The sequence below is a fragment of the Streptomyces sp. HmicA12 genome, from assembly GCF_000373565.1.
Classification (GTDB): Bacteria; Actinomycetota; Actinomycetes; order Streptomycetales; family Streptomycetaceae; genus Streptomyces.
Window position 1 is genome coordinate 320,474 of record NZ_KB891849.1, and the last position, 57,671, is coordinate 378,144.

General features: G+C 70.6%; 52 protein-coding genes and 1 pseudogene (2 of these 53 running past the window's edge). 26 read left to right on the forward strand and 27 right to left on the reverse strand.

All coding sequences use genetic code 11. From position 1 onward, the window contains the following. The 12 genes from B072_RS0136965 to B072_RS0137020 all read right to left on the reverse strand — a co-directional run. Positions 1–524, reverse strand: the beginning of a protein-coding gene (locus tag B072_RS0136965) for a DEAD/DEAH box helicase (protein WP_018535023.1). Its footprint begins 2,287 nt before the window's first position; 524 of the gene's 2,811 nt are visible here — the first part of the coding sequence; the start codon lies at positions 522–524; the stop codon falls past the left edge of the window. Positions 525–567: 43 nt separating this feature from the next. Next, positions 568–1,458 (reverse strand): diacylglycerol kinase, encoded by an 891-nt coding sequence (locus tag B072_RS0136970; protein WP_026246685.1) that lies wholly within the window; start codon positions 1,456–1,458, stop codon positions 568–570. Between the two features lie 42 nt (positions 1,459–1,500). Continuing rightward, positions 1,501–2,451 carry a twin-arginine translocase subunit TatC gene (gene tatC / locus B072_RS0136975; RefSeq protein WP_018535025.1) on the reverse strand — a complete coding sequence of 317 codons (951 nt, stop codon included), beginning with the start codon at positions 2,449–2,451 and terminating at the stop codon, positions 1,501–1,503. A gap of 62 nt (positions 2,452–2,513) precedes the next feature. Further along, positions 2,514–2,804, reverse strand: a complete 291-nt coding sequence (gene tatA / locus B072_RS0136980; RefSeq protein WP_018535026.1) for a Sec-independent protein translocase subunit TatA — start codon at positions 2,802–2,804, stop codon at positions 2,514–2,516. Between the two features lie 258 nt (positions 2,805–3,062). Further along, the gene (locus B072_RS0136985; RefSeq protein ID WP_026246686.1) at positions 3,063–3,260 is read right to left on the reverse strand and encodes a hypothetical protein; all 198 of its coding nucleotides are present in this window, start codon (positions 3,258–3,260) and stop codon (positions 3,063–3,065) included. Between the two features lie 9 nt (positions 3,261–3,269). Continuing rightward, on the reverse strand, positions 3,270–3,515 hold the full coding sequence (locus B072_RS0136990) for a hypothetical protein (RefSeq protein WP_043245448.1): 246 nt from the start codon (positions 3,513–3,515) through the stop codon (positions 3,270–3,272). 95 nt (positions 3,516–3,610) lie between these two features. After that, positions 3,611–4,567: a helix-turn-helix transcriptional regulator gene (locus tag B072_RS0136995; protein ID WP_018535029.1), complete on the reverse strand. Its 957-nt coding sequence runs from the start codon at positions 4,565–4,567 to the stop codon at positions 3,611–3,613. A 12-nt stretch (positions 4,568–4,579) separates the two neighbouring features. Then, complete coding sequence (locus tag B072_RS0137000) at positions 4,580–5,533, reverse strand: helix-turn-helix transcriptional regulator (RefSeq protein WP_018535030.1); 954 nt, start codon at positions 5,531–5,533, stop codon at positions 4,580–4,582. A gap of 160 nt (positions 5,534–5,693) precedes the next feature. After that, positions 5,694–6,068 carry an FKBP-type peptidyl-prolyl cis-trans isomerase gene (locus tag B072_RS0137005; RefSeq protein ID WP_018535031.1) on the reverse strand — a complete coding sequence of 125 codons (375 nt, stop codon included), beginning with the start codon at positions 6,066–6,068 and terminating at the stop codon, positions 5,694–5,696. A 64-nt stretch (positions 6,069–6,132) separates the two neighbouring features. Beyond that, entirely contained in the window at positions 6,133–7,149 is a 1,017-nt protein-coding gene (locus B072_RS0137010; RefSeq protein WP_026246687.1) for an FKBP-type peptidyl-prolyl cis-trans isomerase, read from the reverse strand. Between the two features lie 139 nt (positions 7,150–7,288). Further along, positions 7,289–8,650 carry a Pup--protein ligase gene (pafA, locus tag B072_RS0137015; RefSeq protein WP_026246688.1) on the reverse strand — a complete coding sequence of 454 codons (1,362 nt, stop codon included), beginning with the start codon at positions 8,648–8,650 and terminating at the stop codon, positions 7,289–7,291. A gap of 9 nt (positions 8,651–8,659) precedes the next feature. Then, positions 8,660–9,922: an MFS transporter gene (locus B072_RS0137020; protein ID WP_018535034.1), complete on the reverse strand. Its 1,263-nt coding sequence runs from the start codon at positions 9,920–9,922 to the stop codon at positions 8,660–8,662. A gap of 154 nt (positions 9,923–10,076) precedes the next feature. Here B072_RS0137020 and B072_RS0137025 point away from each other — a divergent pair, with 154 nt between their 5' ends. Next, on the forward strand, positions 10,077–11,147 hold the full coding sequence (locus tag B072_RS0137025; protein WP_018535035.1) for a LacI family DNA-binding transcriptional regulator: 1,071 nt from the start codon (positions 10,077–10,079) through the stop codon (positions 11,145–11,147). A 58-nt stretch (positions 11,148–11,205) separates the two neighbouring features. Here the strand turns inward: B072_RS0137025 and prcA are convergent, their stop codons facing one another. The 6 genes and pseudogenes from prcA to arc form a co-directional block, all read right to left on the reverse strand. Continuing rightward, entirely contained in the window at positions 11,206–11,973 is a 768-nt protein-coding gene (gene prcA, locus B072_RS0137030) for a proteasome subunit alpha (protein WP_018535036.1), read from the reverse strand. A gap of 59 nt (positions 11,974–12,032) precedes the next feature. Further along, the gene (prcB, locus tag B072_RS0137035) at positions 12,033–12,878 is read right to left on the reverse strand and encodes a proteasome subunit beta (RefSeq protein ID WP_026246689.1); all 846 of its coding nucleotides are present in this window, start codon (positions 12,876–12,878) and stop codon (positions 12,033–12,035) included. Further along, positions 12,830–12,976 (reverse strand): annotated as a pseudogene (locus B072_RS47115) (endonuclease domain-containing protein); the annotation flags it as partial. The gene prcB and the pseudogene B072_RS47115, both read right to left, overlap by 49 nt. Positions 12,977–13,046: 70 nt before the next feature. Then, positions 13,047–13,265: a ubiquitin-like protein Pup gene (locus B072_RS0137040; protein ID WP_018535038.1), complete on the reverse strand. Its 219-nt coding sequence runs from the start codon at positions 13,263–13,265 to the stop codon at positions 13,047–13,049. Positions 13,266–13,414: 149 nt separating this feature from the next. Further along, positions 13,415–14,926 carry a depupylase/deamidase Dop gene (dop, locus tag B072_RS0137045; RefSeq protein WP_026246690.1) on the reverse strand — a complete coding sequence of 504 codons (1,512 nt, stop codon included), beginning with the start codon at positions 14,924–14,926 and terminating at the stop codon, positions 13,415–13,417. 279 nt (positions 14,927–15,205) lie between these two features. Beyond that, complete coding sequence (arc, locus tag B072_RS0137050) at positions 15,206–16,972, reverse strand: proteasome ATPase (RefSeq protein WP_018535040.1); 1,767 nt, start codon at positions 16,970–16,972, stop codon at positions 15,206–15,208. A 274-nt stretch (positions 16,973–17,246) separates the two neighbouring features. Between arc and B072_RS0137055 the strand changes: the two genes are divergently transcribed. After that, positions 17,247–17,561, forward strand: a complete 315-nt coding sequence (locus tag B072_RS0137055) for a ferredoxin (protein WP_018535041.1) — start codon at positions 17,247–17,249, stop codon at positions 17,559–17,561. A gap of 99 nt (positions 17,562–17,660) precedes the next feature. Here the strand turns inward: B072_RS0137055 and B072_RS0137060 are convergent, their stop codons facing one another. The 3 genes from B072_RS0137060 to B072_RS0137070 all read right to left on the reverse strand — a co-directional run bounded on the left by B072_RS0137060 (position 17,661) and on the right by B072_RS0137070 (position 21,066). Next, positions 17,661–18,236: a hypothetical protein gene (locus tag B072_RS0137060; protein WP_018535042.1), complete on the reverse strand. Its 576-nt coding sequence runs from the start codon at positions 18,234–18,236 to the stop codon at positions 17,661–17,663. A 246-nt stretch (positions 18,237–18,482) separates the two neighbouring features. Continuing rightward, a complete protein-coding gene (locus B072_RS0137065; protein WP_018535043.1) occupies positions 18,483–19,388 on the reverse strand; it encodes a tRNA (adenine-N1)-methyltransferase in 906 nt (301 codons plus the stop codon). Positions 19,389–19,434: 46 nt separating this feature from the next. Continuing rightward, the gene (locus B072_RS0137070; RefSeq protein ID WP_018535044.1) at positions 19,435–21,066 is read right to left on the reverse strand and encodes a site-2 protease family protein; all 1,632 of its coding nucleotides are present in this window, start codon (positions 21,064–21,066) and stop codon (positions 19,435–19,437) included. Positions 21,067–21,245: 179 nt separating this feature from the next. Here B072_RS0137070 and B072_RS0137075 point away from each other — a divergent pair, with 179 nt between their 5' ends. After that, positions 21,246–22,157 (forward strand): RecB family exonuclease, encoded by a 912-nt coding sequence (locus B072_RS0137075; RefSeq protein ID WP_018535045.1) that lies wholly within the window; start codon positions 21,246–21,248, stop codon positions 22,155–22,157. 38 nt (positions 22,158–22,195) lie between these two features. Then, positions 22,196–22,867 (forward strand): response regulator, encoded by a 672-nt coding sequence (locus B072_RS0137080; RefSeq protein WP_018535046.1) that lies wholly within the window; start codon positions 22,196–22,198, stop codon positions 22,865–22,867. Between the two features lie 74 nt (positions 22,868–22,941). Here B072_RS0137080 and B072_RS0137085 read toward each other — a convergent pair whose 3' ends face one another. The 4 genes from B072_RS0137085 to metH form a co-directional block, all read right to left on the reverse strand. Further along, entirely contained in the window at positions 22,942–24,516 is a 1,575-nt protein-coding gene (locus B072_RS0137085; protein ID WP_026246691.1) for an ABC transporter substrate-binding protein, read from the reverse strand. 50 nt (positions 24,517–24,566) lie between these two features. Next, complete coding sequence (locus B072_RS0137090; protein ID WP_018535048.1) at positions 24,567–26,171, reverse strand: ABC transporter substrate-binding protein; 1,605 nt, start codon at positions 26,169–26,171, stop codon at positions 24,567–24,569. A 365-nt stretch (positions 26,172–26,536) separates the two neighbouring features. Next, on the reverse strand, positions 26,537–27,232 hold the full coding sequence (locus B072_RS0137095) for an HAD family hydrolase (protein ID WP_018535049.1): 696 nt from the start codon (positions 27,230–27,232) through the stop codon (positions 26,537–26,539). A 159-nt stretch (positions 27,233–27,391) separates the two neighbouring features. After that, positions 27,392–30,901 (reverse strand): methionine synthase, encoded by a 3,510-nt coding sequence (gene metH / locus B072_RS0137100; RefSeq protein ID WP_018535050.1) that lies wholly within the window; start codon positions 30,899–30,901, stop codon positions 27,392–27,394. Positions 30,902–31,197: 296 nt separating this feature from the next. On the opposite strand from metH, the gene B072_RS0137105 reads away from it, so the two are divergent. The 6 genes from B072_RS0137105 to B072_RS0137130 all read left to right on the forward strand — a co-directional run bounded on the left by B072_RS0137105 (position 31,198) and on the right by B072_RS0137130 (position 38,504). Then, complete coding sequence (locus tag B072_RS0137105; RefSeq protein ID WP_018535051.1) at positions 31,198–31,971, forward strand: IclR family transcriptional regulator; 774 nt, start codon at positions 31,198–31,200, stop codon at positions 31,969–31,971. 404 nt (positions 31,972–32,375) lie between these two features. Then, a complete protein-coding gene (locus B072_RS0137110) occupies positions 32,376–33,176 on the forward strand; it encodes an MIP/aquaporin family protein (RefSeq protein ID WP_018535052.1) in 801 nt (266 codons plus the stop codon). A 54-nt stretch (positions 33,177–33,230) separates the two neighbouring features. After that, positions 33,231–34,769, forward strand: coding sequence for a glycerol kinase GlpK (gene glpK, locus B072_RS0137115; protein ID WP_018535053.1), 1,539 nt, complete (start codon positions 33,231–33,233; stop codon positions 34,767–34,769). A gap of 9 nt (positions 34,770–34,778) precedes the next feature. Beyond that, a complete protein-coding gene (locus tag B072_RS0137120) occupies positions 34,779–36,395 on the forward strand; it encodes a glycerol-3-phosphate dehydrogenase/oxidase (RefSeq protein WP_018535054.1) in 1,617 nt (538 codons plus the stop codon). Positions 36,396–36,516: 121 nt separating this feature from the next. Then, complete coding sequence (locus B072_RS0137125) at positions 36,517–37,449, forward strand: LLM class flavin-dependent oxidoreductase (RefSeq protein ID WP_018535055.1); 933 nt, start codon at positions 36,517–36,519, stop codon at positions 37,447–37,449. Further along, a complete protein-coding gene (locus B072_RS0137130; RefSeq protein WP_018535056.1) occupies positions 37,446–38,504 on the forward strand; it encodes an LLM class flavin-dependent oxidoreductase in 1,059 nt (352 codons plus the stop codon). Before B072_RS0137125 ends, B072_RS0137130 begins: the two co-directional genes overlap by 4 nt. 28 nt (positions 38,505–38,532) lie before the next feature. Here B072_RS0137130 and B072_RS0137135 read toward each other — a convergent pair whose 3' ends face one another. After that, positions 38,533–39,930 (reverse strand): MFS transporter, encoded by a 1,398-nt coding sequence (locus B072_RS0137135; RefSeq protein WP_018535057.1) that lies wholly within the window; start codon positions 39,928–39,930, stop codon positions 38,533–38,535. A gap of 239 nt (positions 39,931–40,169) precedes the next feature. Between B072_RS0137135 and B072_RS0137140 the strand changes: the two genes are divergently transcribed. From B072_RS0137140 to B072_RS44925, 12 genes are read left to right on the forward strand one after another with little or no spacing between them, the layout of a single operon-like run. Further along, on the forward strand, positions 40,170–41,657 hold the full coding sequence (locus B072_RS0137140; protein WP_018535058.1) for an aldehyde dehydrogenase family protein: 1,488 nt from the start codon (positions 40,170–40,172) through the stop codon (positions 41,655–41,657). A gap of 22 nt (positions 41,658–41,679) precedes the next feature. Beyond that, positions 41,680–42,585, forward strand: coding sequence for a VOC family protein (locus B072_RS0137145; RefSeq protein ID WP_026246692.1), 906 nt, complete (start codon positions 41,680–41,682; stop codon positions 42,583–42,585). Next, entirely contained in the window at positions 42,582–43,376 is a 795-nt protein-coding gene (locus tag B072_RS0137150; protein WP_018535060.1) for an aspartate dehydrogenase domain-containing protein, read from the forward strand. The genes B072_RS0137145 and B072_RS0137150 overlap by 4 nt, the downstream gene beginning before the upstream one ends. Continuing rightward, the gene (locus B072_RS0137155) at positions 43,373–44,179 is read left to right on the forward strand and encodes an alpha/beta fold hydrolase (protein ID WP_018535061.1); all 807 of its coding nucleotides are present in this window, start codon (positions 43,373–43,375) and stop codon (positions 44,177–44,179) included. Before B072_RS0137150 ends, B072_RS0137155 begins: the two co-directional genes overlap by 4 nt. 5 nt (positions 44,180–44,184) lie before the next feature. Then, entirely contained in the window at positions 44,185–44,706 is a 522-nt protein-coding gene (locus tag B072_RS0137160) for a cupin domain-containing protein (RefSeq protein WP_018535062.1), read from the forward strand. Next, positions 44,699–45,439, forward strand: coding sequence for an SDR family oxidoreductase (locus B072_RS0137165; protein ID WP_018535063.1), 741 nt, complete (start codon positions 44,699–44,701; stop codon positions 45,437–45,439). The genes B072_RS0137160 and B072_RS0137165 overlap by 8 nt, the downstream gene beginning before the upstream one ends. A gap of 19 nt (positions 45,440–45,458) precedes the next feature. Next, positions 45,459–46,235: an SDR family oxidoreductase gene (locus B072_RS0137170; RefSeq protein WP_018535064.1), complete on the forward strand. Its 777-nt coding sequence runs from the start codon at positions 45,459–45,461 to the stop codon at positions 46,233–46,235. 15 nt (positions 46,236–46,250) lie between these two features. Then, positions 46,251–47,867, forward strand: a complete 1,617-nt coding sequence (locus tag B072_RS0137175) for a thiamine pyrophosphate-binding protein (RefSeq protein WP_018535065.1) — start codon at positions 46,251–46,253, stop codon at positions 47,865–47,867. 10 nt (positions 47,868–47,877) lie between these two features. Then, on the forward strand, positions 47,878–48,834 hold the full coding sequence (locus B072_RS0137180) for a PDR/VanB family oxidoreductase (RefSeq protein WP_018535066.1): 957 nt from the start codon (positions 47,878–47,880) through the stop codon (positions 48,832–48,834). Positions 48,835–48,852: 18 nt separating this feature from the next. Beyond that, the gene (locus tag B072_RS0137185) at positions 48,853–49,083 is read left to right on the forward strand and encodes a recombinase-like helix-turn-helix domain-containing protein (protein WP_018535067.1); all 231 of its coding nucleotides are present in this window, start codon (positions 48,853–48,855) and stop codon (positions 49,081–49,083) included. Positions 49,084–49,088: 5 nt separating this feature from the next. Beyond that, a complete protein-coding gene (locus B072_RS0137190; protein ID WP_026246693.1) occupies positions 49,089–50,096 on the forward strand; it encodes an aromatic ring-hydroxylating oxygenase subunit alpha in 1,008 nt (335 codons plus the stop codon). After that, positions 50,093–51,349, forward strand: a complete 1,257-nt coding sequence (locus B072_RS44925; protein ID WP_018535069.1) for an MFS transporter — start codon at positions 50,093–50,095, stop codon at positions 51,347–51,349. The genes B072_RS0137190 and B072_RS44925 overlap by 4 nt, the downstream gene beginning before the upstream one ends. On the opposite strand, the gene B072_RS0137200 is transcribed toward B072_RS44925, so the two are convergent. After that, complete coding sequence (locus B072_RS0137200; protein WP_018535070.1) at positions 51,283–51,813, reverse strand: MarR family winged helix-turn-helix transcriptional regulator; 531 nt, start codon at positions 51,811–51,813, stop codon at positions 51,283–51,285. The two genes, B072_RS44925 and B072_RS0137200, sit on opposite strands and share 67 nt — an antisense overlap. Before the next feature lie 208 nt (positions 51,814–52,021). Here B072_RS0137200 and B072_RS48875 point away from each other — a divergent pair, with 208 nt between their 5' ends. From B072_RS48875 to B072_RS0137220, 4 genes are all read left to right on the forward strand, one after another. Next, positions 52,022–53,842 (forward strand): NACHT domain-containing protein, encoded by a 1,821-nt coding sequence (locus tag B072_RS48875; RefSeq protein ID WP_018535071.1) that lies wholly within the window; start codon positions 52,022–52,024, stop codon positions 53,840–53,842. Between the two features lie 55 nt (positions 53,843–53,897). Continuing rightward, the gene (locus B072_RS0137210; RefSeq protein WP_018535072.1) at positions 53,898–54,569 is read left to right on the forward strand and encodes a FadR/GntR family transcriptional regulator; all 672 of its coding nucleotides are present in this window, start codon (positions 53,898–53,900) and stop codon (positions 54,567–54,569) included. Positions 54,570–54,753: 184 nt separating this feature from the next. Continuing rightward, on the forward strand, positions 54,754–55,734 hold the full coding sequence (locus B072_RS0137215; RefSeq protein ID WP_018535073.1) for a PAC2 family protein: 981 nt from the start codon (positions 54,754–54,756) through the stop codon (positions 55,732–55,734). A gap of 349 nt (positions 55,735–56,083) precedes the next feature. Next, positions 56,084–57,671, forward strand: partial view of a S8 family peptidase gene (locus B072_RS0137220; protein WP_018535074.1) — the 5' portion only. The gene runs 152 nt beyond the window's last position; 1,588 of the gene's 1,740 nt are visible here — the first part of the coding sequence; it begins with the start codon at positions 56,084–56,086; the stop codon falls past the right edge of the window.

Here is a 57,671-nt window from a genome sequence, read left to right on the forward strand (position 1 = left end):
ACCGACTCCTGGAGGTGGATGATCACCTCTTCCCAGACGGCGCCCCGGAAGCGGTCGGACAGGTAGTGCACCTCGTCCATGACCACGTAGCCGAGATTCACCAGGGCCTGCGACCCGGCGTACAGCATGTTCCGCAGCACCTCGGTGGTCATGACGACCACGGGCGCGTCGCTGTTCACACTGTTGTCGCCGGTCAGTAGGCCGACCTTGTCGGCGCCGTAGCGCTTGGCGAGGTCCTGGTACTTCTGGTTCGACAGCGCCTTGATGGGCGTCGTGTAGAAGCACTTCTTGCCCTGCCGCAGAGCGAGGTGGACGGCGAACTCGCCGACGATCGTCTTGCCGGAGCCGGTGGGCGCCGCCACAAGGACGCCCTTGCCGGCCTCCAGCGCCTGACATGCCTCGATCTGGAAGGGGTCGAGGCCGAAGTCGTACATCTCGCGGAAGTCCGCGAGCGCGGTGGCCTGCTCGACGGCTCGCTTTCGTGCTGCCGCATACCGCTCGGCCGGTGAGAGGTCCTCTGTCATCGTGCTTTCGAGCCTACCGGCCCCCACTGACAACGGACGATCATTATCCGGCAAGGACCCGGACCGCTCCTGGGACGCACTCGGCGACCAGGGGAAGCCCTCCGACCGGTTCCCCGTCTGCATACGCGGTGATCCCTTCCGCGACCAGCTCGACCCGCGCCGCCCGGTACGTGCTGACCACGGGGTGGGTGAGATGGGTGCCCTTGTAGACGCGCGGAAAGACCCGCAACAGTGTCGTACGGGAACATTCCCCGACGACGGTCACATCGAACAGCCCGTCGTCCATCACCGCGTCGGCGCAGATCCGCATGCCGCCTCCGTACGAGGTCCCGTTCCCGACGGCCACGAGGGTGGCGGCGACCTCCCGGACCGCGCCGTCGTCCAGGGTGAGCCGGAACCTCATGGGCTTGAAGGCGGCCAGTTCGGCCACGATCGCCAGGTCGTACTTGAAGCGGCCGAGGGGCAGCCGCATCCGGTTGCCGCGGTCGTTGACCCGCGAGTCGAAGCCGGAGGCGAGCACCGTGCCGAACCAGTGGTCACCGATCCGGCCGAGGTCGATCTCGCGTATCCGCTCGCCCTTGAGCGCCTCGGCGACGAGTGCGCCCGCCGCGGCCGGCTCCCGGATCGGCAGCCCGAGCGAGCGCGCGAAGTCGTTGCCGGTGCCGACCGCGACGACGCCGAGCGGCGTCCGCGTCCCGGCGACGGCCTGCAGCGCGAGATTCACCAGCCCGTCCCCACCGACGGCGACCAGCGCCCCGGTCCCCTCCCGCACCGCGGCACGCGCGCGTGCCAGGGCATCGGGGGCGTCCTCACCGATGACCGTCCGTACGGAGAATCCGGCGGCCCGCAAAGCGGAAGCGGCCGGCTGCGCAGCACCTGCGCCCCGGCCGCGTCCCGCGGTGGGATTGACGAAGAGGGTGATCTCACTGCTCACGGCCGGACCTTAACAACCGGCCCGTCGCGAACAGGAGTTACCTCAGGTCACATCGTCGTAACCGTTGATCCGCTCCGCCGTCGTCTGCTCGGGCAGCGGCGTCCGGCTCGCGCTCACGCTCTCGATCTCCCCGACGTCCTGAGGGGTCAGATCCAGGTCGGACGCCTCGTCGTCGTCGAGGCCCGCGTCGGGGTTGTTCAGGCGGCGACGCCTGTCGTTGAGCAGCGAGAACGCCGTGGCCGCGAAGTACAGCACCCAGATCGGCGCGGCCAGCGCCAGCATCGACAGCGGGTCGGTGCTCGGTGTCGCCACCGCCGCGAACACCGTGATGCCCATGATCATCGCCCGCCACCAGCCGAGCATCCGCCTGCCGGTGATGGCCCCGATGAGGTTGAGGAAGACCAGCAGCAGCGGCAGTTCGAAGGAGAGCCCGAAGACGATCACCATGCGGGTCACGAGATCGAGCAGGTCGTCCAGCGGCAGCAGGTTGGAGGCGTTGCCCGGCGTGAAGTCGATCAGCACCTTCGCCGTGGTGGGCAGCACCGCGTACGCGAAGTACGCGCCGCACAGGAACAGCGGAACGCCGGTCGCCACGAACCCGTAGGCGTACTTCTTCTCGTGCCTGTGCAGTCCGGGCGCGATGAAGCCCCACAGCTGGTACAGCCAGACCGGCGAGGAGAACACGATGCCGGCCATCAGTGAGATCTTCAGGGCCAGCGTGAAGGGGGTCAGCAGACCGTTGATGGTGATCTGCGCGCAGGGCTCGGTCTTGACCTTCGCCAACTGCGAGAACGTCTGGTCACAGCCGACCGAGTCCAGGATCGGCTTGGTGATCAGATCGATGATGTCGTTGTAGAAGAACGCAGCGACGATCGTGATGACGACAACACCCAGAAGGGCCTTCGTCAACCGGTTGCGAAGCTCACGCAGGTGATCCGCGAGCGGCATCCGCCCCTCGGGGTCCTTCTCCTGCTTGCGGGCAGACTTGAGCAACCCACGTCCTCATCTCGTGCGGCAGGCCGCCAGCGCTGAGGCGGCCTTGGGTCAGCTCTTGATCAGCTCTTCGACGTGTTCGTGGGCTCGGTCACCGGACGCGAGCTGGAGACGTCACCGGGCGCGGCCTGGATGGTGCGCGGAGCCGCGGACTGCTCGTCCTGGGCCGGCGGGTCGGACGGGGCGGCGGCGTTGTTCCCGCCCTCGCTCTTCATCGCCTTGGCCTCGCTCTTGAGGATGCGGGCGGACTTGCCCAGCGAGCGCGCCATGTCCGGAAGCTTCTTCGCGCCGAACAGCAGGATGATGACGACGAGGATCAGGATGATCTCAGGTGCGCCGAGCTTTCCGAACATATCCGTTTACCTTCTCACTGAGGCGGCAGGGGCGGGACTGCCGGTACCGATCGGACTTCGGACTGTTGTCCGACCACCGTGCTGGCAGCGATCGTATCCCGTGGGGGTAAACAGGGGGCAATGCCTGTGCGTACTCCCAATTGCGGCCAGCGCCTCACTCCCGGGCCGCGTACAGGAGCGTACCCGCCGAACCTGGCAGGCCGACAGGGCCGAGCGGTAAAGCGCTTTCCGTCAGGGGCCGTCGGGCCTCCTGGGAACTCAGGCGATGTCCCCGCCCGCACGCGCGACACTGACCGCGGCCCGCTCCAGCTCTTCGGCGGCCTGGTTGATCTGCCGCGTGGTGGCGGCGACTTGATGACCCAGGCGCTGCGCCTCGACGAACACCTTCACCGCGAAGAAGGCGAGCACAGCAAGTCCCACGAACCCCACAGCCACCGACAGCATCGCCCAGAACATGCGCCGAGCCTAGACGGTCTGGTGGAGGCGGAGCGTACGCACCCCGCCGCCGGTGAGGAGTTCGACGATGCGCTCACCGGCGGGCTTGCGCACCGCGGTGTCGCACTCGGGGCAGGTGAAGGAGTAGAAGGTCGTGCGGCGGCTGCCGCCGATCGCCAACCGGAGCGCGGACGCGTCGAGTTCGAAGCGGGCACGGCAGTCCGGACAGGCGGCCTTGAAGACGACGGGGCCCGGACCGTCGACCACGGCGGACATCCCGGTGATTCCGGCCACACCCACCGTCCCAGTCATTTCGCCCACCTCACACCTTCCCTCCGTGTCAGCTGTTCGTGGCACCGCTACGGGCGCGCTCACGCCGCCCCGTCGTACGCGGCCAGCGCCTCCCGCGCCGCCGCCCGCGCGCTGTCGGCGAGTTCGGCGGGGGCCACGATGTGCCCGTCCCGCCCGAGCCGCAGCGCGAGTCGCCGCAGGGAGGAGGGGTCCGGCGTACGCAGCGTGATCCGCAGACCACCGTCCGCCAACTCCTCCGCGCTGTCGTGCGGGTAGTACTCGGCGACCCAGCGCCCGCCGGGCCCGACCTCGACGACGACCTCCGGGTCCTCGGCGGCCGGCTGCACGAGCCCCTCGGAGAGATCACGCAGCTCGATCTCCGGTGGCGCCGACGCCTCGTCCAGGATCTTGATCTCGGCGACCCGGTCGAGCCGGAACGTGCGCCGCGCCTCCGACCTGCGACACCACGCCTCTACGTAGGTGTGGCCCACGGAGACGAGCCGGATCGGGTCGATCTCGCGCTCGGTGACCTCGTCGCGCGCGGGCGAGTAGTAGCGGATCCACAGCCGACGCCGCTCGGAGATCGCGCGGTCGACATCGGCGAAGACGCCACCCTCGGACTCGAAGGTGACGCTGAGCCGCGCGCTGGCCCCGGCCGCCTCACCGGCCGCGGTCTCCAGCTTCGCGGTCGCGCGCAGCAGCGCGAGCCGGTCGCTCTCCCGCAGCCCGGGCAGCGTGGCCACCGCACGGGCGGCCACCAGCAGGGCGGTCGCCTCGTCGGCGGAGATCCGCAGCGGCGCGGCGACATCGTCCGGGTTGTGCCACCAGATGCGGTCACCGTCGGTGTCGATGTCCAGGAGGTCGCCGCCGCGGAAGCTGGTCCCGCACAGCGGCAGCACGTCCAGGTCGGAGATGAGCTCGTCCTCGGTGATGCCGAAGGCCCGGGCCACGTCCTCCACGCGCGCGCCGGGGCGCTCCCGCAGATACGTCACCAGGGACAGCATCCGCCGGGTCTGGTCGATGGCGTTGGAAGCCATGCGTTCTCCCCCTCAGCCCTTGGCCACGGCGCGCAGCCGGTCCACGACGTCGGCCCGCAGTTCGGCGGGCTCGAGCACGACCACGTCGGGGCCGAACTCCACGAGCCAGGCGTCCAGCCCGTGCCCGTACGGAATCTCCAACTCGTCCCAGCCGTCGCCGAGTTCCCGTACGGAGACGGCCTTGGCGCGCAGCGGATAGCCGGCGTCGGTACGCAGCCTGATCAGCGCGGAGCGGTCGGCGGTCTCCCCCGCCCAGCCCGCGACGGTCTCGCGCACGGTGACGACGTCCGGCACGGGCGCCTTGAACTGCCCGGCACGCGAGCGCACCTTCCCGGTGATCCGGGACAGCCGGAAGACCCGCTCGGCCTGCCGGTCGCGGTCCCAGCCCGCCAGGTACCAGTGCCCGCGCCAGCACTCCAGGGCCCACGGCTCGACGTGCCGCTGCTCGGGCCGGGCCGCGGTCGCCTTGCGGTAGTCGAAGACGACGGGCCGCCGGTCGCGGCAGGCCAGCATCAGCGGTTCGAAGGACGCCTCGTGCGCGGGGATCCGGGGCTCGAGCGCGCCATGGCTCTCGTACGGGTCGAGGTCCTCGGGCATCCCGGCCGCGCGCAGCTTCTGCAGCGCGCCGCTGGCGGCACCGGCGAGGCGGGCCTGCTGCCAGACCTTCGCGGCGAGGCCGAGGGCGGCGGCCTCCTCGGCGTCGAGGGTGACGGGAGGCAGGTGATTGCTGTCGCGACGGGCGAGGTAGCCGACCTCGCCGTCCAGGTTCTCCACGGTCTCGATGACCAGGCCGAGCTCGCGCAGGTCGTCCTTGTCGCGCTCGAACATCCGGTTGAAGGAGTCGTCGCTGCCCGCTTCCAGGTACGCCTCGATGGAGCCACGCAGCTCGCGCTTGCTGAGCGGACGCCGCGTCCCGAGCAGACACAGCGCCAGATTCATCAACCGCTCGGCCTTGGCAATCGCCATCGACGCCCTTTCCCCTGGTGTTCCCCGTGGTCCCCGTAAAGCTCCCGACGGACGACCGTACCGCCCCGGGGTGTCGTGGCAAAAGCCAGGGGCAAAGCAAGAGCCCGTGCCATCAGGCACGGGCTCTTCGATGACCGCTTGTGGTCGTCGGATGACCGACTCAGACGGAGACCAGGTCGCAGACGAAGATCAGCGTCTCACCGGGGGCGATGCGGCCGCCGCCGGCGCCGCGGTCGCCGTACGCGAGGTGCGCGGGAATGGTCAGCTCGCGACGGCCGCCGACCTTCATGCCCTGCACGCCCTTGTCCCAGCCGGCGATGACCTGGCCGGCACCGAGCTGGAACTGCAGCGGGGTGCCGCGGTTCCAGGAGGCGTCGAACTCCTCGCCGGTGGAGAAGGCCACGCCCACGTAGTGGACGGAGACGGTGTCGCCCGCCTTCGCCTCGGCGCCGTCGCCCTCCCAGAGGTCCTTGATCTGGAGGTCCGCCGGGGGCTCGCCTACGGGGAAGTCGACCTCGGGCTTGTCGATGCTCACGTGAATTGCTCCTGCTTGTTGGCTGTCGGGCAACCGGGACAGTCTGCCATCAATGGGTGCCCGGTCAGTGCGCGGCCAGGATGTCGACCACGAAGACGAGCGTCGACTTGGCCGGCAGCGTCTTGCCCTGGTCCTTGTCGCCGTAGGCCTGGTCCGCCGGGATCACCAGGAGGACCCGGTCACCGACGTGCTTGCCGACGATGCCGTTGTCCCAGCCCTTGATGACCTGGCCCTTGCCGATGACGGTCGAGAACGGCTGGCCCGTCTTCCACGACGAGTCGAACAGCTCGGCCTTCGCCTTGCCCTGGTTCAGCTTCCACGCGGCACCGCTGTACTGCATGGTGACGGTCTGGCCGCTCTTGATCTCGGCGCCCTTGCCGTTGATCAGGACCTGGTCGACGAGCTTCTTCGGCGGGTCGTTCTTCGGGACCGAGATCGTCGCCGGCTCTTCCTTGTCGGCCTTGATCTGGGGCAGGTTCGACGGGATCGCGGCCTGCGTGCCCTCGGCCTTCTTCGGGATCACCTTGCCGACGTCGAGCGCGAAGACCAGGGTGTCCGTGCCGGTGATGCCGACCTGCTGGTTGCCCTGGGCGCCGAAGCCCGCGGCGGGCGGCGCGACGACGAGGACCCGGCTGCCCTCCTTCTGGCCGACGACGGCCTGGGCGAACGCGGGCAGCTGGCCCTCCGCGCCCGCGGTCACCATCTGGTCACCGCCGCCCTGCTGGCCGTAGGTGGTGCCGAGGTCCTTGCCGCCCTTCCAGACCTTGCCGGTGAAGTTCATCGACACCAGGTCGTTCTTCTTCACCGTGGCGCCGTCGCCCTGGGAGACCGTGTGCACGACGAACTTGTCGGCCGGGTCGCCCTTGGGCAGCGTGATGTTCGCCTTCTTGCCGTACGCGCCCGAGACCTGCGGCATCGGGTTCGCGGCGTCCACCGCCTTGGGCACCTCGGCGGCCTTGGGCGACGCGGACGAGGAGTCGGCCTTGTCCGTCGCGTCCTTCTTGCCGTCGTCGCTGCCGCAGGCCGTCGCGGTCAGCGCCAGTGCCGGCACGATCAGTAGAGCTGCAAGTCGGCGTCGCACAGAAATCCTCAGATCGCTCGAATACGGTCCGGCCACTCTAGGCCCTGGCACAACTTTTCCAAGGGCATGGAGAGGGCCCCGTACGAATGATTCGTACGGGGCCCCTGGCCGGATTGGCCGAGCTCGCGCGCCGTGTGACCTACATCCCGGCGATCAGCTTCTCCACCCGGTCGTCGACGCTGCGGAACGGGTCCTTGCACAGCACCGTGCGCTGCGCCTGGTCGTTCAGCTTCAGGTGCACCCAGTCGACCGTGAAGTCACGGCGCTGCTCCTGGGCGCGGCGGATGAAGTCGCCGCGCAGCCGTGCGCGCGTGGTCTGCGGCGGCACGGACTTGCCCTCGAAGATCTTCAGGTCGTTGCAGATCCTCGTCGCCTGGCCCTTCTTCTCCAGGAGGTAGTAGAGGCCACGACGGCGGTGGATGTCGTGGTAGGCGAGGTCGATCTGCGCGACCCTCGGGTGCGACATGGTCATGTTGTGCTTGGCCCGGTACCGCTCGATGAGCTTGTACTTCATGACCCAGTCGATCTCGGTGCCGATGCGGTCCAGGTCCTCGGCCTCGATCGCGTCGAGCGTGCGGCCCCACAGCTCCAGGACCTGGTCGACGGTGCCGGTGCGGATGCCCCGGCGCTCCACGAAGTCGACGGCCTTCTCGTAGTACTCGCGCTGGACCTCCAGGGCGGAGGCCTCGCGGCCGCTGGCCAGGCGGACCTTGCGGCGGCCCGTGATGTCGTGGCTGACCTCGCGGATGGCCCGGATCGGGTTCTCCAGGGTCAGGTCGCGCATCACCGTGCCCGCCTCGATCATGCGCAGCACGAGGTCGGTGGCACCGACCTTGAGGAGCATGGTCGTCTCGGACATGTTCGAGTCGCCGACGATGACGTGCAGCCTGCGGTAGCGCTCGGCGTCCGCGTGCGGTTCGTCGCGGGTGTTGATGATCGGCCGGGAGCGGGTCGTCGCGGAGCTGACGCCCTCCCAGATGTGCTCGGCGCGCTGGCTCACGCAGTACACGGCGCCGCGCGGTGTCTGCAGCACCTTGCCCGCGCCGCACAGCAACTGACGCGTGACCAGGAACGGAATGAGAATGTCCGCGAGTCGGGAGAACTCCCCGTGCCGCGCCACCAGGTAATTCTCGTGGCAGCCGTAGGAGTTGCCCGCCGAGTCTGTGTTGTTCTTGAACAGGTATACGTCGCCTGCGATGCCCTCCTCGTGCAGACGGCGCTCTGCGTCGACGAGCAAGCCTTCGAGAATGCGCTCGCCTGCTTTGTCGTGGGTGACCAGCTCGGTCACGTTGTCACATTCGGGAGTTGCGTATTCCGGATGCGATCCCACGTCCAGATACAGGCGGGCGCCGTTCCGCAGAAAGACATTGCTGCTGCGGCCCCATGACACGACACGGCGGAAGAGGTACCGCGCCACCTCGTCAGGAGACAGGCGGCGCTGTCCCCTAAACGTACATGTGACGCCGTACTCGTTCTCCAGCCCGAAAATGCGGCGGTCCATGACTGAACATTACGCCCGATCCCGCGAGCTGAAACGGGGTTCGACAGTACGGTTTGGATCATTTTCCGATGAGAGCGCGACACGCCCGGACGTGCGCGGGGCCGCGAGGACCGTGCCCGTGGCCAGCAACACCAGCAGCGCCACGGCTCCGGTCGCCCCCGGTACGGCGAAGCCCCACCGTGTGCCGCCCCACTCGACGACCGGTCCCGCGACGGCCGTTCCCACGCTGGCCCCGACGGTGAACGTGGTCACGAGCCACGAGAACGCCTCGGTCACCGTCCCCCGCGGCGCGTGCCGGTCGACGACGATGAACGCGCAGGCGATGCACGGCGCGAGGAACACCCCGGCGAGCGCCGTCAGCGCCACCATCGCGACCGGCCCCGGCATCAGGGTCAACGGCACGTAGAACAGGGCCAGCAGGGCGACCAGCCACCGAAGTCGCGTCTCCGGGGCGCCACTCCACTGCCGCGCCCCGTACACGGTGCCGCCTACGAGCGCGCCGAGCCCGAGCGCCGCCATCATCCAGCCGTACGTCGCGTCGCCGCCGTTCCCGTCGTCGGCGTACGAGACGCCGGCCACGGTGATCGAGCCGAGCGCGAGGCCGACGAACAGGAAGGCGCCGAGCAGCACGAGCAGTCCCGGCGAGCGCAGGGCGCCCAGCCAGTGCGCCTCGCGCGGCGCCGAACGCCACGCGCGCGAGGGCTTGGAGACGACGACCGACAGCGCGCCGAGCACACCGATCACGTTCAGGACGACGAGCGCCGCCTGCGCCGACCACAGCGACACGCAGACCGTCACCAGCAACGGGCCGACGGTGAACATGACTTCCTGCGCGATCGCGTCCATCGCGTACGCCGTGTGCACCTGCTCCTCGCGCGGCAGCACGTTCGGCCACAGCGCCCGCAGGCCGCCCTCCAGGGGAGGCGTGAACAGCCCGGCCGCGGCCACGGCGGCGTACGCGAGCGGCAGCGACCCGGTCCCGGCGAACGCGAACACGGTCATGGCGAGCGCCGACAGGACAGCCGCGGGCAGCTGCACCTTCGGTTGCCCGCGCAGGTCGACGAGGCGCCCGAGCACCGGCTGCCCGATCGCGTTCGCCACCCCGTACACCGCGGCGAGCCCGCCCGCCAGGCTGTACGTGCCGCCCTCGTCCCGGATGAACAGCACGATGGCGATCGCCGCCGTCGCGTTGGGCAGCCTGCCCACCAGCGTCCCCGTGAGCAGCCGCATCGCGTGCCGCGCCCTGAGGATCTCCGCATAACCCGCGGCCATCGCCCCACCCTGCCCTCGACTCCACCGGGCCTCGGCTCCCGTGGAAGTTTTACGTATAACGTCGCGACGTTATACGTACCACGTACGCCGTATCGGGGGCCACCCGCTAACGTCGACCACCCGGGCTCCCGGGACGAACCACGCGGAGGCAGCAGTGACCAGCGGAACGGACGGGACGGCAGGCGGGTCGGCCGGCGGCACGGTCGCCGCCCGCCCCACCAGCCGGGACGTGGCGCGCGCGGCCGGTGTCTCCCAGGCCGCCGTCTCCCTCGTGATGGGCGACAAGTGGCGCGGCCGCGTCGCCGAGACCACCGCGGAACGCGTCCGCGCCGCGGCCCAGCAGCTGGGCTACCGGCCGAACCTCGCCGCCCGCAACCTCCGCCTGGGCCGCACCCGCACCGCGCTCCTCGTCGTCCCGGCACTCACCAACGAGTTCTTCGCCGGCGTCTACACCGGCGCCGCCCGCATCGCCGCGCGGCACGACTTCGGCGTCGTCCTCTACCCCTCCCCCGACGGCATCGGCCCCGCGCGCGACCCGTTCCCCAACGCCCGCGCGGCCCTCGACGGCATCCTCGCCTCCTCCATGGCCGCCGACGCCGTCGCCACCCTGCGCGGCGACGGCTCCTCCCCCATGCCCCTCGTCATGCTGGACAGCGACCCGGCCGGCAGCCGCGGCGCCACCACGGTCAACCTCGACCTGGTCGACGGCACACGGCAGATCACCGACCACCTCCTCGCCCACGGCCACCGGCACTTCCTGCACCTCGCGTCGGCGGTCGACTCCTGGACCTTCGACGTCCGCGCCCATGAACTGGCCGCCCGCACCGACCGGTTGCCCGGCACCACCGTCCGCACCGTCCGCTCGGCGCTCACCGTCGAGGACGCCCTGGCCGCCACCGAGCGTGCCCTGCGCACCTCGGGCCTGGTCCTTCCCACCGCCGTCGTCTGCGACGACGACAAGCTCGCCGCGGGCGCCTACAAGGCCGCCCGGCGCCTCGGCCTGCGCGTCCCCGACCACCTCTCGGTCACCGGCTTCGACGACCTGTCGCTGGCCACGGCGATCGAACCCGAACTCACCACCGTGCGGCTGCCCGCGGAGGAGTTCGGCGAACGCGGTATGAGCGCGCTGCTCGCCGTCCTGGACGGCCGCACACCCGACACCACCCCGCTCCCGGTCGAGCTGATCGTGCGCGGCTCCACGGGCCCGGCCCCGGCCGCCCCCTGACACACCTGTGCCCCGGACGGTTCGGCAACCGGCCGGGGCACACGCGTCGAACCGGGCGTTACTCCTCGTCGGACGACGAGTCGTCGGACACGGCGTCGGACGATGCCTTCGAGACCTCGGCGGCCCCCTCGGCCGTCAGCAGCCGCGACAGCTGCCGTCCCACGACCCGCTTGAACTTGCGCTGCTGCGGCCTCGTACGGTCCAGGACCGCCACCTCCAGGCGCTCCGCGGGAATCTCCCGCTCACTGCCGTTGGTGTCCCGCGACAGCGCCTGCACGGCCAGCTTCAGCGCCTCCGCCAGCGACATGCCGTCCTGGTGGCGCTGGTCGAGGAAGGTGCTGATCTGCTCCGCGTTACCACCGACCGCCACCGAGCCGTGCTCGTCGACGATCGACCCGTCGTGCGGCAGCCGGTAGATCTGATCGCCCTCGGGGCTCTCGCCGACCTCCGCGACGACCAGCTCCACCTCGTACGGCTTCTCGGCGCCACTGGAGAAGATCGTGCCGAGCGTCTGCGCGTACACGTTCGCCAGGCCGCGTGCCGTCACATCGTCACGGTCGTACGTGTAACCCCGCAGATCCGCGTACCGCACACCACCGATCCGCAGATTCTCGTACTCGTTGTACTTACCGGCGGCCGCGAAACCGATCCGGTCGTAGATCTCGCTGAACTTGTGCAGCGCGCGGGACGGGTTCTCGCCGACGAAGACAATGCCGTCGGCGTACTGCAGCACGACCAGGCTGCGACCGCGGGCGATGCCCTTGCGCGCGTACTCCGCGCGGTCGGCCATCGCCTGCTGGGGTGAGACATAGAACGGCGTCGACACCGGCAATCCGTCCCTTCCTGTCAGTGACTCGGTGAGTAGGCAACAAAGAGGCGGTCAGCTCACAGCAGGGCGGCCCGCGGACCGTCCGGCTGCTCCAGACGCCGCTCGAGGATCGACCGGGCGATCTGGGACGACTCGTCCTCCGACAGCCGCCGGAACCCGTCCTCCGTGATCACCGTGACGATCGGGAAGATCCGCCGCGCCATGTCGGGACCACCCGTCGCCGAGTCGTCGTCGGCCGCGTCGTAGAGGGCCTGCACGACCAGCGTCGTCGCCTGCTCCTCCGTCAGATCCTCGCGGTAGAGCTTCTTCATCGCCCCGCGCGCGAACACCGAACCGGAACCGGTGGCGGCGTAACCCGTCTCCTCGCTCCGGCCGCCCGTGACGTCGTACGAGAAGATCCGGCCCCTCTCACGATCCACGTCGTACCCGGCGAACAGCGGCACGACGGCCAGCCCCTGCATCGCCATGCCGAGGTTCGACCGGATCATGGTCGAAAGCCGGTTGGCCTTGCCCTCCAGCGACAGCTGCGCACCCTCGACCTTCTCGAAGTGCTCCAGCTCCAGCTGGAAGAGCTTGACCATCTCGACGGCCAGACCGGCGGTGCCGGCGATGCCGACGGCCGAGTACTCGTCCGCCGGGAAGACCTTCTCGATGTCGCGCTGCGCGATCACATTGCCCATCGTCGCCCGACGGTCACCGGCGAGCACGACGCCGCCGGGGAACGTGACGGACACGATGGTCGTGCCGTGCGGGGCCTCGATGACACCCTGCGTCGGCGGCAACTGCCGGTTGCCCGGCAGCATTTCGGGCTGATGCTCGGACAGGAAGTCCATGAAGGACGACGACCCAGGCGTCAGGAAGGCAGCTGGTAGACGCCCGGTGCTACGAGGGTTGGCTTCCACGCGTTTCCTTCCACGTAAATGCAGTTGAAGCACAGTACGCCACGGACCCTACCCGGATCGTGGCGGTGATCCACATGCATGGTCGGGGCGCTTGAGCAGGCCCGGAGGCAGCCCTGGACGCGCCCCGACGCATACACGAGAGGCCTTCAGATCGAAGGGGAGGGTGACCTACTGGCCACCCTTCTGAACGAAGGACCGCACGAAGTCCTCGGCATTCTCTTCGAGCACGTCGTCGATCTCGTCCAGAACCGAGTCGACATCGTCGCTCAGCTTCTCCTGGCGCTCCTTGAGGTCCTCGGAACCCTGCGCCTCCTGCGCCTGCTCCTCGACCTCCTCGGTGTTGCGCGTCGCCTTCTGCTGTCCGCCGCCGGTGTCCTTGGTCGCCATCTCAGCTCACCCCGCTCGGTTCGACATACACGTCATGCGTGCCGTACAGGCCGTTCGTGATCAGAACCCTACAAGTCGGTTCCGACATCGGCCCCGCACTTCGTCCAACGTGCGGAGCCCACCTCTGTGATTCCCCTCCGCCCGGGATTTCAGCCGCCGGACAGCACCCGGACCAGATCCTCGGCCGTCCGGCACCGGTCGAGCAGCTCCTTCACGTGGTTACGCGTCCCGCGAAGGGGTTCGAGGGTTGGGACCCGTTGGAGCGAGTCCCGGCCGGGAAGGTCGAAGATGACCGAGTCCCAGGAGGCCGCGGCGACGTCGTCCGCGTACTGCTCCAGGCAGCGGCCGCGGAAGTACGCCCGGGTGTCCTCCGGAGGCTTCGTACGGGCCCGCTCGACCTCGTTCTCGTCCAGGAGGCGCTTCATCTTGCCGCGCGCCGCGAGACGGTTGTACAGGCCCTTCTCGGCCCGTACGTCCGCGTACTGGAGGTCGAGGAGGTGCAGCTTGGCCGCGTCCCAGTCGAGGCCGTCACGGCGCCGGTAGCCCTCCATGAGCTCGCGCTTGGCCACCCAGTCCAGCTCTCCGGAGAGGCTCATCGGGTCGGACTCCAGGCGGCCGAGGACGTCCTCCCAGCGGGAGAGCACGTCCTTGGTCTGGTCGTCCGCGTCGGAGCCGAAGCGTTCCTCGACGTACTTCCTGGCGAGCTCGAAGTACTCCATCTGGAGCTGGACCGCGGTGAGTGTGCGGCCGCTACGGAGGGTGATCAGATGCTGGAGCGTGGGGTCGTGCGAGACCTGGTGGAGCGTGCGCACCGGCTGGTCGACGGCCAGGTCGACGGCGATGAAGCCGTCCTCGATCATGGAGAGGACCAGGGCCGTCGTGCCGAGCTTGAGGTAGGTCGAGATCTCCGAGAGGTTCGCGTCTCCGATGATCACGTGGAGGCGGCGGTACTTCTCGGCGTCGGAGTGCGGCTCGTCGCGGGTGTTGATGATCGGCCGCTTGAGCGTCGTCTCCAGGCCCACCTCGACCTCGAAGTAGTCGGCCCGCTGACTGAGCTGGAAGCCGTGCTCGTGCCCGTCCTGACCGATGCCGACGCGTCCCGCGCCCGTGACCACCTGGCGGGAGACGAAGAAGGGCGTCAGGTGGCGCACGATGTCCGAGAAGGGGGTCTCCCGCTTCATCAGATAGTTCTCGTGCGTCCCGTAGGAGGCGCCCTTGTTGTCGGTGTTGTTCTTGTAGAGGTGGATGGGCTGGGCGCCGGGGAGCTGGGCGGCCCGCTCGGCGGCCTCGGCCATGATGCGCTCGCCGGCCTTGTCCCAGAGGACGGCGTCACGCGGGTTCGTGATCTCGGGCGAGCTGTACTCGGGGTGTGCGTGGTCGACGTAGAGGCGCGCGCCGTTGGTCAGGATGACGTTGGCCAGGCCGATGTCCTCGTCGGTGAGCTGGCTGGAGTCGGCGGCCTCGCGCGCGAGGTCGAAGCCTCGGGCGTCGCGCAGCGGGTTCTCTTCCTCGAAGTCCCAGCGGGCCCGGCGGGCCCGGTGCATCGCCGCGGCGTAGGCGTTGACGATCTGGGACGAGGTGAGCATGGCATTGGCGTTGGGATGGCCTGGCACGGAGATCCCGTACTCGGTCTCGATGCCCATTACTCGCCGTACGGTCATGCGGCCCTCCTTGCCCGGCGGCGCCCTCGGTCGGGGGCGGCGCTCAAGTACCGCTGGTTCTCCGGTGCGTGTGCGGTGCCCGTCCCCGCACGGCGCGACTCGGCGGCATGGAAGAGCCTAGAACGCCTTTGCGCTGGTGGGGAGATCATTTGCGTCATTGCTTTGCTCCGACGTCGGGCGGACGGTCGCGTGGTGGTCGCCAGGTGGTGGTCGGTTGATTGCCTGGAAAAACAGTGGGCTGCGGGTACCCGGTTCGGGCACCCGCAGCCACCCTGCCTTTTACAGGTACTGACCGGTGTTGGCCACCGTGTCGATGGAGCGCCCGGTGTCCGCGCCCTGCTTTCCGGTGACAAGGGTGCGGATGTAGACGATCCGCTCGCCCTTCTTTCCGGAGATTCGGGCCCAGTCGTCGGGGTTCGTGGTGTTGGGCAGGTCCTCGTTCTCCTTGAACTCGTCGATGCAAGCCTGGAGGAGGTGAGCGACCCTGAGGCCCTTCTGGTTCTGGTCGAGGAAGGCCTTGATGGCCATCTTCTTGGCGCGGCCGACGATGTTCTCGATCATTGCGCCGGAGTTGAAGTCCTTGAAGTACAGGACTTCCTTGTCGCCATTGGCGTACGTGACTTCCAGGAAGCGGTTCTCCTCGGATTCCGCGTACATGTGCTCCACCGCCGACTGGATCATCGCGTGGACCGTGGCGGCCTTGTCGCTGCCGTGCTCGGTGAGGTCGTCCCCGTGCAGCGGCAGGCGCTCGGTGAGGTACTTCCCGAAGATGTCCTTGGCCGCTTCGGCATCGGGACGCTCGATCTTGATCTTCACGTCGAGCCGGCCGGGCCGCAGGATGGCGGGGTCGATCATGTCCTCACGGTTCGAGGCACCGATCACGACCACGTTCTGCAGGCCCTCCACACCGTCGATCTCGGCGAGCAGCTGCGGGACGATGGTGTTCTCCACGTCCGAGCTGACGCCGGAGCCACGGGTGCGGAACAGGGACTCCATCTCGTCGAAGAAGACGATGACGGGAGTGCCCTCGCTGGCCTTCTCACGAGCGCGCTGGAAGACGAGGCGGATCTGCCGCTCGGTCTCACCGACGTACTTGTTGAGAAGCTCGGGACCCTTGATGTTCAGGAAGTAGCTCTTGCCCTGGGCCACGCCGGTCACTTCCGCGACCTTCTTGGCGAGGGAGTTGGCGACCGCCTTGGCGATGAGGGTCTTACCGCATCCGGGGGGCCCGTACAGCAGGACGCCCTTGGGCGGCCGCAGTTCGTGCTCCCGGTAGAGGTCCGGGTAGAGGTACGGGAGCTCGACGGCGTCGCGGATCAGCTCGATCTGGTTGCCCAGGCCGCCGATCTGCTCGTAGCCGATGTCCGGGACCTCTTCGAGGACGAGTTCCTCTACTTCGCTCTTCGGTACGACCTCGTAGACATAGCCGGAACGGGGTTCGAGAAGAAGGGCGTCGCCGGGGCGGATGGTGACGTCCAGCAGAGGCTCGGCGAGCCTCACCACCCGCTCCTCGTCGGTGTGCCCGGTGACGAGGGCGCGCTCGCCGTCCTCGAGGATCTCCTTGAGGGTGACGATGTCGCCCACGCTCTCGTACTCCATGGCCTCGACCACGTTGAGCGCTTCGTTGAGCATTACTTCCTGGCCACGCCTGAGCCCTTCGAGCTCGACGCTCGGGCTCACGTTCACGCGGAGTTTGCGGCCGCCGGTGAAGATGTCGGCGGTGCCGTCCTCATTCGCTGTGAGGAAGACTCCGAAGCCGGCCGGCGGCTGTGCGAGCCGGTCGACTTCTTCCTTGAGGGCCACGATCTGGTCGCGGGCCTCGCGGAGCGTATTCGCGAGCCGTTCGTTCTGGGCGGACACGCCGGCCAGGTTGGTCTGCAACTCGACGATCCGCTCTTCGAGAATCCTCGTATGACGCGGAGAGTCGGCGAGCTTGCGCCGCAGGACGGCGATTTCCTGCTCGAGATAGGCAATCTGCCCGGCCGGGTCGTCGGACCCTCGTCCCGGGCGGATGCCGCGGTTGATGTCGTCGTCGTGGGCTGCCACGGTCCTCACCTCCTCCAAGGGGAGCTGGACGCTTCCAGACCCTACCTGGGCGGGTGTCGATTGAAACCCCTAGATCACAAAGACGGTCGGGGTGTGTCCGATCTTCACCCTTGCGCTCTCCCTCACGCCAAGGGAATACCCAGCCAACAACATCGGAAAGCGGACGGTTGTAGGGTCGAAGCGTTCAACACCCGTCAGCGCTGGCCCGACTTGCTCTTGTGAAGTCGGTTTCCGGACAGTGCGGCAGAGCGATCCGTAGGAAACGGCAGGAGACATGACCGTGCAGCAAGAGGCCGGATCCGGCACCGACACCAGTGAGGCGCTGGAGGTCTGGATCGACCAGGATCTGTGCACCGGCGACGGGATCTGCGCCCAGTACGCGCCCGAGGTCTTCGAGTTGGACATCGACGGGCTCGCATATGTGAAGAGCGCCGACGACGAGCTGCTGCAGGCCCCCGGGGCCTCAACGGCCGTACCGCTGCCGCTGCTCACCGATGTGGTGGCGTCGGCGAAGGAGTGCCCGGGTGACTGCATCCATGTACGACGCGTTTCGGACAGCGTGGAGGTCTACGGGCCGGACGCGGAATGAGCGACAGGTGGCCGACCGGCTGCCGGTAGCTGACGAAAGGGGCCTCGCGCGCCGCCGATGCGGTGCGCGAGGCCCCTTTCGTGTGCCCTGGGGGCGTGGTCAGACGCTGTGCGCGGTGGCAGGGGTGGAGCGGACGAACGCCCCGTTCTTCCACTGCCACTTGGCCTTGTCGTGGACGTCCGGCTGGTAGCGCGGCACATCGGGGGACGAGTAGCCGTCGAGGGTCGCGGTGACCGCTCCGGCGCGCACGGCCAGGTCGGTGACCGTGAAGGTGTCCTTCGGGTCGATCAGTGTGGCGACGATGCGGGGCTTCGCGCCCGCGGGCTGTGTGAGCACGTACACGCCGTTGGGCGGGGTGCCGGAGCCGGCGTCGCAGCGGACGACCGCGACCGTCTCGGGTCTGCCGTCACCGTCGAGGTCGCCGGAGGCCTTCTTCTGGACGAGGACCTTGACGGGCCCGCAGTTCAGCGGGAAGTGGACCGCGGCCGGGTCGGGCGGGGCCGCGGACACGGCATGCGTGACGGGCGATTCGGCATCGGCCTGGGCCGCGGTGGCGGAGTCCGGCTGCAGAAAGCCGGAGGCCGCGACGACGGCGGCGAGGGCGGCCGCGGTGGCCAGCCAGTGGATGGGACGAGTGGTGGTGTGCGCCAGTTCCGGGACGGCGGGTTGCTGCACTAGGAGTGTCTCCCGTGAGGGCTGTGCCGGTGGGGATGGCCAGCATCGTGCCATACGTCACAGTGGAGGGGAACGGCGGGGTCCCGATGTCCGGTGCTTCCGCGGTGGCCGCTGGGGGCGGTGCTGCCGGAGGGTCAACGCGTCGGCGCCGTCGCCGAGTTCCCGTACGGGACGGGGAACTCGACGATGGCGCCGACGCGTTGTGAAGTTGTACGTGCTCTACGTGCTCTGCGCGGCCGGGGCGCGTCAGCGGCCTCGGTTGCCGCCGTCGGCGTTCGGGCCGTCGTAGTCCTCGCCGTAGGCGCCCTTGGCGGGGCGGCGGCGGCGCATGGGCGGCTCCACACCGTCCGCGAGGCGGCGGGCGGTGAGCAGGAAGCCGGTGTGGCCGATCATCCGGTGGTCGGGGCGGACGGCGAGGCCCTCCACGTGCCAGTTGCGGATCATCGACTCCCAGGAGGTCGGCTCGTTGAAGCAGCCGATCTCGCGGATGGACTCGACGGTGCGGGCCAGCTGCGTGGTCGTGGCGACGTAGCAGCACAGGATGCCGCCGGGGACGAGCGCCTTCTTGACGACGTCCAGGCACTCCCAGGGGGCCAGCATGTCGAGGATGACGCGGTCGACGTCACCGTCGGACAGGTTGTCCTGGAGGTCGCCGACGGTCAGCTGCCAGGCCGGGTGCGGGCCGCCGAAGTAGCGTTCGACGTTCCCCTTCGCGATCTCGGCGAAGTCCTCGCGGCGCTCGTACGAGTGCAGCATGCCCTCGTCACCGATCGCGCGCAGCAGGAAGCTGCTGAGCGAGCCGGAGCCCACCCCCGCCTCGACGACGCGGGCGCCGGGGAAGATGTCGGCGAAGGCCAGGATCTGCCCCGCGTCCTTGGGGTAGACCACGGCGGCACCGCGGGGCATGGACAGGACGTAGTCGGGGAGCAGGGGGCGCAGCGCGAGGTAGGCGACGTTTCCGGTGGTGCGGACAACGCTGCCCTCGGGAGCGCCGATCAGCTCGTCGTGCGGGAAGGAACCCTTGTGGGTGTGGAAGTTCTTTCCCTCTTCGAGCGTGAACGTGTAGTGGCGGCCCTTGGGGTCGGTCAGCTGAACCTGGTCCCCGACCTTGAAGGGCCCGCGTCGGCGGGCGGCACCGGTCGGTTCGGACATGTGAACAGCGTACCGGGCCGCGGGCGGGACGCCGACCACAGAGCCGCTACGAGGGACGGGCCATCGCCTTGACGAAGGCGCGCTCCACGTCGGCCGCGGAGAGGACTCCGTAGATCGCGCCGTTCTCCTCCACCACCAGGTACTCGGTCGCCGGGGTCGCGCGCAGGGTGTCGAGGAGCTCCTCCCCCGCCAGCTCGGCCGATACGCGCATGCCGTCCGTCAGGTCCTGGGCGAGGCCGCTGACCGGGACCCAGGGGCGGCGGTGCTCGGGGACGCCGACGATGGCGGCCTCGCGGACGAGGGAGCGGGGTTCGCCGTCGGGGTCGACGACGACCAGGGCGCGGGCCCCCGCCTCGTTGGCGCGGCGCAGGGCCTCGGAGAGGGGGGTCCCGTGCTCGACGGGGACGGCGCGGCGGGTCAGGGTGCGGGCGCGCAGTTCCGGGAGGTGTTCGCGCAGGCGGGCCATGCGAAGGCTGTTGCCTGCGCCGGTCCAGATGATCGCGGCGAGGATGGCGGCCAGGAGCGCGTCGGTGACGGTGTCCATGCCGCTGACCTCCTCCGCGCCTTCGCCGAGGGCGCCGGACTGGGTGAGCAGCGGCAGGCCGATGAGGACGGCGATGGCGAGGGCGCGGCCGACCCAGGCGGCGGCGACCGTGCCGCTCATGGGCTTGCCGGTGATCTTCCAGACGACGGCGCGCAGCATGCGGCCGCCGTCGAGGGGCAGGCCGGGCAGCAGGTTGAACGCGGCGACGATGAGGTTCGAGACCATCAGCCCCGCGAGCAGGACGCCGGGGACGGTACCCGGCTCGACGGCCATCATGGCGAGATAGAAGACACCGGCCAGGACCAGGGAGAGCAGGGGGCCGACGAAGGCGAGCACGAACTCGCGGCCCGGGGTCTCGGACTCCTTCTCGATCTCCGACACTCCGCCGAAGAACTGCAGCCGGATCCGGCGCACCGGGAGCTTGAAGCGCAGGGCGGCGACGGTGTGGGCGAGTTCGTGGACGAGCACCGAGGCGTAGAAGGCGACCGCGAAGAAGAGGGCGACCAGGTAGCGGGCGGCGCCGAGCTCGGGCAGCACCCGGTCGAGCTGTCCGCCGAACACCCAGGTGATGAGCGCGGCCACGAGGAACCAGCTGGGCGCGACGTACACCGGGACGCCGAACGGCCGGCCCATGAGCAGCCCGCCGCGGGGCTCGGGCGGCTTGGTGGGGCCCTTGCGCCTGCCGGAGGTGGCGGCGGCGCGCTCGGGGTGCCGGTCGAACGGCCCTCCCGGACCCTGCGCCGGGGTACCGATGTCCGGGTTGCCGGTGCCCGGAGTGCCGCCGCCGCCGGTGGGCCGCGGCTCGGGGTCGGTCGGGCCGGTGCCCGAAGTGTCGGCGTCCTGGGCCGCGCCACCGACCGTGGGGTGCGGGTCCGCTTCCTTCTCCGCTTCCTTCTGTGCGGGCCCGGCGGCGGTGTGCTCGCCCGGGGCCACCGGGGTGGTGTCCCCTGTGTCGTCCGGTGTCGGGGCGGCGGAGGTGTCCCGCTGCGGAAGGTTCTGCGCATCGCCCGGACCGGGTCCGGAGCGCTCGGCCATGCCTGTCGTGCCCCGGGACGCCGTGTGACGGTCTCCGGTGCGCTCCGTGGGCGGCGTCGCCTCCCCGGTGCCGGACTGCGGCTGCCCGCTCTCGTCCACGGTGATCCCTCGGTCCCCTCGTTCGAAGCGTCTCCCGCCACGGGGCGGGACGTTCTGGCGTCGATGGTATGCGGACAGTGTCCGGCGGCCCCGGTCGACTCCCCCGGGCCACGCTACGCAAGACGCGGTGGGACGCGCAGGTGCCTGACTGTCAGTGGCGGGCCGTAACGTGGTGAGGCATGGAGACCAGTACCGGGACGGGCACCGAGAACAGCCCTGTGAAGCCTGCCGCGCGGCCGGCGTCGCTGTCGCCGTCGCGCGCGAGCGATTTCATGCAGTGCCCGTTGCTGTACCGGTTCCGGGTCATCGACAAGCTGCCGGAGAAGCCGAGCGAGGCGGCGACGAGAGGCACCCTGGTCCACGCCGTGCTCGAGCGGCTCTTCGACGCGCCGGCCGGGGAGCGGACCGCGCCGCGCGCCAAGTCGCTGATCCCCGGGCAGTGGGACCGGCTGCGGGAGGTCAGGCCCGAGCTGGGGGAGCTGTTCGCGGACGACGCCGAGGGCGAGCGGATGACCCGCTGGCTCGGTGAGGCGGAGCGCCTGGTCGAGCGGTGGTTCACGCTGGAGGATCCGACGCGGCTCGAGCCGGCCGAGCGGGAGCTGTTCGTCGAGGCCGAGCTGGAGTCGGGGCTGAAGCTGCGCGGGATCATCGACCGGGTCGACGTCGCGCCGACCGGTGACGTGCGCATCGTGGACTACAAGACGGGCAAGGCGCCGCGCCCCGAGTACGCCGAGGGCGCGCTGTTCCAGATGAAGTTCTACGCGCTGGTGGTGTGGCGGCTGAAGGGGGTCGTGCCGCGCCGGCTGCAGCTCGTGTATCTCGGGAGCGGGGACGTCATCACGTACGACCCGGTGATCTCCGACCTGGAGCGGGTGGAGCGCAAGCTGCACGCGCTGTGGGACGCGATCCAGCTCGCCACGGAGAGCGGGGAGTGGCGGCCGCGGCCGACGAAGCTGTGCGGCTGGTGCGACCACCAGGCGGTCTGCCCGGAATTCGGGGGTACTCCCCCGCCCTATCCGCTGGAGATCAAGGCGGTGGTGCCGGCCCCGGCGGAGGAGTCGGACAGGGCGGCCGAGTCGGGTACCGCGTAGCAGGGCAGAATGGGGCCGGACTACCGAAGGAGTTGTTCGTGGCGATCCGTGTCCTACTGGTCGACGACCAGCCGCTGCTGCGTACGGGCTTCCGCATGATTCTGGAGGCCGAGCAGGACATCGCGGTCGTCGGTGAGGCCGGCGACGGCCTCCAGGCTCTCGATCAGGTCCGCGCCCTGCAGCCCGATGTGGTGCTGATGGACATCCGGATGCCGCGGATGGACGGGGTCGAGGCGACCCGGCAGATCACCGGCCCCGGGCGGGACGGCCCGGCGAAGGTGCTGGTCCTGACGACCTTCGATCTGGACGAGTACGTCGTCGAGGCGCTGCGGGCCGGCGCCAGCGGCTTCCTCCTCAAGGACGCCCCGGCCAATGAGCTGGTGCAGGCGATCCGGGTGGTCGCCGCGGGCGAGGCGATGCTGGCGCCGAGCATCACGCGCCGGCTGCTCGACAAGTACGCGGACCATCTGCCGTCGGGCGACGAGCCGGTGCCGGACACGCTGCACACCCTCACCGAGCGCGAGGTGGAGGTGCTGAAGCTGGTGGCGCGCGGGTTGTCGAACGCGGAGATCGCCGCCGACCTGTTCGTCAGCGAGACGACCGTGAAGACCCATGTCGGCCATGTCCTGACGAAGTTGGGGCTGCGCGACCGGGTGCAGGCGGCCGTGTACGCGTACGAGAGCGGGCTGGTCCGCCCGGGCGCGCAGTAGGCCCGTGGTTCGAGCATGAAGGCGGCGGCCACCGATCGGTGGCCGCCGCCTTCATGTGCGTACGGAGAGAGGGGTCAGCCCTTGCTGATCTCCCAGAAGCGGAACACGGTCGACGCGTCCAGGCAGTTCTCCAGGCCGTAGACGCCGTCGCGGACGAGAGCGTACTGCTTGGCCTGCCAGAGCGGCAGGATCGGCAGTTGCTCGGCGACGATGTTCTGCAGCTGCTCGTACGGGCCGGTGGTGGTGCCCCGGTCGGACAGTGCGGCCGTCTCCGGGACGATCGTGTCGGTGATCGTGTTGTTGGTGTAGTTGTTGGCGAGGACGTTGTCCTTGCCGAAGAACGGCTGGGTGAAGTTGTCCGGGTCCGGGTAGTCGGGCACCCAGCCCTTGACGTAGACGCCGTACTTGCCGGACTTGATGTCCCGCTCGTACTGGGAGAACTCGACGGACTTGACGTCGGCGTCGAACAGGCCGCTCGCGTTCAGCTGTTTGGCAATGGCCTTGAACTCGGCGTCGGTGGCCGGTCCGTAGCGCGAGGGCGTGGACCAGAGCGTGAGCTTGACCTTGCCGGTGATGCCGGCGGCGCGCAGCGCGGCCGCGGCCCTGGCCTTGTCCGGGTGGTCGCCGTACGTGTCGAAGAACGCGGTGTTGTGGCCGGTGATGCCCGCCGGGATGATCGAGTAGAGCGCGCTCGTCGTGTTGTCGTAGACGTCGTTGATGAGGGCGTCGCGGTCGACGAGGTAGGCCATCGCCTTGCGCACGCCGAGCTTGCCGACGACCGGGTCCTTCACGTTGAAGACCAGGTGCTGGACCTCGGCGCTGGTGCCCTGGATGACGTCGATGTCCTTGTTGTTGGACGCCTCGATGTCGGAGATGTCCTTGGCGGCGAGACCGCGGTAGGCGACGTCGACGTCACCGGCGAGCAGGGACTTCTTCAGGCCCGTCTGGTCGCCGTGGAAGAACTTCATGGTCACGCCGGAATTCTTGACCTCGGCGTTGCCCTCGTACTTGGTGTTGACCGAGAAGACCGCTTCCTTCTTGCCGTACGAGTCGAGCTTGTACGGGCCCGAGCCGACGGCCTTGCCGTCGGTGCGGAGCTTGTCGGCGGGGTACTCGGTGCGGTCGACGATCGAGCCGGCGCCGGAGGCGATCTTGCTCGGGAAGGTCGCGTCGGCGTACTTCAGCTTGAAGACGACGGTCTTCTCGTTCGGCGCCTGCACCTTGTCCAGCATCGGGAACATGATCGCGGGACCGGCGCCGTCATTGATCTTCATCATGCGGTCGAAGGAGTACTTGACGTCCTTCGAGGTGAGCGCGTCGCCGTTGCTGAACTCGAGGCCGTCGCGCAGCGTGCACGTGTAGACCGTGGTGCCGTCGTTGAACTGGCACTCCTTGGCGGCTTCCGGCTCCGGCTCGGTGGATCCGTTGGGGAAGCTGAGCAGGGACTGGAAGACGTTGTTGAACAGCAGCCATGAGCCCGGGTCGTATCCCGAGGCCGGGTCGGTCGCCTGGACGTCGTCGGACATGCCCATGACCACGGCGTCGCCGGTTCCGGCGGTCGAGCCGTCGTCCGAGCCGCAGCCGGTCAGCAGGGCCGCGGCGAGTCCGACGCCGAGGGGCGGGACGAGCCACTGGTTGCGCATTCTCACGTACATGCCTTGTCGTCGGTCGTGCGTGGGTCCGGTCGGTGCGGGAGGGATCAGCCGCTGACGCCTCGGCCCAGCTCCCACATCTGGAGCTCGGAGGTGGCGGAAAGGGCCCACTCGACACCGGTGATGTCGTCGCGCGCGGCGACGTACTGCTTGGTCTGGGTGAGCGGCAGCATGGGGACGTCATCGGCGACGATGTCCTGGATCTGTCCCAGGGACTTGGACGCGGACATCCGGTCGGCCTCGCGCCGGGAGGCGGGGATGAGCTCGCGCCTGATGGTGTTGTTGGCGTAGGTCGACTTGAGGAAGTTGTCCTTGTCGAGGAACGGCGCCAGGAAGTTGTCGGCGTCGGGGAAGTCCGCGACCCAGCCCATGCCGTAGACCTGGTACTTGCCCTTGAGCTGGGCGGCCCGGTACGTGGTCCAGGACTTCGTCTCGTGGACCTCCGTGGAGAACAGCCCGCTCCCGTCGAGCTGCTGCTTCAACAGCTCGAACTCCTTCTTCATGACCGGGCCGTAGTGGTCCTGGGTGTAGTGCAGCGAGAGCTTGACGGGAGTCGAGACGCCCGCGCGGCGCAGGATCGCGGCCGCCTTGTCCCGGTCCGGATCGTTGTACTTGTTGAAGAAGGAGTTGGCGTGCCCCACGACACCGGCGGGGACGAGCGAGTACAGCGCCTCGGAGGTGGACTTGTAGGCCTCGGCGGCTATCTGGCCGCGGTCGACGACCTGCGCCACGGCCTGGCGGACGGCCTTGTTGCCCACGTCGCCGTCGTCGAGCGCGAACCCGAGGAAGTTCGTCTCCAGACCCTGCGTCTCGACGAAGTTGATGCCCTCGGGCTCCTTGGCCGAGTACTTCGCGATCTGGTCGGGCGACAGCGTGCGGCTCATCACATCGATGTCGCCCTTCTCCAGCGCCGTCTCCATGGCTTCGGCGCTGGCCATCGGACGCAGCTCGACCTTGTCGCTCTTGGCCGTCAACGTGCCCTTGTAGCGAGGGTTCTTGGTGAAGGTCGCCTTGACGACCTTGTCGTTCTTCACCTCGGTCTGCAGCGTGTACACGCCCGACCCGTCCATGTCGAAGCCCTTGCGGAGCTTGTTCTTGGCGTAGTCGTCGGGGTTGACGATGGCGGCGGCCGGAGTGGCCAGCTTGTACGGGAAGGTCGCGTCCGGCGTGTTGAGGTGGAACACGACCTGGCGCTTGCCGACCACCTCGACCGTGTCGACGGTGGAGAGCAGACCCGCGATACCGCTGTCGCTGTCGATGCCGCGCACCCGGTCGATCGAGTACTTCACATCGGCGGCCGTCACGGGGGTGCCGTCCGAGAACTCCAGCCCCTTGCGCAGCGTGCACACATAGCGCTCGCTGCCGGTGTCGCTGAACACGCAGCTCTGTGCCGCCTCCGGCTCGGGCTCGCCGCCGCCCTTGGGCACCGCCACCAGCGTCTGGAAGGTCTGCCGCAGCACGTTCCACACGCCCGCGTCATAGGAGTAGGCCGGGTCGAACGGGGCCGGAGAGTCACTGGTGAGCTCGAACTGGTCGGTCGTGCCCACCACGATGGCATCGCCACCACTACCGCTGTCCGATCCTCCGCACGCGGCCAGCGCAGGAGCGAGCAGGCCGATGACGGCCGACAGCACCAGAGTCTTGCGGTTCATGCTCGACGTTCTCCAGAGCTTGACCCACTCGTGCCCAGCGCGGAGTCGGCGACAGGAACACAAGGGGTGGGGCGATGTTCTCGCGACGAGATTAATGGGCCTGCGCCCAGGGCTCGAAGGCACCGGAAACGAGCGCTCATCACGCTGCGGAACCGGGCGTGGACGCACCGAAAACACCTCAGGAGGAAGGTACGGCGCAGGGAGTCACCAATCGGGACACATGGTTACGCCCGAGAGGACGGAAAGCGGGCATCCAGCACGCCGGAGCGGACCTGTCGACCCCCGGTCGAGTGGGAAACGTCACACAATCAACTGGGTTGGGAGGTATGGCGATTCGGCCACGCCCCGGCGCCGCACCGCACCTGTCAGAGCGTCATGAGGCCATGCAGGAAAGGCAGGTTGACGTGTTCGAGGGACGTGACGACCGTGCGCCGACGGGCGGGCTCGATGGGCGCGACGGACGGTACGGCGACGACCTGGCAGCCCGCTGCCTCGGCCGCGGCGACCCCGGTGGCGGTGTCCTCGATGACGGCGCAGCGCCCCGGTTCGGCGCCCAGTCCCGCGGCGGCGATCAGGTACGGGTCGGGGTGCGGCTTGGTCCGGGCGACCTCGTCGCCGGCGACGGTGAGGTGGAAGTTGGCCGGACCGAGCGAGTGCAGGACGCGGTCGATGATGCGCCGGTGCGAGGCGGAGACGAGCGCGGTCGGCACCTTGTGCGCGGCGAGCTCGGCGAGGAGTCTCGCGGCGCCCGGCATCAGCGGCAGGGACCGGCTGATGCGCTGCTCGAAGCCGTCGTTCAGCAGTCCCGTCAGCTCCGGCAGGGTGATGTCGGCGCCGGTGGCCTCGATGAGGAAGCCGGCGCTGCGGCTCATGGGGCCGCCGACGACGACCGTCTGCCACGCCTTGTCGAGGGTGTGGCCGAGTGCCGCGAAGACGGCCACCTCGGCGTCCCACCAGAACCCTTCGGTGTCGACGAGGGTTCCGTCCATGTCGAGGAGCACGGCCTGAAGGGTGGAGCCGTCGGCCGTTCGAGTGCCGAGTGCGGGGACCGTTGACGTCATCCGTGCACACCTCCATGAGGGACGAAGAGGCCGGTCCCCCTCCCTGTTCGGAAGAGGACCGGCCTGCGCTGGACCGACCAGTGTACGACTGGTTCCGATTACCGCGCGTTGCTGTTTCTCCCGGGGGACGCCCCCCGGACCCCCAGCCGCTTCAGCGCGCTACCGCGCGTTGAAGTACTTCGCCTCGGGGTGATGGATGACGATCGCGTCGGTGGACTGCTCGGGGTGGAGCTGGAACTCCTCGCTGAGGTGGACGCCGATCCGCTCCGGCTGCAGCAGGTCCGCGATCTTCGCGCGGTCCTCCAGGTTCGGGCAGGCGCCGTAGCCGAGCGAGAACCGGGCGCCGCGGTACTTCAGCGCGAACATGTCCTCCATCGCGGACGGGTCCTCGCCGGAGAAGCCCAGCTCGGAGCGGACCCGGGCGTGCCAGTACTCGGCGAGCGCCTCGGCCAACTGGACCGACAGGCCGTGCAGTTCGAGGTAGTCGCGGTAGGAGTCGGAGGCGAACAGCTCGGCGGTGGCCTCGCCGATCTTCGAGCCGACGGTGACGACCTGCAGCCCCACGACGTCCGTCTCCCCGGACTCCTCCGGGCGGAAGAAGTCGGCGAGGCACAGGCGGCGGCCGCGGCGCTGGCGCGGGAAGGTGAAGCGGGTCCGCTCGTTGCCCGCGTCGTCGAGGATGATCAGGTCGTCGCCCTTGGACACGCACGGGAAGTAGCCGTGCACCACGGCCGCTTCCAGCATGTTCTTGGTGTGCAGCTCGTCGAGCCAGCCGCGCAGCCGCGGGCGGCCCTCGGTCTCCACCAGCTCCTCGTACGTCGGCCCGTCGCCGGTACGCGCCTGCTTCAGGCCCCACTGGCCCTTGAACAGGGCGCCCTCGTCCAGCCAGGACGCGTACTCCTTGAGCTGGATGCCCTTGATCACGCGGGTGCCCCAGAAGGGAGGCTCGGGGACGGGGTTGTCGACGGAGATGTCCGAGCGCACCGGGCCCTCGTCGGGCTGCTCCTCGACCGTCACGTTGCCCGCCTTGACGCGGCGCTGCTTCAGCTCGGGCAGGGTGGCGCCGGGGACGCCGCGCTTGACCGCGATCAGGGCGTCCATGAGGCGCAGGCCCTCGAACGCGTCGCGGGCGTAACGGACTTCGCCCTCGTAGATCTCGTGCAGGTCCTGCTCGACGTAGGCGCGGGTGAGGGCGGCGCCGCCCAGGATCACCGGGTAGTCGGCCGCCAGCTTGCGCTGGTTGAGCTCCTCCAGGTTCTCCTTCATGATCACGGTCGACTTCACCAGGAGACCGGACATGCCGATCACGTCGGCCCGGTGTTCCTCGGCCGCCTCCAGGATCGCGGAGACCGGCTGCTTGATGCCCAGGTTGACGACGTTGTAGCCGTTGTTGGACAGGATGATGTCGACGAGGTTCTTGCCGATGTCGTGGACGTCGCCGCGCACGGTGGCCAGCACGATGGTGCCCTTGCCCTCCGTGTCCGACTTCTCCATGTGCGGCTCCAGGTAGGCCACCGCGTTCTTCATCACCTCGGCCGACTGCAGCACGAACGGCAGCTGCATCTGGCCGGAACCGAACAGCTCGCCGACCACCTTCATGCCGTCCAGGAGGATGTCGTTGACGATCTCCAGCGCCGGGCGGGACTCCAGGGCGGCGGCGAGGTCGGCCTCCAGGCCGTTCTTCTCGCCGTCGATGATGCGGCGCTTGAGGCGCTCCTCCAGCGGCAGGGCCGCCAGCTCCTCGGCCTTGCCGGCCTTCAGCGACTTCGCGGTGGCGCCCTCGAAGAGCTCCATCAGCTTCTGCAGTGGGTCGTAGCCCTCGCTGCGGCGGTCGTAGACCAGGTCGAGGGCGGTCTTGACCTGCTCCTCGTCGAAGCGGGCGATCGGCAGGATCTTGGAGGCGTGCACGATCGCCGAGTCCAGGCCCGCCTTCACGCACTCGTCGAGGAAGACGGAGTTGAGGACGATGCGCGCGGCCGGGTTCAGGCCGAAGGAGATGTTCGACAGGCCCAGCGTGGTCTGCACGTCCGGGTGGCGGCGCTTGAGCTCGCGGATCGCCTCGATGGTGGCGATGCCGTCGCCCCGGGACTCCTCCTGGCCCGTACAGATGGTGAACGTCAGGGTGTCGATGAGGATGTCCGACTCGCGGATGCCCCAGTTCCCGGTGAGGTCGTCGATCAGCCGCTCGGCGATCTCGACCTTCTTCTCGGGGGTGCGGGCCTGGCCCTCCTCGTCGATGGTCAGCGCGATCAGCGCGGCGCCGTGCTCCTGCGCCAGCGCGGTGACCTTCGCGAAGCGGGACTCCGGGCCGTCGCCGTCCTCGTAGTTGACGGAGTTGATGACCGCGCGGCCGCCCAGCTTCTCCAGACCGGCCCGGATCACCGGGACCTCGGTCGAGTCCAGGACGATGGGCAGCGTGGAGGCGGTGGCGAAGCGGCCGGCCAGTTCCTTCATGTCGGCGACGCCGTCGCGGCCCACGTAGTCGACGCACAGGTCGAGCATGTGGGCGCCCTCGCGGATCTGGTCGCGGGCCATCTCCACGCAGTCGTCCCAGCGGGCCTCCAGCATGGCCTCGCGGAACTTCTTCGAGCCGTTGGCGTTCGTGCGCTCGCCGATCGCCATGTACGCGGTGTCCTGGCGGAACGGCACGGTCTGGTAGAGCGAGGCGGCGCCGGGCTCGGGATGCGGGGCGCGCGCGGGCGGGGTCATCTCGCGGACCCGCTCGACGACCTGGCGCAGGTGCTCGGGCGTGGAGCCGCAGCAGCCGCCGACCAGCTGCAGGCCGTAGCTGTTGATGAAGTTCTCCTGCGCGTCCGCCATCTCCGGCGGGGTCAGCGGGAAGTGCGCGCCGTCCTTGCCCAGGATCGGCAGACCGGCGTTCGGCATGCACATCAGCGGCGTCGTGGAGTGCTGCGCGAGGTAGCGCAGGTGCTCGCTCATCTCGGCCGGGCCCGTCGAGCAGTTCAGGCCGATCAGGTCGATGCCCAGCGGCTCCAGGGCGGTCAGCGCCGCGCCGATCTCGGAGCCGAGCAGCATCACGCCGGTGGTCTCGAAGGCGAGGGAGCAGATCAGCGGGACCGAGACGCCGAGGGCGTCCATGGCGCGGCGGGCGCCGATCAGGCTGGACTTGGTCTGCAGCAGGTCCTGGCTGGTCTCCACGATCAGCGCGTCGGCGCCGCCGGCCAGGAGGCCCTCGGCGTTCTGCTGGTAGCCGTCGCGGATCGTGGCGTAGTCGATGTGGCCGAGCGAGGGCAGCTTGGTGCCGGGGCCGATCGAGCCGAGGACCCAGCGCTGCTGCCCGGTCTTCGCGGTGAACTCGTCGGCGACCTCGCGGGCGATGCGGGCGCCGGCCTCGGACAGCTCGACGATCCGGTCGCCGATCTCGTACTCGCTCGCGGCGGTGAAGTTCGAGCCGAACGTGTTGGTCTCCACGCAGTCCACACCGACGGAGTAGTACTCCTCGTGGACCGAGCGGACGATGTCGGGGCGGGTGACGTTGAGGATCTCGTTGCACCCCTCGAGATCCTGGAAGTCCTCGAGCGTGGGATCCTGCGCCTGCAACATGGTGCCCATCGCCCCGTCGGCCACCACCACGCGGGTGGCGAGGGCTTCCCTGAGGGCGTCCACACGGGCGCGGGAATCGGTGGCGGGCGTCGGCAACGAGGCCATGAAAGTGCTCCCTGAGGTGCGACGGCTGTCGGCTTTGCGGCTCCACTGCTGGAGGCGCACCCGGTCAGGGTAGCCGGGCCGAAGGTCCATCCGTCCAGGCGTCCACGGGCCGGAATGGCGTACGGGGTACGGGGGCGCACCGTGCGGAAGCGGGAGCTGACGGGAAACGGGCCGAAATATAGGCGCACGCCGCATTAGCGGGAGGTCGGCAACGACCGATACTGTTCAGCATTGTCGAACGTAGTAGCACGGCAGAACACGGCAGCGTGAGAGGACCCAGGGAGGAAGGGACTGCGATGGCACGCAACATCCAGTCGCTGGAACGGGCCGCGGCGATGCTCCGGCTCCTCGCGGGCGGCGAGCGGCGACTCGGTCTCTCGGACATCGCCTCGGCCCTCGGCCTTGCCAAGGGCACCGCGCACGGCATTCTGCGCACGTTGCAGGCCGAGGGCTTCGTGGAGCAGGACGCGGCGTCGGGGCGTTATCAGCTGGGCGCGGAGCTGCTGCGCCTGGGCAACAGCTATCTGGACGTCCACGAGCTGCGGGCCCGCGCGCTCGTCTGGACCGACGACCTGGCCCGCTCCAGCGGCGAGGCGGTGTATCTGGGCGTCCTGCACCAGCAGGGCGTGCTGATCGTGCACCACGTGTTCCGGCCCGACGACAGCCGGCAGGTGCTGGAGGTCGGGGCGATGCAGCCGCTGCACTCGACGGCGCTCGGCAAGGTCATCTCCGCGTACGATCCGGTCGCGCACAGCGAGATCGTGGACACGGAGCGCAAGGAGTTCACGGCCCGGACGGTGTGCGAGCTCGGGGAGTTCGAGTCCGTCCTCGATCTGACCCGGGCGCGCGGGTACGCCGCCGATGTCGAGGAGACCTGGGAGGGCGTGGCCTCGGTCGCGGCGCCCATCCACGACCGGCACCGGATGCCGGTGGGCGCGGTCGGCGTCACCGGTGCGGTGGAGCGGGTCTGCAAGCCCGGCGAGGAGGGCGCGCTGCGGCCCGAACTCATCGCGGCCGTAAGGGATTGCGCCCGCGCGGTCTCCCGGGATCTGGGCGCCAGCCGCTTCTGAGTCCGCCTCATCTTTTCCTCAAGCCCCGTTCCCGGACGGGGCTTTGACGTTTTCCCCCGGCGATTCCCGCGGCCTTCCCCCCGACGCCTCCCCACGTTTCAAGGTGCAGGGTGCACCGATCCGCGCGACGATCGATGAACGCCCGGTCCACATGCGGGCACCGATAAGCGGGAACGATCAATAACGATCGTGTTTTCGATAACAGGACCCTTGACGATTCAGTGAACGCGGGGCGAGACTCGCGTCCATCGGTCGGCATTGTCGAACACCTACCGGCAATACGCGTTAGAGTGTGGGCAGGCCAGGCCGAACCCGCCCCTCGCAACGGGGGCTCGGACCACCGGAAAGGGACCCGGGGGTTCGTACTCGGGTATTCCCCTGGACGAAGGACAAAGGAGTCGCGGGTGTCCAGCTCCGACATCTTCATCGGCGAGACCATAGGTACCGCCGTACTCATCCTGCTGGGCGGTGGCGTGTGCGCCGCCGTCACGCTGAAGCGCTCGAACGCGCTGAACGCCGGCTGGCTCGCGGTCACCTTCGGGTGGGGCTTCGCGGTACTGACCGGCGCCTACATGGTGGGCGGCGTCTCCGGCGCCCACCTGAACCCGGCGGTCACGATCGGCCTCGCCATCGAGGGCGGCACCAAGTGGAGCGACGTTCCGCTCTACCTGGTCTCTCAGCTGTTCGGCGCCATGATCGGTGCCGTACTCGTGTGGATCGCGTACTACGGGCACTTCCAGGCGCACCTCACCGACCGCGAGATCGTCGGCGGTCCGGGCGCGCAGGACACCGAGGCCCCGGCGGCGCAGCAGGCGAAGCGCCACCAGCCCGGCCCCGTGCTCGGCGTCTTCTCCACCGCGCCGGCGATCCGCAACGTCTGGCAGAACCTGGCCACGGAGATCATCGCGACGGTCGTACTGGTCCTCGCGATCCTCACCCAGGGCCTCAACGACGGCGGCAACGGCATCGGCGTCCTCGGCGCCCTCATCACGGCGCTCGTCGTGGTCAGCATCGGTCTCTCGCTCGGCGGCCCGACCGGATACGCGATCAACCCGGTCCGTGACCTCGGCCCGCGCATCGTGCACTCTCTGCTTCCGCTGCCCAACAAGGGCAGCTCCGACTGGAGCTATGCGTGGATCCCGGTCGTGGGGCCGCTGATCGGCGGCGCCATCGCGGGCGGCCTCTACAACATCGCCTTCAAGTAGGCCGGACCGAGACGCAGAGCAGCGCCCGAGAACTTTCAGGAGCAGGAGCACATCGTGACCGACGCACACACCGCAGGCCCCTTCATCGCGGCCATCGACCAGGGCACCACGTCCAGCCGCTGCATCGTCTTCGACAAGGACGGCCGGATCGTCTCGGTCGACCAGAAGGAGCACGAGCAGATCTTCCCGAAGCCGGGCTGGGTCGAGCACGACGCGAACGAGATCTGGACCAACGTCCAGGAGGTCGTCGCCGGAGCCATCACCAAGGCCGGCATCACGCGCGACGACATCAAGGCCATCGGCATCACCAACCAGCGCGAGACGACGCTCCTCTGGGACAAGAACACCGGTGAGCCCGTCCACAACGCCATCGTCTGGCAGGACACCCGCACCGACGCGCTCTGCAAGGAGCTCGGCCGCAACGTCGGGCAGGACCGCTTCCGCCGCGAGACCGGTCTGCCGCTCGCGTCGTACTTCGCCGGGCCCAAGGCCCGCTGGCTGCTCGACAACGTCGAGGGGCTGCGCGAGCGCGCCGAGGCCGGCGACATCCTCTTCGGCACCATGGACACCTGGGTCATCTGGAACCTGACGGGCGGTGTCGACGGCGGCAAGCACTACACCGACGTCACCAACGCCTCTCGCACCATGCTGATGAACCTGCACGAGCTGGAGTGGGACGACAAGATCTGCTCCTCCATCGGCGTGCCGATGTCGATGCTGCCCGAGATCCGCTCCTCCGCCGAGATCTACGGCGAGGTCACCGGCGGCAGCCTCGGCGACATCCTGGGCGGCGTCCCGGTCGCCTCGGCGCTCGGTGACCAGCAGGCGGCCCTGTTCGGCCAGACCTGCTTCTCCGAGGGCGAGGCCAAGTCCACGTACGGCACCGGCACTTTCATGCTGATCAACACCGGTGACAAGGCCATCAACTCCTACTCGGGCCTGCTGACCACGGTCGGCTACCGGATCGGCGACCAGAAGCCGGTCTACGCCCTGGAAGGATCCATCGCCGTCACCGGTTCGCTGGTGCAGTGGATGCGTGACCAGATGGGCCTGATCAAGTCGGCCGCCGAGATCGAGACGCTGGCCTCCAGCGTCGAGGACAACGGCGGCGCGTACTTCGTGCCCGCCTTCTCCGGTCTGTTCGCCCCGTACTGGCGCCCCGACGCCCGTGGCGTGATCACGGGCCTGACCCGCTACGTCACCAAGGCGCACATCGCGCGCGCCGTCCTGGAGGCGACCGCCTGGCAGACCCGCGAGATCAGCGACGCCATGACCAAGGACTCCGGCGTCGAGCTGACCGCCCTCAAGGTCGACGGCGGCATGACCTCCAACAACCTGCTGATGCAGACCCTCTCGGACTTCCTGGACGCCCCGGTGGTGCGCCCGATGGTGGCCGAGACGACCTGCCTCGGCGCCGCCTACGCCGCCGGTCTCGCCGTCGGCTTCTGGTCCAGCACCGACGAACTGCGTGCCAACTGGCGCCGGGCCGCCGAGTGGACCCCCCGCATGGACGCGGACACCCGCGCCCGTGAGTACAAGAACTGGCTCAAGGCCGTCGAGCGGTCGATGGGCTGGCTCGAAGACGAGGAGTAAGACCCCACCATGAGTACCCAGTCCACCCTGCAGACCGTGCCTGCCCTCGGAACGCACCCGGCCGCCGGCTCCAACCCGAGCCGCGCCGAGACCCGCGAGCAGCTTTCCAAGGCGACGTACGACCTCCTGGTCATCGGCGGCGGCATCCTGGGCATCTCCACGGCCTGGCACGCGGCGCAGTCCGGTCTCAGGGTGGCCCTGGTCGACGCCGGTGACTTCGCCGGCGCCACGTCCTCCGCGTCCTCGAAGCTGCTCCACGGGGGCTTGCGCTACCTGCAGACCGGCGCGGTGAAGCTGGTCGCGGAGAACCACTTCGAGCGGCGTGCGGTGTCCCGGAACGTGGCCCCGCACCTCGCCAACCCGCTCACCTTCTACCTGCCCGTGTACAAGGGCGGTCCGCACGGCGCGGCGAAGCTGGGCGCGGGCGTGTTCGCGTACAGCGCGCTGTCGGCGTTCGGCGACGGCGTCGGTCACCTGCTCTCCCCCGGCAAGGCGCAGCAGGACGTGCCCGAGCTGCGGACGGAGAACCTGAAGGCCGTCGCCGTGTACGGCGACGACCAGATGAACGACGCGCGCATGGCGCTGATGACCGTGCGTGCCGCGGTCGACGCCGGGGCCGTCGTGCTCAACCACGCCGAGGTCACCGGCCTGCGCTTCACCCGCGGCCGGGTCACGGGCGCGGAGCTCAAGGACCGCACGAGCGGTGACGAGTTCGGCGTGAGCGCGCGCCTCGTGCTCAACGCGACGGGTCCGTGGGTCGACCACCTGCGCAAGATGGAGGACCCGAACGCGGCCCCCTCCATCCGCCTCTCCAAGGGCGCGCACCTGGTCCTCAAGCGGACCTCCCCGTGGAAGGCCGCGCTGGCGACGCCGATCGACAAGTACCGCATCACCTTCGCCCTCCCGTGGGAGGACATGCTGCTGCTCGGCACGACCGACGAGGAGTTCGAGGGCGACCCGGCGGACGTCTCGGTCACCGAGAAGGACATCGACCAGATCCTGGACGAGGCCGCCTTCTCCGTACGCGACCAGCAGCTGAAGCGGGATCTGATCACGTACTCGTTCGCGGGGCTGCGGGTGCTGCCCGGTGGGCCCGGCGACACGTCGAAGGCCAAGCGGGAGACCGTGGTCACCGAGGGCGCCGGCGGCATGCTGTCCGTCGCGGGCGGCAAGTGGACGACGTTCCGGCACATCGGCCGTACGGTGATGAAGAAGCTGGAGTCGCTGCCCGGGCACCCGCTCGGTGACGACTTCGAGAAGATCAGCGACCTGCCGAAGCGGATGCCGCTGCCCGGTGTCGCCAACCCGCGGGCCGTCGCGCACCGCCTCCTGGTCGACAACCCGGCGCCCGGCCCGCGGATGGCCGCCGACACGGCCAAGCACCTGTCGACGCACTACGGTTCGCTGGCCTTCGACATCGCGCGCCTCGCGAACGAGAGCCCGGAGCTCGCCGAGCGTGTCCACCCGGACGCCCCGGAGATCTGGGCGCAGGTCGTGTACGCCCGTGACCACGAGTGGGCCGAGACGGCGGACGACGTGCTGCGCCGCCGTACGACGCTGACGATCCGCGGTCTCGCGACGGACGACGTGCGCGGCAAGGTGGAGGACCTGCTCGGCAAGAAGTAGCCCTGCGCGTCGGTGACTTGAGGGGCGGCTCCCACGGGGGGGAGCCGCCCCTCCGCCGTGTCCGGACGGGCTGCCATGCCGCGTACATACGCGCGCAATGTCCGGGAGTGAGGCTTGAGCCATGTCTGCCTCTCCGTTTCTCCTCGGCCTCGCGCTCGCCGGTGAACCCGGCGGCTCCCCCACCGATCCCGACGCGTTCGTCCGTCTCGTACGTCGTGCCGAGGCGGCCCGCGTCGACTTCGTGACCGTCGAGGACGGCCCGGGACGCCTCGACTCCACGCTCCTTCTGGGGCTCGCCGCCCGCGAGACGAGCAGGATCGGGCTCGTCCCGCTCGGGCCCGTCCTCGGGCAGCCCGCCGGGTACGCCGCCCGGTTCGCGACGCTCGACCTGCTCAGCGGCGGGCGGGCCGGGGTGCGGCCGCGGATCGCCGCGGACGACGTGGACCACGAGCGGATCGTGCGGGCCATCGGCACGCCGGAGGGCGACGCGCTGGTCGCCGAACTCTTCGACAGGGCGGCCGAGTTCATCGGGCGGGTCGAGGAGGAGTGGGACACGACCGGGACGTCGCCGCAGGGGCGGCCGCCGCTGATCTCGCTGGCGCACGACACCGTGCCGTACCGGTTCGCGGCCCGGCGCGCGGACGCGGTGCTCATCACGCCGTTCGACGTGCAGGGGGTGCGCAGGATCCGCGCCGAGGTGGACGCCCTCGCCGCCGAGGAGGGCCGGACGGTGAAGGTGCTCGCCGATCTCCATGTGCTGCTCGCGCCCACGGAGGCGGACGCGGCCGAACGGCGTTCCGCGCTGGGCGAGTTCGAGTCCGACGCCGCGCTGTTCACCGGCACGCCCGAAGGGCTGGCCGACCGTTTGGAGGAGTGGCACCGGGACGGCGGCGCCGACGGCTTCCGGATCCGGCCGATCGCGGTCCCCGACGACGTGTACGCGCTCGTCGACCGCGCCGTGCCGCTGCTCGTGCGGCGCGGACTGCTCCCGGAGGCGTACGGGACGAGCACGCTCCGCGGCCACCTCGGCCTGTCCCCGGAGGTGGCGGCGTGAAGTTCCAGGTCCTGTCCATCATCGGGCACGCACCGCACCCGCTGACCGGTGAACTGCCCACCGCCGCCGACCGGTTGGCGCAGGTCGTCGAGGTCGGCACGGCCGCGGAGCGGCTCGGCTACGACGCGTACGCGGTCGGCGAGCGGCACGCGGGCGCGTTCCTGTCGTCGAGCCCGACGGTGCTGCTCGGAGCGCTCGCGGCACGTACGACGCGGATCAAGCTGCTCACGGGCGTCACCGTCGTCGCGATCCTCGACCCGGTGCGGGTCGCCGAGGACTACGCGACGCTGGACCAACTCTCCCGCGGCCGGGTCGAGTTGGTGATCGGCAAGGGGGCCGAGGCGGGCCACTTCGACCTGTTCGGCCTCGACGAGGCGCGTCAGTGGGACCTGCAGAAGGAGAAGTACGAGCTGCTGCGGCGGCTGTGGACGGAGGAAGGGGTGGACTGGGAGGGCGAGTTCAGGCCCGCCCTGAAGGGGGTGACGACGGTGCCGCGCCCGTACGCGGGGCTCCCCCGGATCTGGCACGGCTCTGCGACCTCGCTCAACTCCCCCGAACTGGCGGCCAGGCACGGGGATCCGCTGTTCACGGCGAACGCGATCCAGCCCAGGGCCGCGTACGCGCAGCTCATCGACCACTACCGGGAGCGGTTCGAGGCGTACGGACACGATCCGGCGCGGGCGCACGTCGCGGCGGGTTCGGGCGGCCTGCTGATCGCGGACACGCACGAGCGGGCCGTCGCCCGCCACAAGGACCTGTACGAGGCGAAGGTCGCCCAGTCGTTCAAGCCGCATCTGGCGGGGAAGGCCGGCTACAACACCCCGTTCCGCACGATCGAGGACGCCATCGCCGACGGGCCGCAGCTCATCGGTTCACCGCAGCAGATCATCGACAAGATCCTCGGGTACCACGCGGTCTACCGGCACGACCTGCAATCGGTGACCGTGGACACGTTCGGGCAGAGCACGGGCGAGCAGATCGAGACGCTGCAGCGGTTCGCGGAGGAGATCGCGCCCGTCGTCCGCGCGGAGGCGCCCAGCTCCCTGTGGGAGTGAGCGCCTCTCGTGCGTAAGCCGGTCGGTGTCACGGCGAGACTTCCTCCAGGCGTCGTCCCGCCGTCTCCTCCGCGCCGAACCCGGCGACGACGGCGCCCACGAGGGCCACTGCGCCGAGCACCACGAAGACGGTGCCGATGCTGCCGCCCGCGTACACCGCGCCGACGACGATCGGGCCGAGGATGACGCCGAGCCGGTTGAGCGCGCCGCCGACGCTGCTGCCGAGGGCGCGCATCCGGGTCGGGAAGAGTTCGGGCGTGTACAGGTACAGGCAGATGTTGGAGCCGAAGAAGAAGACGGCGGCCAGCGACGTCCAGATCAGGACCTGGACGGGCGTGTGCGCACCGAGCCACGCGAGGACCAGGAGTACGGCCGCGGCCCCGCCCAGGCAGCCGGTGATGACCTTCCTGCGGCCGGCCCGGTCCACGGTGAGCGCCGCGACGAGGCAGCCGAGCAGGCCCGCGCAGGACGTGACGGTCGAGTACAGCAGGGCGTCCGAGAGGGACAGGTCGTAGCGGTTCTGGTAGATCGTCGGGAGCCAGGACGTGATGCCGTAGTTGACGAAGTAGCCGGTGAACCAGAGGGCGCCGATGACGAGCGTGCGCCGCCGGTAGCGGCCGGTGAACAGTCCGCGCACGCCCGAGGCGCCCGCGCCGGGCGGGGTGACCGGGAGCGCCTCGCCGACCGGGGGCAGGGGCTTGCCGGTGGCGCGCTCGACCTCGTTCTCGATCCGGGTCATGGTGGCGGCGGCGTCCTCGGTCCGCCCGTGGTCGGCGAGCCAGCGCGGCGACTCGGGCACCTTCTTCTGTACGAGGACGCAGAGCAGCCCGGGCACCGCGGCGATCGCGTACATCCACCGCCAGCCGAGGAGCGGCACGACCCAGGCGGCGATGAGCGCGCCGACCGTGAGGCCGGCCGGGAAGACCAGTTCGTAGAGGAGCACGAAGCGGCCGCGTCGATGGCTGCGGGTGATCTCGGCGATGAAGGTGGCGGCGACGGGGACCTCGCCGCCGATCGCCAGGCCCTGCACGAAGCGCAGGCCCATGAACATCTCCTGGGACGGGGCCGCGGCGAGGGCCAGGTTCGCGACGCTGGAGACCGCGACGCACAGGGCGATGACCTTGACGCGGCCGATGCGGTCGGCGAGCCGTCCGGACAGCAGGGCGCCGATCAGCATGCCGACGGAGCCGACGGTGAGCAGCAGCGTCGCCGCGGCGGTGGACAGCTGCCACTCGGCGCGCAGTTCGGGCATCGCGTAGGCGATCAGAAGCTGGTCGAACGCCTCGAAGAAGGTCACCGCGCCCACGATGAGCCGGACGGTGACGTGCCAGCGGCTCAGCGGGAGGCGCTCGAAGCGGGCGGCGATCGAGGCCCGGACGGCATGGTCCTGCGGCGCGGGCGGCTTGTCTGGGGCGTTGAGCGTCATACGGGGACTCCGCGGCGAAGAGGGGATGGCGGGAGCGAGACGGGAACGAGACAGGTAAGCGCAAAGTTTCTAAGGGCTTAACTTATATCTCCCGTGCGGTAGAGCCACGTCAAGAGCCTCCGCAGGGAAATCACCGACCGCTCGCAAGATTTCGGGTCTTGCGCGCCAGATATTTAAGCCCTTAGATTTCTAGCGCTGAGGCAAACGATCGGCACGAACCACTGAGCGAGGAGACCCGTATGCCACCGACGCCACCGGACGAGGCGCTGATCGCGGGCGAGTGGCGGCGCGGCGCGGGCGCTCCGTCCGTGACGGTCGACCCCGCCACCGGGCAGCCCCTCGCCACCGTGCACGCGGTCACCGTCGAGGAGGTCGCCGAGGCGGCCGAGGCGGCGGCCCGGGCGGCGGCGGACCCGCGCTGGCGCGATCTGCTCCCCCATCAGCGGGCCCAACTCCTGCACCGCATAGCTCAGTTGATCGACTCCTCGGCCGAGGAACTGGCCGCCCTGCAGACCGCCGACACCGGCAAGGCGCTCACCGAGACGCGGGCCCTGGTGGCGAGCGCGGCCGGCACCTTCCGGTACACGGCCGCCGCCCTGGAGACGGCCGAGGAGGCGATCACCCCGGCGCGCGGCGCGTATCTGACGATGAGCGTGTACGAGCCGATCGGTGTGGTCGGCGCGATCAACCCGTGGAACTCGCCGGTCGCCAGCGACGCACAGAAGCTCGCCCCGGCCCTGGCGGGCGGCAACGCGGTACTGCTCAAGCCCGCCGAGTGGACGCCGCTGGTCTCGCTCGCGCTCGGCCGCCTCGTGACCGACGCGCTCACCGAACTCGGCCTTCCGACCGCGCTGTTGGCGGTGCTGCCGGGGCGCGGCAGCGTGGTCGGTGACGCCATCGTGCGCGATCCGCGGGTCGGCAAGGTGACGTTCACGGGCGGTACGTCGACCGGGCGCGCCCTCGCGCACGCCGCCGCCGAGAAGCTGATGCCCGTCTCGCTGGAGCTGGGCGGCAAGTCGCCGACGATCGTGCGCGCGGACGCGGACGTCGAACAGGCCCTGGCCGGGGTGATGTTCGGGGTGTTCTCGTCCAGCGGGCAGTCCTGCATCGCCGGGTCGCGGCTGTTCGTGGCGCGGGAGCTGTACGACGACTTCGTCGATGAACTCGTCGAGCGGGTGCGGACGTTGCGGCTCGGTCCGGGCACGGACCCGGCCACGCAGGTGGCGCCGCTCGTCCACCACCGGCATCGGGACTCCGTCGCCGCGTACGTGGATCTCGCGCGGGCCGAGGGCGCGCGGGTGCGCTGCGGCGGGGCCGTGCCGGAGGGCGCCGAGTACGCCGACGGCGCGTACTACCTGCCGACCGTGCTCGACGGCCTGCCGAACACCGCGCGGGTCTGCCAGGAGGAGATCTTCGGCCCGGTCCTGGTGGCGCTGCCGTTCGACGACGAGGACGACCTGGTCGCCCGGGCGAACGCCTCCGAGTACGGCCTGGCCTGCGGGATCTGGACCCGTGACCACCGGGCCGCGTGGCGGATCGGGCGCCGGATCGAGGCGGGCACCGTGTGGATCAACACGTACAAGCAGTTCTCCATCTCCACCCCGTTCGGCGGCATGAAGGACAGCGGCCTGGGCCGCGAGAAGGGCCGCGACGGGATCCGCTCCTACCAGCGCCAGAAGTCCCTGTACTGGGGGACCTCCGAGACCCCGCTGCCCTGGGCCAACTGACCACGATCCCGGAGTACTTGAGATGCCCCACCCCCCGATAGCCCGGTTGCGCGCCCTGCGCTCCGTCGAGCTGCTCACGCCCTCCTTCGCGGAGGCCACCGACTTCTACGAGGACGCCTGGGGCCTGGAGGTCGTCGAGTCCGAGCACAGCGCGAGCTGGCTGCGCGGCACCGGCGACGAACACCACGCCCTGCAGCTGACCCGCTCCGAGCGCACCGGCCTCGGCCGGCTCGTGTTCGCCGTCGCCACCCCGGCGGAGATCGACGAGGCGGCGCGCAGGCTCGAAGCGCGCGGGATCGTCCCCGTCGCGGGTCCGGGACCGCTCGACCAGGTCGGCGGCGGCTACGGCCTGCGCTTCCACGACCACGAGGGCCGGCTCGTCGAGCTGTCCGCCGACACCTGGGCGGTCGCCCCGCGCGGCCGGGACGCCGCGATACCGGTCGGCGTCACCCACACCGTCCTCAACACCCCGGACATCGACGCGGCCGTCGCCTTCTACCGCGACGTCCTCGGTCTGCGGGTCTCCGACTGGTCCGAGCACCAGATGGCGTTCCTGCGCTGCAACGCCGACCACCACTGCGTCGCGTTCAACCAGGCCGAGTGGGTCTCCCTCAACCACGTGGCGTACGAGATGAGTTCGGTCGACCACTTCATGCGCGGCCTCGGGCGCCTGCGCCACCACGGGATCGTGCCGCAGTGGGGTCCCGGTCGGCACGGCCCCGGCAACAACACCTTCTCCTACTTCACCGATCCGACCGGCCTGGTCTGCGAGTACACGTCCGAGGTCGCGCAGGTCGTCGAGGACCGGTGGATCGCCAAGGTGTGGCGGCGGGTGCCGGAGCTGTCCGACCTGTGGGGCACGGCGGGTCCGCCGTCGAAGGAGATCCGCTGTCACATGGCCGGCCGACCGGAAGGGGAACAGAAGTGAGCACGTTGAGGATCGGGCTCGTCGGCTGGGGCGCCATCGGGCGCGTCGTCGGCACGGCCCTCGCCCGACAGGACGTCCAGGGAGCGGAGTTGACGTGCGTCGTCGACAACCGGCCGCTCGGCGAGGCGGCACCCGCGCCGCAGGTCACCTTCGAGGAGGCGATCGAGCGCTGCGATCTGATCGTGGAGGCCGCGGGCCAGGGAGTCGTACGGGAATGGGGTGAGCGCGTCCTCACCTCCGGCACCGATCTGCTCGTGGCGTCGACCGGGGCGCTGACCGACGACGAACTGGCCAAGCGCCTCCTCGCCGCGGGGCCCGGCCGGGTGTACTTCACCGGCGGCGCGGTCGGCGGGCTCGACCTGCTGCAGGCCGTGCGCGCCCTGGGCCCCCTGGACGAGGTGCGGCTCACCACCACCAAGCTGCCGTCCACCCTCGAACAGCCCTGGATGGACGCGGAGTTGCTCGACCGGATGCGTGCGGCGTCCGGGCCGGTGGAGGTGCTGAGCGGCACCGCCCGCGACGTGCCGGTGAAGTTCCCCAAGTCGACGAACGTCGCGGCGTCCGTCGCGCTGGCCGTCGGCGACCTGGACGCTGTGCGGGTCCGGGTCGTCGCGGACCCGGCGGCCACCCTCACCCGGCACGTCGTCGAGGCGTCGGGGCCGCACGGCGCGTACCGCTTCGAGGTCGCGCACCGGCCCGACCCTGGCAACCCGGCGACCAGCCAGGTCGTGCCGTACGCCGTGCTGCGCTCGCTGGCGGCGCTGGCCGGGCGGTCGGGGCAGATCCTGTGACCCCCGCCGGGACGGAACCCGCGGTCCATCTGGAAACCGCCGGAGACGCAGGGCCCCTGCTGCTCTGTCTGCACGGCATCGGGTCGTCGTCGGCCGCGTTCGCGCCGCAGCTCGCCGGGCTCCGCGACCACGTACGGGTCATCGCGTGGGACGCGCCCGGATACGCCAAGTCCGCTGATCCGGACGGACCGCTGGACCTCGACGGGTTCGCGGACGCGGCCGCCGACGTGATCCGCTCGCACGGGAGCTCGGCGCATGTGCTCGGCGTCTCCTGGGGCGGCGTGATCGCGGTGCGGCTCGCCACCCGGCACCCGGAGCTCGTCGACTCGCTGGTCCTCGCCGACTCCAGCGCGGGCTCCGGCACCGACGAGGCGAAGGCCGCGGGGATGCGGGCGCGCGCCGAGGAGCTGGCCGCGCTCGGGCCGCGGGCCTTCGCCGAGAAGCGCGGGCCGCGTCTGGTGTCGGACCGCGCACCCGCCGAGCTCGTCCGGCGGACGGTCGACACGATGGCCGACGCCGTCCGGCTGCCCGGCTACGGGTACGCCGCCGAGGCCATGGCCGGCGCCGACCTGCGCCCCGAACTGTCCGCCGTCGCCGCGCCCGCGCTCGTCGTGTGCGGCGACCGCGACACGGTCACCGGCGTCGAGGCCTCCCAGGTCCTCGCCGGGGGCCTGCACAGATCCGCCTACGTGATCGTCAAGGACGCCGGTCACCTGGCCAACCAGGAACAGCCCGAGAGGTTCAACGCCTGGGTCCTGTCCCATCTGCACATCACCACCAACTCCCGTACACGAAAGGGCTGATCACCATGCCTCTGACCACCACCGCATACGACAACGGCGACGACCTCGGCGCGTACACCGACTCGCTGATCGCGACGAAGGACTCGCGCATCGCCGACTTCGACACCCTCTCCTTCCAGGAGAAGGCGGGCCCGCAGTACCGCCGCGGCCAGATCCGCTACGTCGGCTCCGGCGCCACCGGCAACCACGAGGGCGACAAGCGGATCCTGCCGTCCGGCGGCTTCACCTTCTCCAACATGCTGCTGCCGCCCGGCGCCGAGGGCCCGGCCCACACCCACCACGACGTCGAGGAGGCGTTCTTCGTCCTGGAGGGCGAGGTCCGGGTGGGCGTCCACCGCGGCCCGGACGAGGTCGAGTACCGCACCCTCGGCTACCGCGACATGATCGTGGTGCCCGCCGGTGTGACCCGCTCCCTGAAGAACGAGGGCGACACCGACGCCCTGTTCTGCGTCGTCATCGGCACGCAGAAGCCGCAGGTGCCGTCGTACCCCGAGTACTCGCCGATGCACGGCGTCACCCGTGACTGACGCCCCTCTGGTCGTCGTGACCGGGGCGGGCCGTGGCCTGGGCCTGGCCATGGCCCGCCGGGCCGGCGCGGACGGGTTCCGGGTCGTCGTCGCCGAGGTCGACGCCGAGCGGGGGGCGCGGGCGGCGGAGGAACTGCGCGGCGAGGGGATCGACGCGCGGTTCGTACGGTGCGACGTCGCCGATCCGGACTCGGTGGAGCAACTCGCCCTGTTTGTAGGGGACGTGGGTCCGCTGTACGGGCTCGTCAACAACGCGGCGCTCGCCAACGGCGTGGGCGGCAAGGAGTTCCAGGACATCGACATCGCCGCCTGGGACCGGCTGATGGTGGTCAACGCGCGCGGGCCGTGGCTCGTCGCCAAGGCGCTGCACCCGCTGTTCGGCACGAGCGGACGCATCGTCAACATCGCCTCGGACGCCGCCCTTTACGGCTCGCCACGGCTCGCGCACTACATCGCCTCCAAGGGCGCCGTCATCGCTCTCACCCGGGCCATGGCCAGGGAGCTGGGCGAGCACGGCATCACCGTGAACGCGCTGGCGCCCGGCCTCACCGAGTGCGAGGCGACCGAGACGGTGCCCGCCGAGCGGCACGGCCTGTACCGGGCGGGCCGGGCGATCTCGCGGCCGCAGACGCCGGACGACCTCGTCGGACTCGCCGCCTTCCTCCTCTCCGAGGAGTCCCGCTATCTCACCGGACAGGTGATCGCCGTCAACGGCGGCTTCACCATGAACTGACGTACAGGAGCCATCAGTTATGGATCTGGGCCTCGCCGACCGGACCTATGTGGTCACCGGAGGCAGCTCGGGCGTCGGCCTGGCCACGGTCCGCGCCCTGCTCGACGAGGGCGCGAACGTCGCCACCTGCGGACGCGACGCCGACCGCCTCGCCCGCATCGGAGAGCACGACCGGTTGTTCACCGCCACCTGCGACGTACGGGACGCCGCGGCCGTACGGGACTTCGTGGAGGCCTCCGCGGAGGCGTTCGGCGGGCGGCTCGACGGCCTCGTCAACAATGCCGGGCAGTCCCGGATGAAGCGTCTCGACGACACCACCGAGGACGACTGGCGCGACGAGCTGGAGCTGAAGTTCGCCGGTGTGCTGAACCCGCTGCAGGCCGCCCGGAAGCATCTGGGCGCGTCCGACGCGGCGTCCGTCGTCAACGTCAACGCCGTCCTCGCCAAGCAGCCCGAGCCGCGCCTCATCACCACGAGCGCCGCCCGCGCGGGCATCCTCAACCTCTCCAAGTCCCTGGCCACGGAGCTCGCAGCGGACGGCATCCGGGTCAACTCGGTCTGCCTCGGTCTCGTCGACACCGGGCAGTGGACCCGCCGCCACGCGGCCGCGGACAGCGGTCTCCCCTACGACGACTGGCAGGCGGAGCTGGCCGCCGACCGGGGCGTGGCGCTCGGCCGGCTCGGCCGTGCCGAGGAGGTCGCGTACGCGATCGTCGCGCTGCTCTCGCCGCGCGCCTCGTACATCACCGGAACCAGCATCGACGTCTGCGGCGGAGTCGGCCGCGGCATTCTCTGACCCGAGGGGCTTCTCATGCGTTACGACAATGGGGGCGCGCTCCTCGTCGCCGTCCTGAAAGAACTGGGCATCGACACGGTCTTCGGGATCGTCTCCGTGCACAATCTGCCGCTGGTCGAGGCCGTCGACCGCGAGCTGCGCTTCGTACCCGTGCGGCACGAGGCGACCGCCGTGAACGCGGCCGACGCCTACGGCCGGGCCCGCGGCTCGATCGGCTGCGCGCTCACGTCGACCGGAACGGGCGCGGGCAACGCGGCCGGGTCGCTGATCGAGGCCCTCGCGTCGGGCACGTCCGTGCTGCACGTCACCGGCCAGGTCGAGGCCGAGTTCCTGGGCAGTGGGCGGGGGTTCATCCACGAGACGAAGGACCAGCTCGGCATGTTGAGCGCCGTCTCCGCGTACGCGGCCACGGTGCCCTGCGCCGACGAGGCCGGCCGGATCCTGCGCGAGGCGGCCCGCGCGGCCCTGGCCTCGCCCGGCGGTCCGGCCAGCGTGGAGTGGCCGGTCGACCTGCAGTACGCGGCGCAGACGGACACCGCGAGCGAGCTGCCGCAGACCATCGCGCCGACACCCGAACTCGCAGGTGCGGCGGCGCTGTTGAGCGCTGCCCGGCGTCCCCTGATCTGGGCCGGCGGCGGCTCCACCCGGGCTCGTTCCGAACTCGCCGCGCTCGTCGAGGCGACCGGTGGGGGCCTGATCACCTCCAACTCCGGGCGCGGTGCGGTGCCCGAGGACCACCCGCAGGTCATCGGCAACTTCGCCACCACGCCCGCGGTGCGCGCCCTGCTCGCGGACGCCGACCTGCTGCTCACGGTCGGCACGCACTTCCGGTCCAACGAGACCGCCGACTACGGGCTCGAACTCCCCGCCGCCCACGTGCAGATCGACATCGACGAGGCCGCGCTCGGTCGCGTCTACCCGGCAGCGCACACCCTGCACGGCGACGCCGCCGACACGCTGGGCACCCTGCTCCCCCACGCGCGACAGGCCGATCCGGACTGGACCGCACGCGTCGCACAGGTCCGCGCAGACGTGCGCGCCACCCTGCACGACAACATCGGCCCGCAGGCCGCGATCTGTGACGCGCTGCGTGCCGCGCTCCCCCGTGACGCGGTCGTCGCCCGTGACGTCACGATCCCCTCCAGCAGCTGGGGCAACCGGCTCCTGGAGATGTACGACCCGCGCGCCAACGTCTTCCCGCGCGGCGGCGGCATCGGCCAGGGCCTCGGCATGGGCATCGGCGCCGCGCTCGCCGCCCCCGACCGGCCGACCGTCGTCATCGCCGGGGACGGCGGGCTCGCCGTGCACCTCGGGGAACTGCTCACCCTCGCCCAGGAGCGGCCGCGCCTGACGCTGCTGGTCTTCAACGACGGGGGCTACGGCGTGCTGCGCAACATGCAGGACCGGTACGGGGACCGTCGCTCCGGCGTCGACCTGGCCACGCCCGACTTCGAACTCCTCGCCCGTGCCTGCGGGTTGCCGTACCTGCGGATCGCGGCCGCCGAGCACGCGGCGCCGGTGATCGGCGAGGCCGTCGCCTCGGACGGGCCCGTGCTCGTCGAGGTGGACCTGGCGGCGCTCGGCCCGATGAAGAACCCGTTCACCCCGCCCGTCAAGATCCCCGCCGCGTAGGGAGGCCACCATGACCGACTCCGACCGTCAACTGGAGCTGCTCGTCCGGCGGATGACGTGGGAGGCCGAAGGCGTCCTCTCCGTCGAGCTCGCCCACGCCGACGGCAAGCCGCTGCCCGCCTGGGAGCCCGGCGCCCACATCGACGTCCATGTGGGCGGGCAGATCCGCCAGTACAGCCTGTGCGGCGACCCGGCGGCCACCTGCGCGTACCGCATCGGTGTCCTCAACGAGCCCTCGTCCCGCGGTGGTTCGCGCCACGTGCACACCGCGCTGCGCCCCGGGCAGACCGTCACCGTGTCCGAGCCGCGCAACCACTTCGCCCTGGAACCGGCCGAGGGCTATGTCTTCGTCGCGGGCGGCATCGGTGTCACGCCGATCCTCGCGATGGCCCGCGAGGCCGCCCGGCGCGGAGCATGGTGGCGCCTGGTGTACGGCGGCCGGACCCGTTCCTCCATGGCCTTCACCGACGAACTGGCCGCGCTGGGCGGCGACGTGACGCTCGTACCGCAGGACGAGCTGGGCCACATCGACCTCGCGGCGGCCCTCTCCGAGCTGTCGGACCCTCCGGAGAGCGACACCCTCGTCTATTGCTGCGGACCCGAGCCCCTGCTCGCCGCCGTGGAGGCGCAGTGCCCTTCGGACGTGCTGCGGGTCGAGCGGTTCGCGGCGCCCGTCGTCGAACGCGGCGCGGACGACGGGGAGTTCGAGGTCGAGTGCCGCAGCTCAGGGCTCCGTCTCACCGTCGGCCCGGACACCTCGATCCTGGAGGCCGCCGAGCGGGCAGGACTCGACGTCGCCAGTTCCTGCCGGGACGGCATCTGCGGCTCCTGCGAGACACGGGTGCTGGACGGCGCCCCCGACCACCGCGACTTCCTCCTCTCGGAAGCCGAGCACGCCGCGAACGCCTCGATGATGATCTGCGTCTCGCGCTGCGCCGCCGGCTCCCGCCTCGTCCTCGACCTCTGACCCCTGGGAGCACGTGCCATGAACACCACTGAGACCTGGCCGTACCTGGACATCCACCAGTCCCGTACGCACGAGCCGTCGCCCTACGAGGTGAAGCTGGCCGCCACCCTCGAAGAGGTCCTCACCAAGGAGGGCCACGAACTCGCCGACGTCGTGCGGGGGTTGAACGCCCGCCAGGTGTCCGCGCCCGACGGCGCCCCGTGGACCGAGGAGTCCTTCACCGCCGAGATGCACCGACTGGGAGCGTGACCGCCATGACCACCACCCCCCTCACCGCCGACCGCCTCTACGCGACCGGTCTGCGCGGCCAGTGGCACCCGGTCGTCCCGTCCTCGTTCGTCGCGCCCGGCGCGATGCGCAAGGTCACCGTCCTCGGCGAGCAGTGGCTGCTGTTCCGCCGCTCCGACGGCACCCTGAGCATGCTCGCCGACCGCTGTCCGCACCGCGGCGCCCCGCTCTCGCTCGGCAAACACCTGGGTGACCGGGTGGCCTGCTGGTACCACGGCGTGGAGGTCGAGACCGACGGCACCGTCTCCTCCGTGCCGGGCCTGCCCGGCTGCAACCTGGAGGGCAAGCAGCTCGTCACCTCGCTGCCCGTGCGCGAGGTGTCGGGCGCGGTCCTCGCCTACTTCGGCACCGAACGGCAGCCGCAGCCGGTCGAGCTGACGCTGCCGGAGCCGCTCACGGACCCGGACGTCGAGGCGATCCTCTGTTACGCGGAGTGGAACGTGCCGTGGCGCTACGCCGTGGAGAACCTGCTCGACCCGATGCACGGCGCGTTCCTGCACCACGACTCGCACACGATGTTCGACGGCGACACCACCGCCAAGTTCCGCATCCGCGAGACGGACCGCGGCTACTTCTTCGAGAAGACCGATCAGCGGGGCGTCAACTTCGACTGGGTCGAGCTGTGCCGCACGGGCGTCGACTGGGTCGATCTCTCGATCCCCTACCCGCCGTCGGCCGGGCCCGGTGGCCCCTTCGGCATCGTCGGCATGATGCGCCCGGTCGACGAGGAGCGCTGCGCCGTCTTCTTCTGGCGCTACCGCAGGGTCCAGGGCTGGCAGCGCGACACCTGGCGGTTCCTCTACAAGACGCTGATCGAGCAGCGGCACTGGGAGGTCCTGGAGCAGGACCGGGTGATGCTGGAGGCCATGCCGTTCGACGCCGATCAGCGGGAGAACCTGTACCAGCACGACCTGGGCGTGGTCCGGCTGCGCCGCATGTACCGCGCGGGCGCCGAGGAGCAGGCAGGCGCATGAGAGCCCGCTGGGCAGGCGTCCTGAGCCTGCTGGTCGTCGTCCTGATCAGCTACGTGGACCGGGTGAACGTCTCCGTCCTCATCACCGACGAGGCGTTCACCGACCACTTCGGGATCACCGGCGACCGGGTCGCGCAGGGCGCCCTGTCGACCGTGTTCCTGGTCGGCTACGGCATCGCGGCGTTCTTCCTCACCCCGCTGTACGAGACGCGACTCGGCGTGCGGCGCGGCCTGTTCGTGAGCGTGGCCCTGTGGTCGGTGATGACGCTGCTGTCGCCGTACGCGCTCGGCGCGCTCACGCTGACAATGCTCCGGGCCCTGCTCGGGGCGGCGGAAGGGCCGCTGTTCTCCCTCAAGACCATGTACGTGCGCGAGCACTTCGCGCCGCACGAGGCGGGCCGGCCGAACGCGGTCAGCTCGATGGGTGTCTCGCTGGGCACGGCCGCGGGCCTGCCCCTGATCACGTACCTCGTCTACCGCTTCGACTGGCACACGTCGTTCCTGGCCCTCGCCGCGCTGAACGCGGTGGTCGGGCTGCCGCTGATCGCCCTGTTCGTACGGGGCCGGGGTGTGGCGGCGGCCGAGCGGCCCGGGTTCGGCGCCACGCTCAAGGGCGCGCTGCGGATGCCGCGCCTCGCGCCCATCCTGGTCATCGAGATCGCCACGCTCGCGTATCTGTGGGGGTCGAGCGCCTGGCTGCCCTCGTACCTGCTGCAGGAGCGGCACTTCTCGCTCGGCGCGATGGGCGCGGTGTCCTCGCTGCCGTTCCTGATGTCACTGGTCTCCGGGTTCCTCGGCGGGCTGCTGCTCGACCGGCTGCCGCGGCGGCTGCTCGCGCTGCCGTTCGTCGTGGGCTCGGCCGGCACCGCGGCCAGTGTCCTCGTCGTCGCGGCGGCCCACAGCGACGTGACCGTGGCCGTCGGGCTGATCCTCGCCGGCGGGTTCTGGGGGTTGCAGGGCCCGGCGATCCCCACCCTGGTCCAGCACTGCGCGCCCGCCCGGTCCGTGGGCAGCGCGTACGGGGTGGTGAACGGGGTCGGGAACCTGGTCTCCGCGTTCATGCCGACCCTGATGGGGGTGGCCATCGCGGCGAGCGGCGGGCACGGCTTCGGCGCCGGGTTCGCGCTGCTGGCCGGGGCGCAGGCGATGACGCTGGTGTGCGGGGCGTGGCTGCTGCTGCGGCCGGTTCAGTCCTCTTCGGTGCCCGAGTCCTCGATGGACCGCTCCAACTTGGAGAGCAGCCGGGCCAGTTGACGGCACTCGGCCGGGCTCAGACCGGCCAGCATGCGGCGTTCGTTGTCCAGGTGCTCGGAGAACACCTCGTCGACCTTGGCGAGGCCGGCGTCCGTGAGGCGCGAGTACACCACCCGCCGGTCCTCGGCGTCGCGCTCGCGCACGATCAGGCCGTCCTTCTCCAGGCGGTCGATGCGCAGCGTCACCCCGGCCGAGGACACCAGGCCCGAGTCCGCGAGCTGACCCGCCGTCAGCCGGTACGGGGCGCCCGCCCGGCGCAGCGCGGTGAGCACGTCGAACCCGGCGACGGCGAGCCCGTGCCGGTCGATGGCCGCCGTCAGTTTGGAGTTGTAGCGCAGGAACGTGCGGTGCAGCCGGGCGAGGACCTCCAAGGGCGCGGTGTCGAGTTCGGGACGCTCCCGCGCCCAGTCCTCGATGATCGACGCCACGGCGTCCCCCGGCGCACCCGCCTTCTTCCCCGTCATGTGTCGCTGCCTCTCTGCCCCCGCCTGTCCTGTGCCGGTGGAAATCTTAGCCCTCAAATGATTGCCGGCCGTACTCCGTTCGCTTGCGCCGACAGCGCTTCCGTACGCCCCCACGGCCTGCCGCGTTCCGCGCCGCGCGGCCCGTGCCGCCGCTACAACGGGTGCCTTGGCACGGGACCGGGAGCACACGACGAGGGCCGCTCGGCACATGGCGCGCACGCGCCGTCGGCCGGGTCCGGGCGTGGGCGCGTCGGCCGTGCTGGCGGCGGTGCTCGGCCCGGGGCTCTTCGCGGGCCCTCCGGCGGCGCGGGCGGCGTTCGCGGTCGCGGCCGTGGCGGCGCTCGTGTCCCTGGCCGCGCTGTTTCTCGACGCCCTGCGTTCCGACGATGCCGCGCCCGCGCCCTCGGGCCCGGTACGGCGGCGGGCCGCCGACGCGCTCGCCGAGGCCGTTCGCGACCAGTGGTCGGCGGAGGCGCTGGTGCGCGCGCTGTGGGATCCCGAGCCGCTCGACGTCCGGTGGCGGCTCGCGGAGCGCGGGCTCACGGACCACCCGGAGAACATCCGTCCCGCGGGCCCGCTGCCGGGGCCGCGGGACGCGGAGGGCCGCACCGTCGGGGCGGCGTTCGCCGCGCTGCCCCGGCGCCGGCTCGTCGTGCTCGGCGGGGCCGGCTCCGGCAAGAGCGTGCTCGCGCTGCGGCTCACCCTGGAGCTGCTCTCGGCGCGGGCGCCGGGCAAGCCGGTCCCGGTGCTGTTCCCGCTGGCCGGCTGGGACCCCACGCGGACCGGGCTGCGCACCTGGCTGGTGGAGCGGCTTCTCGCCGACCACCGCTCGCTGGCCGCGCCCGACCCCGCCCACGGCACCCTCGCCGGGGCGCTGGTCGCCTCGGGCCTGGTGCTGCCCGTCCTGGACGGCTTCGACGAGCTGCCGCCCGCGGTGCACGGTCTCGCGGTCGGCCGCATCAACGCCGAACTGGGCGCCACGGACGGCCTGTTGCTCACCAGCCGCGGCTTCGCCTGGCAGCGGGCCGTGCGCGAGGGGAGTGTATTGACCGGCGCCGAGGTCATCCGCCTCCTGCCCCTCGAACCGGGCCGCGCCCTGGCCTACCTGGAACGCTGGGCGCCGGCTCTGACCGAGCCGGCCGGGGATGGTGCCGTGGTGGCCGGGGGTGGGGTCTCGGCGTCCGGGGGTGGGCCTGCGATGTCAGGGGGCGGGGGTCCGGCGTCCGGAGACGGTTCCGTGGCGTCCGGGGACGGCCTCTCGGCGCCCGGAGACGGTTGCCCGACACCCGAGGGTGGTTCCCCCGCGCCCGGAAGCGGTCCCGCACCATCCGGCGCCGGTTCCTCCACACCCGGAGACGCTCCCACTGCATCGGGAGGAGGACCCGCGGCGTCGGGAGACAGCCCCGCGACGCCCGGGAGCGGTCCCGCAGCGCCCGAGGCCCGTACCGCGTGGACGCCCGTCGTCCGCCGCCTGCGCGCCGAGCCCCGGCTGCCGCTCGCCCGGGCCCTTCGCACCCCGCTGATGGTGTCCCTGGCCCGCGCCGTCTACGCCGACGGCACGCGCGACCCCGCCGAACTCCTCGATCCCGTGCGGTACTCCACCGTGGAGCACGTCGAGGCGCGTCTGCTGAAGGACTTCGTCCCGGCCGCGTTCGGCGACGTACGCGACGGCAGGTGGAGCGGGGCGCGGGCCTTGCACTGGCTCGGCCGGCTGGCGCGCGAGTCGGAGCGGCGAGGATCCGGGCAGATCGCCTGGTGGGAGCTGCATCGGACGGTGCTGTGGATCCCGCTCGCCGCCCCGCCGCTCGCCCTCGGCGCCTGGGGACGGCTGCTCGTCGCCCGGGCCTGGCTGGCGGCGACCGGCCGGGCGCCCTGGCGCCTCATGGCGTTCCTCGACGAGGCGCACCGCCGCGGGGTGCTGCGGCAGGCGGGCGGCCGGTACGAGTTCCGGCACCTGCGGCTGCGCCGCGAACTGGCCCTCACGGGTACGCCCGACCGGGCGACCGACGTACCACCGCTGCACACATAATGGTCCGAGACATCGGAGGACTGGGCCCTCCGAGTGACGAGCAGAGGGGGCTGCCATGGCCGTCACCGACGAGGCCATCGAGAAGATCAAGGGAATGATCGTCTCCGGCGCGCTGCGTCCCGGCGACCGGCTCCCCAAGGAGAGCGAACTCGCCGCGGAGCTCGGCCTGTCCCGCAACTCGCTGCGAGAAGCGGTGCGCGCGCTCTCCCTCATCCGCATCCTGGACGTACGGCAGGGCGACGGCACGTACGTCACGAGCCTGGACCCGCAGCTGCTCCTGGAGGCGCTCAGCTTCGTCGTCGACTTCCACCGCGACGACACGGTCCTGGAGTTCCTCGCCGTGCGCCGCATCCTGGAACCCGCCGCGACGGCGATGGCCGCGACCCTCATCGAGCAGGACCAACTCGACAAACTGGCCGCACAGTTGGACGACCTGGGGCCCGAGCCCTCGGTGGAGGAGCTGGTCGCCGCCGACCTCGACTTCCACCGCGGCATCGTGAAGGCGTCCGGCAACTCGGTGCTCTGCTCCCTCCTCGACGGCCTGTCCGGGCCGACCACCCGGGCCCGCATCTGGCGCGGCCTCACCCAGGAGGACGCGGTCAGCCGCACCCTGCACGAACACCGCGCGATCCTCGCCGCGCTGCGCGACGGCGACGCGGAGGCGGCGCGCTCCTGGGCCACCGTGCACATCGCCAGCGTGGAGCAGTGGCTGCGCTCCACACTCTGATCCCCGCAAGGATCCCCCTCCAGTGGGTGGAGTGCGGCGCTCCGAGTCGGGGCAGTGTTCCGGGCAGCCTCCGGGTTTCAGGGGGCTGCGGAGGGCCCGCGCGGACGCCGTAAGGTGGGCAGGTACGCGAGGGGTCCCTCCCAGGCCGTCGAGGCTCTGGGGGAACGTCGGAAGGAGGCGCTGGGTGATCGAGCTCGAGGGGGTTCCCGAGCTGGTCGACCCGGTCATGGTGGCCGCGTTCGAGGGCTGGAACGATGCCGGCGACGCCGCCTCCACCGCGGTCGCGCATCTCGACAAGGAGTGGAAGGGCGAGGTGTTCGCGGCGCTCGACGCCGAGGACTACTACGACTTCCAGGTCAACCGGCCGACCGTCTTCCTCGAAGACGGCGTGCGCAAGATCACATGGCCGACGACAAGGTTGTCGGTGGTGCGCATCGGCGGCGAGAAGCCGCGCGACCTGGTCCTGGTCCGGGGCATCGAGCCGTCGATGCGCTGGCGCTCCTTCTGCAACGAGATCCTCGGTTTCGCGCACGAGTTGGGCGTCGAGCTGGTGGTGATCCTGGGCGCGCTGCTCGGTGACACCCCGCACACAAGACCGGTTCCGGTCAGTGGCGTCACCTCCGATCCGGATCTCGCTACGCGCATGGACCTGGAGGAGACCAAGTACGAGGGTCCGACGGGCATCGTCGGCATCCTCCAGGAGGCGTGCACGCACGCGGGCGTCCCGGCGGTCTCCCTGTGGGCCGCGGTGCCGCACTACGTGTCGCAGCCGCCGAACCCGAAGGCGACGCTCGCGCTGCTCAACCGCCTGGAGGACCTGATCGACCTGCGGATCCCGCTGGGCGAGCTGGCCGAGGACGCGCGCGCCTGGCAGCTGGGCGTGGACCAGCTGGCGGCGGAGGACAGCGAGGTCGCCGAGTACGTCCAGTCGCTGGAGGAGGCCCGGGACACCGCGGAGCTTCCGGAGGCGTCGGGCGAGGCCATCGCCCGCGAGTTCGAGCGGTATCTGCGGCGCCGGGACCCGGGCTCGCCGCAGGGCGGTCACGCGACGGACGGCGGCGACGGCACGTACCTGCGGGACAAGGACAACCCGGGCGGGCGGACCCGCCCGCCGAAGCCGCAGCGTCCCACCACCGACGACGGCGAGGCGGACGGCGACGAGTGAGCGGGCCGGAGTGAACAGGCCGTCACCGGCACGGTAGAACCAGGAGAAGGGCGCCCCCGTCCACCGGGGGCGCCCTTCTGCCGTATCCGCCTTCCGCCGTAGCGGCCGCCGCCGTATTCAGCCTGCCGAGATATGGCCGGTTTGCCGCGTGACATGCATTTCCGGTCGGATTGCAGGGGCTTCCCAAATATGCCTGCTACCAAACCAAGTTGACGAATAAAGCACGAAATGGGGGTGGACGAGCGCCCGCGGCCGTAGCAGGGTGAGCCCCGACGAGCCGACGAGCCGACGGCACGGCAGCACAGGCAACACCCGTACGACCAGATGTGGCGAGGGGAGCTGTGGACCGATGAGCGACCAGCACGCAGAACCGGCGCGGGGCCCGGGCACTGCGGGTCCGGGACCGGACGGAGCCGGTTTCACCTATCGCGGAGCGGAAGCCGAACTGATCATCCTGGCACGGCCGGAGGCCCGGCTGCGTGCCGAGACGGAAGGCGTGCGGTCCGCGGCGGGAGCCGACGTATCGGCCCTGAACATGTTCCTGGGCGACGAACAGCTCGCCCTGGAGCCGCTGTTCGGAAGCGAGGAGCGGCTGCAGGCCGTCTCGGACGCGTCGGCGGGCGGCGCGGACTTCCCGGACCTGGCGCTGTTCTACCGGGTGCGCGGCGTGGGCCAGCGGGCCCAGGAACTGCGGGCCCGGATCGCGGCGCTCCCGGAGATCAACGACGCGTACGTGAAGCCGGGCGCGGTCCCGGCCTCGGCGCACGACGACTTCGACGAGGCGCGGCGGATGAAGGAGAAGGCGGCCGCGACCCCCGACTTCACCAACCGCCAGGGCTATCTGGGGCCTGCGCCCGAGGGCGTGGACGCCGTCTGGGCGTGGCAGCGGCTCGGCGGCAGCGGCGAGGGCGTCACCGTCATCGACGTGGAGGGCGCCTGGCAGCTCAGCCACGAGGACCTGTCGGCGAAGCTCGCGGGCGTCGTCGTGGGGACGCCGATCTCGGACGTGGCGTGGCGCAACCACGGCACCGCCGTCCTCGGCGTGATCGGCGGCGACCGCAACGACCGCGGTGTCACCGGCATCGCGCCGGAGTCGGTGACCGCGGCCGCCTCCTTCCAGGGCGTCGGCACGGCGGCGGCGATCCACGCGGCGGCCGAGCGGCTCGGTCCCGGCGACATCGTGCTGATCGAGCTGCACCGGCCGGGACCGCGGTTCGACTTCGAGCAGCGCGACGACCAGCGCGGATACATCGCCCTGGAGTGGTGGCCCGACGACTACGCGGCGATCAAGTACGCCACCGCGAAGGGCGTCGTGGTGGTGGGCGCGGCGGGCAACGGCGCCGAGTCCCTGGACGACGCCGTGTACGAGCGGCGCCCCGAGGGGTTCCCGTCCTGGTGGCACAACCCGTTCAACCCGTCGAACCGCTCGTCGGGCGCGGTCCTGGTCGGCGCGGGCGCACCGCCGCCCGGCACGCACGGCCGCGACCACGGCCCGGACCGCTCACGCCTCGCCTTCTCCAACTACGGCGCCCGCGTGGACGCCCAGGGCTGGGGCCGCGAGGTCACCACCACCGGCGGCTCCTGGAACCTGCCCGGCGATCTGCAGGGCGGCTCCGAGGAGATCGCCTGGTACACCGATACGTTCTCCGGCACCTCGTCCGCCTCCCCGGTGGTAGTCGGCGCGCTGGCCTCCCTCCAGGGCATGCTCAAGGCAGGAGGCCAGCGCCCGATGACGTCCCAGCGGGCGCGCGATGTTCTCCGGGCGACCGGCTCACCGCAGCAGGACGCCCCGGGCCGGCCCGCCTCACAGCGGATCGGCAACCGGCCCGACATCAAGGGAGCGGTCACCAACCTGCTTCCCTCGACCGTCGGTTCGGGCCAGGCCGAGCGGTACTGGGACGAACTGATCCCGTATCCGTCCGAACTCCCGCCCCGGC

What these genes read in the sequence shown, in the direction of transcription:
- B072_RS0137055 (WP_018535041.1), top strand. Translation starts at nt 17,247, where the DNA reads ATGACCGTGCAGCAAGAGGCCGGATCCGGCACCGACACCAGTGAGGCG.
- dop (WP_026246690.1), bottom strand. Translation starts at nt 14,926, where the DNA reads ATGACCGTACGGCGAGTAATGGGCATCGAGACCGAGTACGGGATCTCC.
- B072_RS0137200 (WP_018535070.1), bottom strand. Translation starts at nt 51,813, where the DNA reads ATGACGGGGAAGAAGGCGGGTGCGCCGGGGGACGCCGTGGCGTCGATC.
- B072_RS48875 (WP_018535071.1), top strand. Translation starts at nt 52,022, where the DNA reads ATGGCGCGCACGCGCCGTCGGCCGGGTCCGGGCGTGGGCGCGTCGGCC.
- B072_RS0137040 (WP_018535038.1), bottom strand. Translation starts at nt 13,265, where the DNA reads ATGGCGACCAAGGACACCGGCGGCGGACAGCAGAAGGCGACGCGCAAC.
- B072_RS0137120 (WP_018535054.1), top strand. Translation starts at nt 34,779, where the DNA reads ATGAGTACCCAGTCCACCCTGCAGACCGTGCCTGCCCTCGGAACGCAC.
- B072_RS0137160 (WP_018535062.1), top strand. Translation starts at nt 44,185, where the DNA reads ATGCCTCTGACCACCACCGCATACGACAACGGCGACGACCTCGGCGCG.
- B072_RS0137075 (WP_018535045.1), top strand. Translation starts at nt 21,246, where the DNA reads ATGGAGACCAGTACCGGGACGGGCACCGAGAACAGCCCTGTGAAGCCT.
- metH (WP_018535050.1), bottom strand. Translation starts at nt 30,901, where the DNA reads ATGGCCTCGTTGCCGACGCCCGCCACCGATTCCCGCGCCCGTGTGGAC.
- B072_RS0137135 (WP_018535057.1), bottom strand. Translation starts at nt 39,930, where the DNA reads ATGACGCTCAACGCCCCAGACAAGCCGCCCGCGCCGCAGGACCATGCC.
- B072_RS0137020 (WP_018535034.1), bottom strand. Translation starts at nt 9,922, where the DNA reads ATGGCCGCGGGTTATGCGGAGATCCTCAGGGCGCGGCACGCGATGCGG.
- B072_RS0136990 (WP_043245448.1), bottom strand. Translation starts at nt 3,515, where the DNA reads ATGTCCGCCGTGGTCGACGGTCCGGGCCCCGTCGTCTTCAAGGCCGCC.
- pafA (WP_026246688.1), bottom strand. Translation starts at nt 8,650, where the DNA reads ATGGACCGCCGCATTTTCGGGCTGGAGAACGAGTACGGCGTCACATGT.
- B072_RS0137125 (WP_018535055.1), top strand. Translation starts at nt 36,517, where the DNA reads ATGTCTGCCTCTCCGTTTCTCCTCGGCCTCGCGCTCGCCGGTGAACCC.
- B072_RS0137090 (WP_018535048.1), bottom strand. Translation starts at nt 26,171, where the DNA reads ATGAACCGCAAGACTCTGGTGCTGTCGGCCGTCATCGGCCTGCTCGCT.
- tatA (WP_018535026.1), bottom strand. Translation starts at nt 2,804, where the DNA reads ATGTTCGGAAAGCTCGGCGCACCTGAGATCATCCTGATCCTCGTCGTC.
- B072_RS0137210 (WP_018535072.1), top strand. Translation starts at nt 53,898, where the DNA reads ATGGCCGTCACCGACGAGGCCATCGAGAAGATCAAGGGAATGATCGTC.
- B072_RS0137140 (WP_018535058.1), top strand. Translation starts at nt 40,170, where the DNA reads ATGCCACCGACGCCACCGGACGAGGCGCTGATCGCGGGCGAGTGGCGG.
- B072_RS0137065 (WP_018535043.1), bottom strand. Translation starts at nt 19,388, where the DNA reads ATGTCCGAACCGACCGGTGCCGCCCGCCGACGCGGGCCCTTCAAGGTC.
- B072_RS0137180 (WP_018535066.1), top strand. Translation starts at nt 47,878, where the DNA reads ATGACCGACTCCGACCGTCAACTGGAGCTGCTCGTCCGGCGGATGACG.
- B072_RS0137105 (WP_018535051.1), top strand. Translation starts at nt 31,198, where the DNA reads ATGGCACGCAACATCCAGTCGCTGGAACGGGCCGCGGCGATGCTCCGG.
- B072_RS0136995 (WP_018535029.1), bottom strand. Translation starts at nt 4,567, where the DNA reads ATGGCTTCCAACGCCATCGACCAGACCCGGCGGATGCTGTCCCTGGTG.
- B072_RS0136985 (WP_026246686.1), bottom strand. Translation starts at nt 3,260, where the DNA reads ATGTTCTGGGCGATGCTGTCGGTGGCTGTGGGGTTCGTGGGACTTGCT.
- B072_RS0137095 (WP_018535049.1), bottom strand. Translation starts at nt 27,232, where the DNA reads ATGACGTCAACGGTCCCCGCACTCGGCACTCGAACGGCCGACGGCTCC.
- B072_RS0137175 (WP_018535065.1), top strand. Translation starts at nt 46,251, where the DNA reads ATGCGTTACGACAATGGGGGCGCGCTCCTCGTCGCCGTCCTGAAAGAA.
- B072_RS0137170 (WP_018535064.1), top strand. Translation starts at nt 45,459, where the DNA reads ATGGATCTGGGCCTCGCCGACCGGACCTATGTGGTCACCGGAGGCAGC.
- B072_RS0137185 (WP_018535067.1), top strand. Translation starts at nt 48,853, where the DNA reads ATGAACACCACTGAGACCTGGCCGTACCTGGACATCCACCAGTCCCGT.
- B072_RS0137145 (WP_026246692.1), top strand. Translation starts at nt 41,680, where the DNA reads ATGCCCCACCCCCCGATAGCCCGGTTGCGCGCCCTGCGCTCCGTCGAG.
- B072_RS44925 (WP_018535069.1), top strand. Translation starts at nt 50,093, where the DNA reads ATGAGAGCCCGCTGGGCAGGCGTCCTGAGCCTGCTGGTCGTCGTCCTG.
- B072_RS0137000 (WP_018535030.1), bottom strand. Translation starts at nt 5,533, where the DNA reads ATGGCGATTGCCAAGGCCGAGCGGTTGATGAATCTGGCGCTGTGTCTG.
- B072_RS0137190 (WP_026246693.1), top strand. Translation starts at nt 49,089, where the DNA reads ATGACCACCACCCCCCTCACCGCCGACCGCCTCTACGCGACCGGTCTG.